Here is a 57,671-nt window from a genome sequence, read left to right on the forward strand (position 1 = left end):
TTGATTGGTCCGATTACATTTGTGTGGCTGTCATATACCAAGTATCTATGTTGAATCCTCATATTTTGTTATTTAGCCTTGCACATAACTACTGTATATAAGGAGCTGTTCCGGTTATTGACACCTTGAACAGAGCCAAACTTCCGTTTATCTGACCAACGGTGGTCAAATAAACGGAACTGCTCCCCCGAATGTAATATATATCCCTCTCATTGTATTTTCTATTTAGCGGCTATTTTCTCAAAAGCAGCCACTAAACAGACAGCCTTACCTTATTGCCTCATACAACACCTCTATTAGGCGCTTCGCATCTCTGCCGGTGCAGCCGGGGATTTGTTTGCGGTAGCTGGTGTCAAGGCGGCAAGAAAGACGTTGGCGTGTTGATGGCAGATGGTAGAAGTCTTAATGGAATTGTGGCTTTTAAAAACCGAAAACTCGTATTAACCATATAAGCAAAGTAGTGCTTCAGGGTTTAGTACTGGGGGGTAGTCAGTATTAGTTACTAAACTGGGCCTAAACTTCCTGATTCTACTCAATTGTGGAATAAAAATAGGTAAATACGCCTTGGATTTCCTGTTTCGTATATAGTAAGTTAAAGAGCCGGCGCTCTTTCATTCTTATTAGGCCTTTCTGAAAGTAACTGCTTGTTTTATGGCTATTATAAATGGTACTTCCGTTATACTGTATCCTTCAGCCGGATACTTAATTCACAGTTATTCTGTAGAATATATTATTTCTTAGGTCTTTTTAGTCTTTTCAGGCTTCTTGGGTGAACAGATGGCTAGTCAACTCAATAACGCTTTCTGCTTCTGGCTTAACTGCTGGTGCTCTTTTATAGCTTAGGCTTCTTTTATTTACTTCTATGCATTCCACCCCAGATTTTTCTTTGAACCTGCCCCAGGTTTTTGAAGCCCTGCCTGACTGCTACCTGGTATTATCCGCAGACTTTGTTATCCAAGGCGTGACGGAAAGCTATCTTACATCTACTTTCACGAGCAGAGAACAGTTAGTGGGTAACTCTTTTTTTGAGGTATTTACGGGCCAGGAGGGTCAGCAGGAAGCGGCAATTCTCCGGCACCTGAAGCAATCTTTTGATAGGGTACTGAAAACGAAAAAGCCAGATAGCATGCCGGTGCAGCACTTTAACTTAAAAGATCCTGAAAGGCCCAACCTCAAGTTGGAACGGTACTGGAAATCTTTAAACACCCCGGTACTGGATGACAAAGGCGAGGTGCTTTACATTTTACATAGGGTAGAAGATGTTACAAAAATTGTTCGGCAAAGCCATAAACTGGAAAACCTGACCAGGCAGGAAGAAGACACCAAAGCAATTGCTAACGAAAGTCAATTGTTGTGGTACATTGAGCAAGAGAAAGTTAAACGGGCTTACGAAAAACTGGAAGAGGAACACCGTAGGTTTAAGGAAGCCCAGGCTCTGGGGCACATCGGCAGCTTTGAGCGAAATTATAGTGAACAAACCCTTAATTGTTCTGATGAATTTTACCGTATCTACGGTTTAGAACCTCAGAGTGAGGAAATAACAACTGATAAAATAATAGCCTTTTCGCATCCAGAAGAACGGGAGATTTTGCGGGAACGCATTTGGCAGGCACAAATCTTTTTGGAACCTTTAGAGTTAACCCACCGGATAATCTGGCGCAATGGCACCATTCGTTACGTTCACCGGCGGGCCGTTTTAACCCCAGATGCGCAAGGAAAGCCGCTGAAAGTCTACGGAACCATTCAGGACATTACGAGCCAGGTGATGGCTCAGGAAAAAGTCCAGGCCAGTGAAGCCTTGTTACGGAAAGCCGAAGCAATAGGGCAAACGGGTAGTTATGAAGGAGACTTGACTACCAGGAAATTCCGGTTTTCAGATAACATGTACCAGTTACTTGGCCTGCAACCGCAAAGCCTTGTCCCGGACCTGGATTTTATTGATTCTATATCCCATCCGGAAGATGTTGCTCAGGTACGGGAAATAATTGGTAAGGCTGTTCAGTCAAAAAAACCTTACCAATATACGCGCAGAATTTACCGGCCTGATGGTGAAATGCGCTACCTTTTAAGTAATGGAAAGGTGGTTTGTGATGAAGCCGGCAATGCCATCAAAATAGTAGGAACGGCCCAGGACATCACTGAAAAGAAACGGGCAGAAGAAGAAATAAAAGAAACCAAAGATTTACTGGAAGCCACCTTCAATGCTTCGGTAAACGGCATAGAAGTTTTCCAGGCGGTGCGAAATGACGCCGGGGAAATAATAGACTTTGAATGGTTACTAGTGAATCATACCACGGAGCGTTACGCCGGCCGAACGGACTTAAAGGGGCACAAATGGCTTGCCACTTACCCAAAGCTCAGACAAACAGGCATGTTTCACCAGTGCAGGAAAGTAGTAGAAACCGGGCAAGTTCTGGATTATGAGCACTTTGACCAGTATAAAGATTTTGCTGCCTGGTTTCAGACCATGGGGGTGCCGTATAGAGATGGGCTAATTCTTACCTGGACGGACATAACCAACCGGAAAAAAGCGGAAGCAGAACTAACCCAAAAGGCTGAATTACTGCAAACCATTGTAGATACGGCTTTTGGCGGCATGGAGCTATTGGCGGCTATACGGGACCATGAGGGAAAGATTATTGATTTTCGCTACCTTATGGTTAACACGGTACAGGCCAGGTATGCGAATATATCCAGGGAGAAAATGGTAGGTAATACGGTGCTTGCCTTTTTTCCCTCTATCAAAAGTACTGGGGCTTGGGAGTGTTTACTCCGGGTAATGGAAACCGGTGAAACTATTCAGCAACTGGAAGAATACCATGCCGATGGCGTAGAGGGCTGGTTTGACCAGCATTACGAGAAAATAAACGATGGTATTCTGGTTTGGAACGTGGATGTAACTCCCATCAAAAAAGCTGAAATTGAACGGCGGGAGAGCGAAGAACGGACCTGGAAATTTATTGATTCCCTGCCTCAGATGGCCTGGACCGCGGCTGTAAACGGGGGCAGTACCTACTATAACCAAAAAACCTACGATTATACCGGCCTTACCTTTGAGCAGATGAAAGAGTATGGTTGGGAGCAAATCTACCAGGAGGCTGAACGAGCCCAGGTAGAACAGGAATGGAAAACAGCCATTGCCTCGGGGAAAGAATACCGGAAACAGTCTCTCATGCGCCGTTGGGATGGCGCCTATCGCTGGCAGTTAGTCATTGCCCAGCCCGTAAAAGACCACGCCGGCAACATTACTTCCTGGGCAGGTACGGTAACCGACATTCACGAAAGGGTTATTGCCGAACAAGAGTTACAAGAGAACAGGCAACTGCTCAAAGCGGTTATAGATGCTTCCATAAACGGCATCCAGGCTTTCAGGGCCATACGCGATGAAGAAAACCAGCTGATTGATTTCGAATGGATTCTTACAAACCAGGTAACGGATACCTTCTTACAGAAAAATGATTTGTTGGGGAAGCGATTAACAGATAAATATCCGGGTACGAAGCCAGTTGGAATTTTTGATAAGATGAAGCAAGTGAACGAAACTGGAAAAACCGCTCACTTTGAAGTCTGGTATCCCTATGATGCTTTACACCATTGGTTTCAATTTATAGTGGTAAAAATGGGAGATGGTGTAGTCCTAACTTTCCAGGATATAACAGAACGCAAAAAACTGGAAGAGCAACGCCTGCAGTGGGAACTCCAGAAGCAACAGGAGTTGCTGCATGCCATCTTAGAAACCGAAGAAAGAGAGAAAAAACGGATTGCTGAAAATTTGCATAACGGGTTAGGGCAAGTTCTTTTTGCCGTTAAGATGCAATTAGACCTGCTCAACCCAGAGGAGTCTGTAAAAAGCGCAGCCCAAACAAAGGCCTTCTGGCAAAGAACAGACCAGCTATTGACCAATGCCATTGAACTTACCCAAACCATCTCCCATGAGCTTACCCCAACCGTGCTGGAAACCTTTGGATTATCTGCAGTGCTGGTGGATATATGCAAGCAATTAAGTACTAAAAACCTCAAAGTGCATTGCAAGATTGATTTTAAATCAGTTTTAGAAAAACACCTCCAAACCGCTATTTACCGGATTGTTCAGGAGCTGCTGAACAACATTGTGAAACATGCGCATGCTACAAACGCCTCTATAACCGTGCTGGAAGAAAAAAGTGGTATTCTCATCTTAGCCCAGGACAACGGAAAAGGGTTTAAGGCAAAGCCACTTCCAGGTAAGGGAATGGGTTTAATAGGTATTGGCGACCGGGTGAAACTACTGAACGGAACGCTACAGATCCAATCTACCGGTCCCGGAACAACCATCACCATTAAATTGCCCCTTAAAAACAACCATCCTGGCGTCCGTAAAACAGAAGTTGTTTTATAAAATACGTATAAAATAAGAAGAGGAGGATGTAGCAGCACCGTAAATCATTAAAGGCAGAAGGTGAGTAATGAAAGGTACCTTGATCTTACTTATTTCCATGACCAGGAAAATACCCCGTTTAAACGCCTTTTTCTGCGGGTTCTTTACTGCCCGGTTCTTATGCTTTGTTACTACTTGTGCTTTATTACCTGGCATTTAATCCAGGGTAACTTTCCAGAAAACTTGAAATGATAAAAGTAGCTATCGCCGATGATCACGCACTTGTAAGAGAAGGTTTAAAAACCATGCTGAATAATTCTCCGGACGCCGGTATAAACCTGGTAGACGAAGTAGAATCAGGAACTGATTTGGTGCAGCTTCTTAACCAAATAGAGGTAGATGTAGTGCTTATGGATATAAGCATGCCAGATATGGATGGTTTACAGGCCACCCGTCAAATCAAGCAGCAGCACCCCTTGGTAAAAGTACTCATCCTCTCCATGCTGGAAGATGAACGGTTTGTAGTGGAAGCCATGCAAGCGGGAGCAACCGGGTACCTGACCAAAACAGTAAGCCGCAAAGAACTGGTTCGGGCAATTCAAATAACGGCTGGGGGCGAGGTGTATATTGGTACGCACATCTCCTTAAAGCTACTCGGTAAAATTCCCTTAGAGGATAGTAAAACACCAACGCCCGAGGAAAAATCAGATAGTAATCTTACCAAGCGGGAGTTGGAAGTACTAAGCCTGATTGCTCAGGGTTTTACCACTACCCAAATGGCGGATAAACTTTTCACCAGCAAACGGACCATAGAAAGTCATCGGCAGCATTTGCTTGAAAAAACAAATTCTAAAAATACCGCTTCTCTTATTGCTTACGCAGCCACCCATCATTTACTCAATTAACCAGGTGGGTAACCCATCCCCGTATTTCTAATAGGTTATAATGGTTAAGGTTTGGCTTTACGTATAACCCGTAATCATCCTGTAAATGCTTATCAATGGAAGCTTATTATAAGTTTACCTGATAGGCCTCTGAGTAAAATTCATACTAAAAAGTACCATTTCTGGTGCAAATATCCGTGAATTCCTCACGGTTTTAAGTGCTTTCTGCCATTCCTCCGTGTTTTCATAGAGCATAAATCAGTATAACGCTCCCAAATTTCAAGCGTTTTCTTCCTTATCATCTCCACCTTACTGAATGCATTCTTAAATCAACTATCACCTTAACCCATCTACCTATGAAAGCTTTAGTATTTCACAAACCCAAAGATGTTAGTGTAGATAATGTTGATGACCCAACAATTGAGGAACCAACCGATGCCATTGTGCGCATCACTTCTACGGCCATTTGTGGTTCTGATCTCCACATTTACAACGGCTTTATGCCCCAGCCGCATGATTTAGTTCTTGGCCACGAGTTTATGGGTATTGTGGAAGAAGTAGGCAGCAGTGTGTCAAAATTAAAAAGAGGAGACCGGGTAATTGTTCCATTTCCAATTGGATGCGGGCACTGCATGTTTTGCCAGCATGACTTAGCCACCCACTGTGAAAATTCCAATGATAAAACCTACAGCCAGGATGGTAACCTGGCAAAAGCGCACGGCGGCGGCCAGTTATATGGTTTCACGGCCACTTACGGCGATAAAAACGGCGGCCAGGCGGAATATGCCCGCGTACGTTACGCCGATTACAACCCAAGGATAGTACCGGATGGTATTCCAGACGAAAAAATACTATTCCTCACCGATATTTTTTCTACGGGCTGGGCAGCCTGCGAGTGGGCAAACGTGTCGCCCGGCGAAACAGTAGTAGTATTTGGTTGTGGCCCAGTGGGTATAATGGCCCAGAAAGCCGCCTGGCTTCATGGCGCAGGACGGGTAATTGGGGTGGACATTTATGATTACCGGCTGGCGAAAGCCCGCGAAACCGCCGGCTCAGAAACCATTAATGCGCATCAGGTAGACGCGGTAAAAGCCATTGTAGATATGACCGGTGGCTACGGCGCCGACGTTTGTATTGATGCCGTAGGCATGGAAGCAGATAGAACCACGCTGGAAAAGGTAGGCAATGTACTGCACGCCGAAAAAGGCAGCGACAAGGTGCTGGAAAATTGTATTGACGCCGTACGGCGAGGCGGTAAGGTATCAGTTGTAGGGGCCTATGGCTACCCATATGACAAATTCCCCGTGCAGAAATGGTGGGAAAAGAACTTTACGCTTCGGGGCGGCCAGGCCTGGGTACAAAAATATATTGACCACCTGATTACCCTGGTAGCCGAAGGCAAAGTAACCCTGGATGACATTATTACCCACAAGGTGCCGCTGAGTGAAGCTGCCCGCATGTACCAGATCTTCAACGATAAAGAAGACAACTGCGTGAAGGTAGTACTTAAACCCTAGGGTCTCCTCCATGGTTGGTGTACTGTAAGTTTAAAGTAAACGAAAAAGCTATTTAAACTTGGGCAGACTTAGTTTGAGCAGACTTTTAAAAAATTAGCCCGGAAACAGAAGCTTGCCCGAACGTTAGGGAGAGGCTTTTGAAATCCAGAAGGTTCAATTTGCCACCTAGGCACAGTAGTGCTTCATTGTTTAGTACTGTAAGGTAGCCAGTATTTGTACAAAACTGTTCTGTGAAATTGTTTTTACCATTTTGGCCAAACCAGGTCCAAAACGCCTCATCATAAAACACAACACCATTACGCTAGGTAAAAACCGGTTCTAAAGAATTTGTACTTATCAGTGGCAAAATAGGTGTCTTCTTTATGGCCTTTCCTCTTATTCAAGAAATGTCCCCCTGTATCCCTTCTATCACGCCTGGGTTTGAAATTCACTTCTGCTTAATTCTTTATGCCTAAAAAAACCGCTTATGCTAGCAATGAACTTTCGCGGCCCTTTTCAAATTAGGGCAGACCGCAACCGACCGGAACCGGAGATCAAACATCCCATGGATGCTATTGTCCGGGTCACCCGATCCCTGGTTTGTGGCTCGGACTTGCACCTGTACCACGGGTTAGTGCCCGACACACGGGTGGGGATGACCTTTGGTCATGAATTTACCGGTGTGGTAGAAGCAGTTGGATCAGAGGTAAAAAAACTGAAAGTGGGCGACCATGTATTGGTACCATTTAATATTGCCTGCGGCTCCTGCCCGCATTGCAAACAGGAATTGTTTGGTAACTGCCATGAGGCTAATTCAGAAGCAACCGCCGTAGGGGGCTTTTTTGGCTATGCCCACACCGGGGGAGGGTATGATGGAGGACAAGCCGAATACGTTAGGGTACCCTATGCCGATGTGAGCCCCACCATCATTCCCGAAGGTATGGACCTGGAGAATGCCGTACTCCTCACGGACGTGGTACCCACAGGTTACCAGGCGGCAGAGCAGGCTGGCATCCAGAAAGGCGATACCGTGGTGGTGTTTGGAGCCGGACCGGTAGGTCTTTTGGCAGCCCGCTTTGCCTGGTTCTTTGGTGCCGGACGAGTTATTGTGATTGATGAATTAGACTACCGCCTGGAGTTTGCCCGCAAATTTGCGTTCGCCGAGGCGTACAACTTCAGAGAAATGAAAGACCCGGTGGTATTCCTGAAAAAAACCACCGATTACTTTGGTGCTGACGTGTGTATTGATGCCGTGGGTTGCGATGCCACCGGCAGTACCCTGCAAAACATTACCGGTAAAGAATTACTGCTGCAGGCTGGTAATGCAACTGCCTTTCATTGGGCTGTTAATGCTGTTAAAAAAGGTGGTATCGTGTCCATCATTGGGGTATATGGTCCGCCCTGGAACCTCGTTCCCCTCGGCAGTATAATGAATAAAGGCATTACCATAAGGGGCAACCAGGCCTCAGTGAAACGGCTGCTTCCCAAGCTGATTGATCATATCATGAGCGGCAGAATTAATCCGAAGGAAATCATTACGCACAGGCTGCCTCTGGAGGAAGTGTCAGATGCCTATCGCATGTTTTCCAAAAAGCTGGACTACATGATCAAACCTGTGTTAATTCCTCCAAGAGCCAACGTTTAAAACCGTTTTACTATGAAGAATGCATTAGAAAACAGAATAGATGAGTTCCAGGACAGGGTTATCGCCAACCGCAATATGGCTGATCTGGCCTTAAATATACCTGGCTGGGGAATGGATGCAGATCCCGAAAATGATCCCACTTACCCCATGAAGCATTATAACGGTGCTGACCACCAACGCCTCAATTATGAAAAGGCGCCCCAACAGCCCCTGGATATGGAGGTCTTTCATTCCATTGAGCGCCCAGGTGTTACGCGTGTCTTCGGTACTTCTACACCCCCGGCAGGCCTGAGTGGTGCAATACGTAGATATGCCTACAAGTACAGCGAAGCCACCGCCACGCACTGGATGACGCTCATTCTGGCAGACCGGGTAGATGTGATACAGGGAAAAATCAATGACCTGAAACACGGCGTTATTCCCAACCCCTGGAAAGAACGGGGCTGGAGTGCTGAATGGAAATACAACCGTTCGGCTTTTCTTGGCAGGGCAGCTACTACGGCTTTGCTTATAACTGCAGGTGTTTTATGGTTTAAAAGAAGATCCTTGAATAAGCAACTTCTGGGAAGGAGGTAGTCTATACAGTATCAACCCAAAAGTTGTCACTGGCTGAACAACTTTTGGGTTGATACCTATAGGTAAGAGGTACGCTTGTGTCCTGCAAGACCACTTAAACTGGTGAGCAGAATGGGAGCGACTTTCCCTCCATGCTCAAAGCCGACGTTGATAATCCTATAGGTTCCAATATTCTATACACCTGCCTGCCTTAGCCATTTGCTTATGAAGCGTCCGTGCCAGAACGAAACAGCTTGCCTTCAAGGAGGATAAACTTTCCACGTTTAATTATTCACTATTTACTGGCCCTTCTTATTAAATCATCTCCTAACAGATTTTTACTCATAATAAATTTTAAACCCTATGGCTAATGCATTTAAAACATTTGGTCCGCCTAATTCAAACCAATCTGCCAGGCAGGGGCAAACGAAAAGCTTCACCAATGTAGGTACATCTGGCAGAGTATTATCGGTGTTGGGTGGTGCGGCTTTGGCCTATTACGGTTGGGGCAGAAAGCAATCTCCTCTCGGGAAGAGCTTAACCACAGCAGGCGGTTACCTGGTACTACGGGGAACAACGGGTTTCTGCCCGTTTAATGAGCTCCTGCACGTAGATACGGCTCATCCTGAAACCCAGGGATTTGAAGTCACTTCCAGCGTTACCATACTTAAACCACGTGAGGAGGTGTACCAATTCTGGCGCCAGCTAGAAAACCTGCCCAGGTTTATGCAATACCTGGAAGATGTGCGGCGAACAGGTCCCAGGCGCTCGCACTGGGTAGCCAAGGTGCCCAAAAATATTATCTACAAAGAGAAGCTCACTACAATAGAATGGGAAGCCGAAATCACACACGAAGAGGAAAATAGCCTGATCGCCTGGCGCTCACTGCCTGGTTCTGAAGTTGAAAATTCCGGTGAGGTCCGTTTTACGGATGCTCCCGCCAACCGGGGCACCGTGGTGCAAGCTACCATTTCTTACAGACCGCCGGCAGGAGCTGCCGGGCAGCTAGCCGCCAGATTGCTGAATCCGGCCTTTAAGGAACTGGTAAAACAGGACGTTCGCCGGTTTAAGCGTCTGCTGGAAGCAGGAGAAATTCCCACCATAATTGGCCAACCCTCCGGCCGCAAAGATGAGAACTACTAAAAACACTTTTTCTAAAATTTAATAAGGAACCTATGAAAGCCATCTGCTGGGAAGGAATCAATAAAGTGAGTACGGAACGCGTACCAGATCCTACTATTTTGAATCCACGTGACGCGATTGTGCGCGTTTTTTTATCATCGGTATGCGGCTCAGATTTGCACTTGCTGGGTGGCTATATACCCGCCATGCGTTCCGGCGATATTATTGGCCATGAGTTTATGGGCGAAATTGTAGAAGTTGGCCCCGAAGTAAAAAACCTAAAGAAAGGCGACCGGGTGGTAGTGTGCTCTGTTTTAGCTTGTGGCGGGTGTGAGTACTGTCACCGGGAGGAGTACTCGTTGTGCGATAATTCCAATGCCGAACCTGAATGGACCGAGAAGGCTTACGGCTACCCCGTGGCAGGCATTTTTGGTTATTCTCACGCTTTGGGAGGTTACGCCGGCAGCCATGCCGAGTATACCCGGGTTCCCTTCGCCGATAATGTATGTTTTAAAGTACCGGATGGGGTAAGTAATGAATCCGCCTTATTTACCTCAGATGCTTTCCCAACCGGGTATATGGCCGCCGATTTCGCCGGCATTGAACCGGGCGACACCGTGGTGGTATGGGGTTGCGGCGGTGTAGGCCTGATGGCCATGCACAGCGCCTGGTTGCTGGGAGCCGGCCGGGTAATCGCGATTGACCAGTACCCGTACCGGCTGGAGCAAGCCCGTCTCAGGGCAAATGCCGAAGTACTGAACTTTAAAGAAGTGGATGTACTGGAAGCTTTGAAACAAATGACCGGGGGCCGTGGTCCCGACCGCTGTATAGATTGCGTGGGTATGGAAGCCAACAGCACCGGAATTGAAAAGGTATATGATTACGCCAAGCAGTATGCCCGACTACAGAGTGATAGGCCTTCCGTGCTCCGGCAGGCAATTATGGCGTGCCGCAAAGGCGGAACGGTATCAATTATAGGGGTGTACGGAGGGCTTATAGATAAATTCCCAATGGGACCGGCCATGAACAAAGGCCTGACTTTCCGGATGGGCCAGCAGTTTGGCCAACGGTACATTCCTAAACTGCTTGATATTGTAGCCCGCGGAGAAGTAGACCCAGCCTATTTGCTCACCCATAAATTACCCCTGGATAAAGGACAGGAAGGGTATATGATGTTCAAAGAAAAAGCAAACAATAACATGCGTTCAGTGTTTGCCCCGGCGGGATAAAGCAAGTCAGTGTCTTATTCAGGCAAAAAGTAAAAAATGCTTTTATCCCTCATTAGGGGTACTGGTGCCCTTTAGCATTACCACAGAGTTCCTGCCCGCTTTGAGAGCAGGAACTCTATACTACCTGCCATTAGCCAAATTCGGAAAGGAGAAGAAACTAGTGAAGGGCTAATCGGCTGAGTGAAAAAAGGTAAACAGCGAAATCAAGCATAGGAATAGAAAAGCAAAGCAGCCTGTTTATTCCTAGCGCCCTAATAGACCAAATAAAGGAGCACATTAATACACTGAACCATGACAATGATTACAAAAGGATTACTCGTTCGGTTAGAGGCGAAACATGGCAAAGATGACGAGGTGGAAGATTTTCTTTCTTCGGCCCTGCCATTGGTACGGCAGGAGGCCGGAACAAAAGCCTGGTTTGCCGTTCGTTTTGGCCGTTCTGAATATGGCATCGTTGATTTTTTCCCTGATGAAGCATCCCGTGATGCACATCTTAACGGGGCAGTTGCCAGCGCCTTACTGCAAAAGGCAGATGAGTTATTAGAAACCTCCCCGGGTATCCAGAAAATAGAGGTACTTGCCAGCAAACTGCCCACCCAACCGCCAACTGAACCCAATACAAAAGGGATACTGCTCACCTTTAAAGCCAAAGAGGGCCACGAGCAGGAGGTGGTACAATTTTTAAAAGATGCCCAGCCTTTGGCCATGGCAGAAGAAGAGACTATTGCGTGGTTTGCTATCCGCCTGCCAAATGGTGAGTATGGCATTTTCGATGTTTTCCCTGACAATGGTGCCCGTTTAAAACACCTCACGGGCCGTATCCCCCAGGAATTAACCAAACATGCGCTTTCGTTGCTGGGCAGTTTCCCGGATATGCATTTGCTTACCGTTACGGCAGAGAATTTTAATCCCTGATTCAATTAAAAGCAATCGGACAGCTTCGGCCGATAACGACTAAATCATTCAAATTCCTGAGGCGTAGGACTTCATTATTTCTTGTTCGGAGGATCGTTTTCACAAATATGATATAGTAGAAGTATAGGTAGTTCCATTCCTTTGAACCGTTGTTTTGCCATCTAAAAGCCGGGTAAATACTATAAATTCAAAAGAGGGTGGGTATAAAAAATCAACGCTTTCTTAATTCGATACCATTGGGTGGTATGTTAACTTAATTGAGTTACTATGGAAGGAAATGAAACGCTCCGCTGGCTGCAACAGGGGTTGGGAGCCATAATTCTAATGCTGGTTTTGCTGGACGTTTTCCTGACCGTTTTATATGCGCGGATCGGGAGCAGTGTTTTCAGCAACCGGATTGCCAAGTTGGTATGGGGTTTGTTTCGTTTAATTTCAAAACTGTTCGGCCAGCGGGGGAGCCAAGGGGTGCTGACTTTTTGCGGCCCGGCAATCCTTATCACCCTTTTGGGTTTCTGGTCCTTAAGCCTGACGTTAGGCGTAGCGCTAATTATTCATCCGGCGCTGGGTTCTGCTATTAATAACAGCAACGGCGATACGCCCACCGATTTTATTACGGCCCTGTATGCCGCCGGTAATAGCATTTCTATTGTAGGCGCCGACGACCATACCCCGCAAACAAATCCATACCGCCTGTTTTATATTTTCACTTCGCTGGTGGGTATGTCGGTTACTTCCTTAACCCTTACTTATTTAATGCAGGTGTATAATGCCCTGCAGCGGCGCAATGCAAATGGGCTGAAAAGCTACCTGCTCGGCGATGAAACCGGCGATGCTGCCGAATTGATCTGCGGGCTGGGTCCGGAAGGTAAATTTGATAACGGCTTAGATAGTCTGGCCGAAATAGCTACAGGATTAAGCCAGACCAAGGAAGCACATCATTTTTACCCGGTGCTATTTTTCTTCCGGTTCCGCGAGCCGTATTACTCCGTTTCCAAATCGTTGTTAACCGCCTTCGATACAGCGAGCCTGATCAAGAGCGCTTTAGATGACAAAGAATACAGTACCGTAAAAGAATCGGCGGTGGTGGCCCAGCTTTGGCGGGCAGCCATCCTGCAGGTAACTTCCCTGGAAAATACTTTTCTGCCGGGTGGCGCCCCTGAAGGCAAAAAGGAGCCCGACGCCCAAACGTATGATCGCTGGCGCCGCCGTTATAAGGCTGCTTTAAAACGGTTTAAAGAGGCGGGTATTAAAACGATTGCCGATGAGCAGGAAGGGGCGGAAAGATACGTCGCCTTACGTTCCCGGTGGGAGCATCACATTACCGCTCTTGCACCCGTAATGGCCTACCGTATGGAAGAAATAGATCCCGCGGGTTTCAACCCGGAAAGCGCTGAAGATCGGCAGGAATTCCGGAAACGGGTGTATGCTTTTGATTGAAAGGTAATTTTTGAATTTAGATTTTCTTAGTTCAATCTTTCTGAGGTTGGTGTAATTAAACTGTTCAGCAGCCATTCATTATTACTTTTATTTTCTTCCTGAACAGCTTTCTAAATAAAAATGCCCCTCCATTCATTGTTGAACGGCTTTTTTGTTGCAAGTCCAGACTTCATTGCCTCCCGTTCCGAGGATAGTTTTCTTTTCGTCCAGGATAGCGGTTTCACCTCCTCATTCAAGTTCAAAATGATAAGTCTCGCTGGTCAATTTTATAATGAAAAGAGTGGCCCAGATGATAAAGGACACTTTACCTTCCATTATCAAAAGAGAGCATAAGAACGTATTAACCTGTAAAATTTCTACCATAACATTTCAATTAAAACTACCTACTCATGAGTACACACAGTGAACAATTGGAACATGTATTTTCAGACAATACCTACCAGCTAACCGGGGTAGCGGTATCAAAAGAGGGGCGTGTGTTTACCTGCTATCCTCTATGGCCCGGTCCGCACAAATGGGACGTGGTGGAAATCACCGGGCCTGATACCTGCAGGCCTTACCCAAATGAATATTGGAACAGCTGGAAAGAAGGGGAGGACGGAAAGAATAAATGGGTTTGTGTGCAGGCGGTGTATGTGGATGAGGAGGATTATCTGTGGGTGGTGGACCCGGCCTGTCCCAAAATGGAGCAAGTGTATGACAATAGTTTTAAGCTGGTAAAGTTCAACCTGGCTACCAATAGCATAGAAGAGATCTACCGGTTTGATGGCGTACTAAGCGACAAAAGCTATATCAATGATGTGCGGGTAGACACCCAAAGGAAGGTCGCTTATTTAACGAACTCCAACGAAGGAGGAATTGTGGTGGTGAACCTTGAAACGGGAACCATCAGGGAGTTACTGCGCGACCATTATTCAGTGAAACATGACCCTTCCTTTAAGCTGATTGTGGATGGAAAAGAATTCAAAAAGGAGGGGGAGCCGGTTCACCTCCAATCTGATGGAATTGCCTTAACACCAGATGGCGAATGGCTGTACTACAAACCCCTCACCGATAATAAACTATACCGTATCAGAACCGAATATTTGCGGAATGAAGATTTGCCGGAAGATCAACGGGAGGCTGCGGTAGAAGATCTGGGAACGTTTGCGGTAACAGACGGGATGATCTTTGACAAAAGCGGCAACCTTTACCAGGGAGATTACCAGAACTACAAAATGGTCAAAATAAATCCGGCCCAAAACCAGGAAGATGTAGTGGCAGACGAAAGACTCATTTGGCCAGACAGCTATTCCATTTCACAGGATGGTTATTTATACATCAGTTGCTCCCAGATCAACAAGCAACCCGATTATAATGAAGGCGAAAATAAAAGAACAACCCCTTATGCCATTTACCGGATGAAGCTGCCTGCCACCTAAATAGCAGCAAGCCAGATTTTGTTAACCCATTTAGCTCAGTAAGTAGTTGCGCCTGCCTGAAGGATTCCTATGCGGTTTTTCTTTTAGAACTTCAGGACCACTTTACCAATGGCTTTTCCGCTTTCTAGCAAATGGTGGGCTTCTTTCAGGTTTTCGGCGGTCAAGCCTTGCATGGTCATATGAAGGGTTGGTTGTAAGATGCCCTCATCCAGCAGTTGAGCAATTTTGTTCAGGATGTGGTGTTGCTCTACCATGTCTTCTGTTTGATACATAGAGCGGGTAAACATCAGCTCCCAATAAAAGCTGACGCTCTTTCTTTTTAGCTGGTTCAATTTAACAGGCTCTGTTGGGTCGCTGATGGAGCCTACCTTTCCAAAAGGTATAATGAGTTCTGCTATGGCCTCCCAATACTGGTTCAGGTCTACAAAGTCTACAATAAAATCTACCTGTTCAAAGCCGAGGTTTTTTACCTCACTCACCAGGTTGGTGTGGTTGACAACATGATCTGCCCCCATTTTTTTACACCAATCAATAGTAATGTCTCTTGAGGCGGTGGCAATAACGGTTAACCCCAGCAGCTTTTTAGCCAGTTGAATGGCAACGGAACCAACACCTCCTGCACCGCCAATGATAAGCAATGTTTTGCCGGCATCTTTCTCTTTGCTCAATTGAAAATGGTCAAAGAACAGCTCGTAGGCAGTAAGGGAAGTAAGCGGCATGGCGGCAGCTTGTTCCATGCTGATGTTTTTCGGGGCGAATCCTACAATGCGTTCATCCACTACCTGATACTCCTGGTTAGAGCCTTCTCTGGTAAGGTCTCCTGCATAAAATACCCGGTCACCTTTCTGGAAGAGGGTAACTTCCTCGCCGGTAGCTTCTACGGTACCAATCGCATCCCAACCAATGACCTTAGGCGTATCCTGTTGCTTGTCTTTCAGGCTGTTTCTTCTTATTTTATAATCTACAGGGTTGACCGATATGGCTTCCACCTTTACCAGAATGTCTCTTCCTTGCGCAGTTGGTATTTCTTTTTCAAACTGGATAAAGCTATCTGCCTCCTCAATGGGTAATGATGTTTTAAATCCAATTGCTTTCATAAGATCTGTTTCTTTGGTTTTAACTAGTAGTTCTAGAACCTGTTACCGATAAATTCCTGTGGGGTTGTCAGGAATTCTTCTTTCTCCTATTGCTTTCAGTTTTAACTTTTGGGAATGTGACGGCTAACAGGCTTGGCCATAAGGCGCCGTAGCTGGTTTATGTGTGTGGTTAGGCAATGGTTTATTTTATTTTTACTTCTCTATATATTGCAATAGGACTAACTGCAATTTTCGGATAACTTGGAACAAAGAAAAATTTTTCAAAATTTTCAAATGTAGAAAAAACGTTTCTAAATGCCTTTTCAAAAACAGCTTCTTCTTTTAACTCACTTTCTTCATAACCAATATATTCGTCGTTTAAGTCAACGCGAACTTCATCCTTTTGTGGACATGAAGTTATAACACCCACTATTGATAACTTAATATTTGGTCTACTGCCATAGGTGTAAATAATATTTTCAAAATCGCCATTGACTAAATACTTACTTTTTAAGTTAGCTAGAATTTGAAAGTCATTAAATATATCAAATGGGGCTAATCTGAAATTCAGTCTATTTGGGGTAAAAGTATTAAGGAAAGTTTCTACCCTTTCAATAAATACTTCATCTAGAAAAATGGCACCAGTTTCACTAACCATTGTCTTATCAAAGTTCTTTTCAATGGCTTTTAACTTTAATAATTCTTTAGTGTTATTATTTTTTGTCTTCAGTTCTTTCCGTAAATCGTTTATTTGTTCTTTAAACTTTTTTGCTTCGGGATTATTTTGTAAAACAGAAGCAAAAATTAACCTTTGGATTTCATTGAAATTTGCCATGATTCTTTTAAATCTTTCAAAATCTTCAAAAGAACACCACCCAGTTGCCTTTACATAGGTAAATGACGGCACATCAATAAGAAAATCATTGAATGATTTTCCCCCATCTTCAAATGATGCATTTAGGTCATTTAAAATTTTCTTTTCTGTTAAGGATTTTTCAACCTCATTTAATAGTTCATGATAAAGCTCTATCCTTTCAGTTCTTATTGAACGTTCTTTATCTGATTCACCTAATTTCCCCTTTAAAATTTTTATATCAAATCCTATTTCGGATGAAAGCCCTCCTTCTTCTTCAATTGCTCTAGTTAGTTCACTTATAGCTCCTCCATTTAATTGGCTGTTTATCGATTTAGCTTTATCAAAGTCAAAATATATCAAGTCTTTTATCGATTGCATTTATGCTTTTGTTAAATGTTGCCTAACGGCCTCGTGCATGACGCGTGCAAGGCCGTCGGCCGTAGCATGGCTTATGCACAATGTTGGGTGGTGTTTATTCTATAATATTAACTGCTCTATTATTAATAAATTTATGAGCAATTTCAAAATATTCCTTCGTCGGATGTAAAGCATTCGGTATTCTGTTCGCCCAGTCATCTATGTCACGATACAATAGCCATGCAACAGCTCTAAACGTTGATTGAAAAATATACCTTACATGTTCAGGTTCTGGTTTACCGTCAGTTAAAGGTGCAATAAAAGTTGAAGTCAAGGCTATGTTCCAAGGTGCTGTAAAGGCGAATGGATTGTCAGTCATACCCCAAATATGAGTTAGAGTATAATTAGTAACATTTGATGATTTACCAAATGAAGAAAGAATTCCAGTGAGTTCCTTAAATAACTTTCTTACTTCAGAATTTCCATCCTTGTCAGCAATTACGGAAAGCTCTAACTTACCATCTTCTAATATTATTTTAGTGAATTCTTTAGCAGCTTGTTTCCTATCAGTGCTAAATACAGTTGCTGTATGTCGAATTACTCCTGTATTAGTTGAATAAATTTTTTCTTTAAGCTCATGCCATTTATTTTCAACTTTTTGAGGATTAAGATAATAGACATTTCTCATCGCGAATTCCAGAAATTTCTCCTTGTCCCCTTGAAACTGTTCTAATAAAGGCATTAACCCGTCTTTATTTATTTCTTTTCCGTCAATAGTTCTCATGTTTTTAATTTAAATAACACCCAACTAGTTGCTAAACGGAATAACTCCAGTTATTCCCCTAGATATTGAGCCAAACTTCCGTTTATCCCACTCCCGTTTGTTGGATAAACGGAACTAGACTAACGAATATACTATATAGAAGTAATAATATATGACTTTTATTTTAAGGTTGATTTCACCAAACACCCCTGCCAAAACAACCCTTTATAATATAGCTATCTACCTCAACGCCTCATACAACACCTCAATAGGGTGTTGGGCGTCTCGGCCGGTGCCGTCGTGGATTTGGTGGCGGCAGCTGGTGCCGGGGGCGGCGATGATCACGTCATTAGCCGCAGCCCGCACGGTAGGGAAGAGCACCAGTTCGCCAACTTTCATGGAGACCTCGTAATGCTCGGCTTCATACCCGAAGGAGCCAGCCATACCGCAGCAACCCGAGGGAATCACTTCCACCTTGTAGTTGGCCGGTAAGCTAAGCATCTGCTGGGTGTAGAGCACGCTGGAAAGCGCCTTCTGGTGGCAGTGGCCGTGCAGTTTAATCAGGCGGGCCTCGGTTTTGAAGAGGTTCCGGTCAATGTTCTTGTTCAGGATCTCGCGGGCAATGAACTCATCAAACTGCAGGCAGTGGATGGACATGTGTTTGGCGTCTTCCAACTGGTCTTCGTCTACCAGGTCCAGGTACTCGTCGCGGAAGGAGAGGATACAGCTGGGCTCAATGCCAATGAGCGGGGTTTCCGCCGAGACCAGTTTGTGCAGCATGGCCACGTTCTTCTGGGCCAATTTCTTGGCCTCGCGTACCAATCCCTTAGACAGGTAGGTACGGCCGCTTTCCTCGTGCTCCGGCAGCACCACTTCGTAGCCCAGTTTCTCCAGCAGCAGCACCGCTTTGATGCCAATGGGCGTGTCATTGTAATTGGTGAACTCGTCGCAGAACAGGTACACCTTCTTTTTGGGCGCGGCGCATTCTTTTACTTTCTCGGCCTGGTGCTTTTTAAACCAACTGCGCAGCGTGGTTTTGTGCAGGAGCGGGAGGGAGCGTTTCGGTGCAAAGCCCACCGCCTTTTTGAAGGCGTTTGCGGTAAAAGAGTTCTTGAACAGCAGGTTGTAGGCCCCCGGCAGCAACGAGGCCAGCTTGTTCGCGTTGTTGAAGTTACTGATCAGGCGCGTACGGAACGGAATGCCGTTGGCGTCATAGTAGTGCTGCAGGAACTCGGCTTTGAGCTTGGCCACGTCTACGTTAGACGGGCACTCAGACTTACAGCCTTTACAAGAGAGGCACAGGTCCATGGCCTCTTTGATTTCCTCGTGGTCAAAGCGGTTGGCTTTAGTAGAGCGGGTCAGGAACTCGCGCACGGTGTTGGCCCGGCCGCGGGTGGTGTCGCGCTCGTGGCGGGTCACCATGTAGCTGGGGCACATGGTACCGCCGGTGAGGTGCGTTTTACGGCAATCGCCTGAGCCGTTGCAAAGCTCGGCCGCCCGCAGCACGCCACCCGCATCTTTGAACTTGAACACGGTGTCAAACTCGGGTGTTTTCTGGCCCGGCTCGTAGCGCAGGAAGGTGTTCATGGAAGGCGTGTTCACAATCTTGCCCGGGTTGAAGATGTTGCCCGGGTCCCACACGCGTTTCACTTCCTCCAGCAGTTTGTAGTTCTCCTCGCCAATCATGAACGGAATGAACTCGCCGCGCAAACGGCCATCGCCGTGCTCGCCGCTCAGGGAGCCGCGGTATTTTTTCACCAGCGTGGCAATCTCCGTAGCGATGGAACGGAACAACTGGTTGCCTTCCTCGGTCTTCAGGTTGATGATGGGGCGCAGGTGCAGCTCCCCGGTACCGGCGTGGGCGTAGTGCACGCAATACAGGTCATACTGCTCCAGAATAAGGTTGAACTCCCGGATGAACTCGGGCAGGTCGTTCACATCTACGGCCGTGTCTTCAATCACCGCCACCGGTTTGGCATCGCCGGGAATGTTGGACAGCAGCCCGAGGCCAGCTTTGCGCAGGTTCCAGACTTTTTTGGTATCAGCGCCGGTTACCAGTGGGTAGTGGTAGCCCAGGTTGTTTTGCCGAAGGTCCTGCACAAGCGCCTTCGCCCGGGCTTCAATGTTGGCTACAGAATGATCGGTGAGTTCCACCACCAGGATGGCCCCAGGATCACCCTGCACAAAGAAGCGGTTCTGGCTCTGCTCAATATTGGTTTTGGTGCACTCCAGCACGTAATGGTCCATCAACTCGCTGGCGCTGGGGTTGTGCAGCAAGGCCACCAGGTTCGCCCTCAGTGATTCATCCACGCTCTGGCAGTGCACGCACAGCAAGCCAATCTCCTTGGGCGGCAGCTGATTTACGTGCAGCTTGATCTCGGTCAGAAACGCCAGCGTACCCTCAGAACCGGCAATGAGTTTGCAGAAGTTGAAGCGCTCGTCGGTCTCGGTGAACGGTTCGGTTTCCAGAAGCAGGTCGATGGCGTAGCCGGTATTGCGGCGCTGGATGCTGGGCTTGGGAAACTCCGCCCTAATGTTCTCCTGCGTCTGCGGGTGGCTCAGCATGGCTTTGGTGGCCTGGTAAATGCGCGTCTCCAGATCACCCGAGGTATTCTCGCCCCGGCATTTCGCCTCAAATTCCTCCTTCGTCAAAACCCCGAATTCAGCCTCGGTGCCATCGCTCAGAATGGCTTTCACGCTGATCAGGTGCTCGCGGGCACTGCCGTACACGATGGAATTGGAACCGCAGGAGTTGTTGCCCACCATGCCACCAATCATAGCGCGGTTCGCCGTAGACGTCTCAGGGCCGTAGAACAAGCCGTGCTGCTTCAAAAACATGTTCAGCTCATCCCTAATCACCCCGGGCTGCACGCGCACCCAGTTCTCCTGGGGGTTTACCTCCAGAATCTGGGTAAACGTGCGCGAAACGTCCACCACAATGCCGCTGCCCACCACTTGGCCTGCCAGCGAAGTACCAGCCGTGCGCGGAATCAAAGACGTGCCTTCCAGTTTAGCGAACAAGATGAGGGTTTTGATATCCTGGATGGAGGCCGGAAACGCCACCGCCAAAGGTTTCTCGCGGTACGCCGAGGCATCGGTGGCATACAGCGTCCGGATGGTGTTGTCGTAATGGAGTTCGCCTTCTAATTTATGGGCAAGGTGAAGTAATTTCTCTGGGCTCATGTACATGGGGCGGTTCCCAGACCTCCGCCGGGGCGGGACCGGGGAACCGGATAAATATGCTTTTTTTGCTCTTTTTCTCCTGAAAACGGCCTACGTTTATCTCAAAACCTGAGAAGGCAGATAGATATTGCGCTGTCAGAAAGGAGAAGCTCTAATGTAAGGCAGGATGGGGGAAAGTCAAAAAGAGAATTAGGGTCAACTACTATTTCAAAGGGGAAAATGGCAGCCCGTTTTTAGGCCGATTTCTTCTAAACAAGCCCTAAACAGCCTTGTTGCTTTTCACCGGTCACCTCTATTTGATAACCTTTTCCCGCTGCAGGAGCGCTTTCCATTGGTTTGATTCGGCTACTTCCTTGATCACCTGGTTGCGTTTCAGGAGTAGGCGCTTCATGTAGTTTTCCAGAAACAGGGCATCGGCTAATTTCCCCAGAAAACCCAGGGGTGAGGTGTAGTCGAAGGTGTCTATCATGTGGGTTTCTTCCGCTGAAACGGCTTCAAAGCGGTGCTCGTGCCAGATTCGTTTAAAGGCGCCTTTTACCATTTCGTCTACAAACCGGTGCGGCCTTTCTAGTACCGTGATGCTGCTCGTGAGTTTCTGCCGGACGCCAAAGTGGGTGGCTTCCCAGGTGACAGTCTCGTGCAGGTCAATCACCCCAGCCACTACGCCGGCCACTGCTTTTTCATCCGTCTGCTGGGTAGAAAGGGTGTGCAGGTCAATGCTGCGGGAGAGGTCAAAGCAGCGATCAATGGGTGCCTGGATGAGGGTCTGCAACCTAATGATGGGCATGGCAATGGGGTTAAGGGTAGGGCGCTAAGATAAGGCCTGATAACAAAAAAGCCGTTTCGGGCTGTTCTTCTAAAAACAGGCCCAGAAACGGCTTTCTGCAAATTGGGGGGATATACTACAAAATTAAAATCCTCTTCCGCCACCTGGGTACCCACCACCCGGACGGTTCATGTCATTGTTAGGGCGAGCACCGCTACCACCAAACATGCGCAGGTTGTAGTTAAAGCTCAGCATGAAGTAGCGCTGCAATACGGTGGTCTGCACGTCTTCAAAATACCCGTTGTAAAAATTCCGCTGGATGCTGGTGTTCTCACCCAGAATATCAAAAGCTGACAACCGGATTTCGGCCTGGCGGTCTTTTAGGAATTTATACCCGATGCTGCCGTTCCAAAGCATGAACGTGGGGTCAATCCCCTCAGCTAAACCGCCGTTGTACTGGTGATTCAGCTCAGTAGTGAGGTTTAGGCCTTTCCAAACAATCCAATTTAGCCTGAATTGGCTGCTCTGGTTGTAGTAGTTGTTGTCCTGGTTTTTACGATCCGGATGAGAGTACTTCGCATAATTATAGGTGGCATTGGTGGCAACTAGGAAGTCAAAGTTCTCACTGATGTTGGAACTTACTACCACACCACCGCCCATGTTGGAAGTAGTAGTGTTGTTTTCTACCCCATCTATAAGCCCTGGCGTTTCGTTATAGGTGGCATTCAGGTTCAGGTTGAGGTTAGACTTAATGAAGGCCAATGGCAAACCATAGGTCAGGAAGGAACGCAGGGAGTATTGTCCATTCAGGTTCACGGGTCTGTTCAATTGCTGGTTTCCTCTCAAGGTATCACCTGGAGACACAATCAACTCCCTATTAGGAGCATTTCTGGGTGTGATCGTGTTTCTACCAATGTAGTTCTGGGACGTCGAGCCGCCCAGCACAAAGAAGAAAGAAGAGGACCTCCCAGGGTTGGCAGACGAGTACCGCATGTTGAAGTTATGGTTGAAGCTTTGGCCTAAACCTGGATTGCCCTGGTTCCAAACAAGTGAATTGGATTTATCAATGGCACTCTGCAACTGGTCTACGCCTGGCGTTTGGGAGCGGCCGTTGTAGAAGATTCTGATGTTACGGTCCTGGTTGAAGTTGTAACGCACCATGGCAAACGGCAACACATTGTGATAATTGTACTCAGGGTTGATAGGAGTAGGGTACAACTGATCGGTTTGCATGTTCAGGAACTGGTAGCGGGCGTTCAGCATCACCTGGAAATCACGGGTGTTGTAGCGCCAGCCGGTGCCAAACTCCTGTGTCATGGTTCTGTTCTCTACGGTGCTGGATTGGTTAGCCAGCAGGTTGTCATACACCTCACTGTTTTCAGCGCGATTATAGGTACGCTTGTCGCCGTCTGAGTTGCTGTAGTTGGTGGTGTAGGTAAGTTGCAGTTGGGTGTTTTTGGTCAGGGGCTCGGTGTAGTTCAGGTTAGCACCCAGGTTCAGCCCTTTGTTGTCCAGGGTGGAAACCTGGTCAAGAATTTCAGTCTTCTCCTCGGAGATAGTTTCTGAATATTGTTGGCTGTTGCCTTTGTTCTGGTTGTACCCTGTTGTCACGTCTAAACTGATGGTACGGCCTCTTTTAGGGAAGCTGTGACGATAGAGGATGTTGTTGTTGAAGTTCATCCCGTCCAGGTCAGACCCGAAGTTGTTCAGCAGGCTGGTGAAAGGAGATCCGGCCAGGGTAGCGCCCCGGTCAAAGCTGGTGCCGGTGTTGCTCTGGAAGCTCAATCTCGGGCGGATGATGATGGAGTTGGCCGAGTCAATGTTGTAGGTCAACCGCAGGTTGGCGCGGTGGTTCACGTTCTTAGTGTCTGAGTTGCCGTTCTGGCCGTAGGTGCTTTCCTCTGAGCCGTCAATGCCGTACTGGCGGAAAAGGGAGTAGTTGGCTCCGGTATTGGAGTGGTTGAAGAAGTAGCTGCCCTGCACGTCTACTTTCTTGCCCCATTTATCAAGGTAGTTCAACCCGATGGCGTTGGTACGGGCAATCCCGTTATTGGAGTTCACCAGGAAATCGCCGGTATTGTTACCGCCGCCCCAGCCTCCGCCGCCTGGTCCGCCACCACCGCCACGGGGACCACCGCCGCCGCCACGGTTTCCACCGCCCCGGCTAGAGGCACTGGCTACGCCCACCAGATCTTCTGAGGAGAAGTTCTGCTCGTTCACGTTGTTGCTCAGACCTACAATGGAGATGCGGCGGTCGCCCTCAAACTGGTTGATGTTTCCGCTGATTCTGTAACGTCCGTCCGTTCCGGCTCCCGCGCTGATGCGCCCGAAACGGCCGGTTCTGAACTCAGGCTTGGTCACGATGTTGATCGTTTTCTGCTCGTTTCCGTCATTGAAGCCCGTAAACTGCGCCTGGTCGCTCTGGCGGTCAAACACCTGGATTTTGGAGATTACCTCGGCGGGCAGGTTTTTCAGCACCGCGCTGGGGTCTTCCCCGAAGAATTCTTTTCCGTCTACCAACACGCGCTGCACGCGCTCACCCTGGGCCTGCACCTGTCCGTTCTGGATGGTAATACCCGGCATTTTCTGGATGAGGTTCTCGGCGTTGGCATCGCGGTTTACCTTAAAAGCCGCGGAGTTCATCTCAGCGGTATCTTGTTTCTGGATCACGGTAGCGGCCCGACCTACCACTTCCACCTCGCGCAGGGTAGTGGCGCCGGAGGTGAGGGTAAGCGTACCCAGTTGGATAGGAGCACCCGTAGCGGTAACGGAACGGTACAACGTACCGAAGCCCAGGTAAGAGATCTTCAGCACAAAACGCCCGTTCTGGACACCGGCAATTTCAAAGCGACCTTCCACATCGGTAGCGGCGCCCTTGTAGACGGAGGAGTCCTGCGCGTTCAGAAGCGCCACTGTAGCCCCGATAAGGGGTGAGCCGCCGCCCACGGCCTGTCCTCTCACGGAGGTAGTCTGGCTGTACCCTAGATAAGAGATTAAAAGAAATAAAAAGAGTAAAGGTATTTTTCTCATTGCCTCATAGTTTCGATTTAGACCATTACCAGAGGACTTGGTTTAATACAGGCAAAAAAAAACTGTTTAAAGGCTGTTTTCTCAAAATCAGCCTTTAAACAGTTTTCATGTTTTTAAATCAGCAGCGTGCGCCTAACTACTTTTTACCCTTTCAAAAAGGCCAGCAGCGGCTGGAGGAAACGGTTGTAGGCTTCAATGTGCGGCAGGTGCCCCACGTTGTCCAGTTCCACCAGTTTGGCATTAGGGATCTTTTTGGCGGTTTCTTTGCCCAAGGCCGGGTAGTTGCCCAGTTTCTCGCGGGCGGCGGCCGGCGCGTTGGCTTTGCCTAGGGCGGTACGGTCGCGTTGCCCGATGATGAGCAGGGTGGGCATCTTGAGCTGGTCAAACTCATAGACCACCGGCTGCGTGAAGATCATGTCATAGGTGAGGGCGGCGTTCCAGGCTACTTTGGGGTAATCGGGTCCGGTGGTCCAGCCGGCCAGCAGGTTCACCCATTTGTCGTACTCAGGTTTCCATTGGCCGCCATAATAGTTGTCCAGCTGGTATTTCCTGATGCTTTCCTGCGTCTGCTTCAACTCGCCGGCATACCATTTCTCTACGGTCTGATACGGTACCCAGCGCTTCCAGTCCTCCAACCCGATGGGGTTTTCCAGCACCAGTTTTTCGGCTGTTTCAGGGAACATGAGCGCAAAACGGGTGGCCAGCATGCCGCCCATGGAGTGGCCCAGCACGGTAACCTTCTGCACCCCTAAAGTATCCAGCAAACCCTTGGTGTTCTGCGCCAGCATCTGGAAGGAGTACTGGATGTTCTGCGGCTTAGACGATTTCCCAAACCCTATCTGGTCCGGGATGATCACGCGGTACCCGTTCCTGGACAGGTCGCGGGCGGTTTGCTCCCAATAGGCGCCGTTGAAGTTCTTGCCGTGCAGCAACAGCACCGTCTTTCCGTTGGCTTTCTGGGGTTTCACATCCATGTACGCCATCTTAAAAGCCTGCTGCTGCACCTTCACCGGGTGGAAAGCCACCGGAAACGGGTACGGGTAATTAGTGAGTTCAGCATCCAGGGGTTGCACCTGGGCGTGTGCGGCAAAGGCACTGGAGAGGAAGAAGGCAATGAATAGTATTCTGAGGGATTTCATGTTCAATCTGATGGCTAGATGCAGGGAAAACGCAAAACAGTTTAGAACATTGTTTTACGAAATGAGGCCCTAAACGCCCACGGCTCCCTGGAAGAAAAATAGAATATCAACCATTGCTGGTTATTTGGTCGCCACCCGCCAGAGGGTATTGCTGGAGTCATCAGCGACCAGCAGGGAGCCATCCGGAAGTACGGCTAGGCCCACTGGGCGGCCATATACCTCGCTTTTCGCGGAATCAGCAATGAAACCGGTCAGGAAATCTTCGGGCGGGCCGCTGGGTTTTCCGTTCTGGAAAGGGACAAAAACCACTTTATACCCCACCAGGTCAGAGCGGTTCCAGGAACCGTGCTGGGCCACAAACGCGCCGCCCCGGTATTTACCCGGAAAAGCAGATTTCTTGTAAAAGGCCAGACCCAAAGAGGCGGTGTGCGCGCCCAGTTGTACCTCGGGCACCAGGGTTTTCTTCACCAAGTCGGGGCGCTGGCCTTTCATGCGGGGATCTTCGTTCTGCCCGAAATAAGCGTAAGGCCAGCCGTAAAAACCGCCTTCTTTCACGCTGGTAAGGTAATCGGGGACCAGTTCATCGCCTAGCTCATCGCGCTCGTTCACGGCAGCCCACAGGGTGTTGGAGCCCGGCGCCCAGTCAATGCCCACCGGGTTGCGCAGGCCGCTGGCGAATACCCGCTCCCCAGATCCGTCGGGGTTTATCTCCAGGATGCTGGCGCGCCTTACCTCGTTTTCCATGCCGTTCTCACCGTTATTGGAGCCAGACCCTACCGCGATGTAGATTTTGGAGCCATTGGGGTGCGCTAAAAGGTTGCGGGTCCAGTGGTTGTTATAGCCACCGGCGGGCAGTTCCAGGATCTTCTCGCCTTTGCCGGTGATCTTAGTTTGGCCGGGTTGATAAGGGAAACGCCAAAGGGCATCGGTGTTGGCCACATAAAAGTAATTGTTGAGCACCAGCATCCCGAAGGGCTGGTTCTGCCTTTGCAGGAAAGTGTACCGCTCCTCGGGCACCCCGTCCTGGTTCGTATCCCGGAAAAGAGTGATCCGGTTTGCACTTTTACCCATGTTCTGGGACATGGCCTGCCCGGTTACCTTGGCGGCAATTTTCTCGGCGCCTTTTTTGTCCGTCTCTGCTTCAGACACAAAGATGTCGCCGTTGGGGCCCACGTAGATCCAGCGCGGATTGCGCAGGCCATCGGCGAATTTGGTTACCGTAAAGGCCGCGGGCGCCACCGGCGTTTTATCAGCGGGCCAGCCAATCACCTTGCTGTAGTTCTTCACCGATTCGGTGGCATAGGGTTGGGGCAGGGGCTCTCCCGCAGTGGTTGGGGCTGTTTGCGCCTGGGCGGCGTCACTGGCTTTTTCTTCTTTGGATGGGGAATTGCAGGCGAATAAGAGGCTTCCTAAGAGGAGGCAAGCTGCCGGAATCCGTATTATTTTCATGTTAAGAAGGGGATTGGTACGTATTTATTACAAGTATATACGCAGACGAGGAGAGAAGTTGAACGCTGGTTTTTCTGGTGAGTATCAAGCTTTGTTTTGGGTGCGTTTTTGGGAAAGTAGCTTCAAATCACCTGGTGCCATGTTATGCGCAAATGACAGATAAGGATGGCGGGGCATCTTTAACAATACTTTAACTTTTCATTAGGCAGGCCTTAACACCTTGGCATATAGCACTCTACTATCTTTACCAAAAAACAACCTACCTATGAAAACCCTGAAATTCACCCTCAGTCTGCTGGCTTTACTGTGCACTTTTTCCCTGGCCTTTGGGCAGGAAGGGGTGATTGTGTACGAAGTGAAAATGAACATGCACCGTATGCTCAGCAAAGAGCGGGAAGCCATGAAAAGCATGATTCCCGAATACAACGTGAACAAGCAGGCCCTGTACTTCAACCCCGAGGCTTCTTTGTACAAGCGCCTGGTAGATGAAGAAGAGGAGGCCACCGCTGGCTCAGGCGGGGTGATGTTCAGGGAACGGAATGCCTTCTGGGAGCTGTACCTCAAACCAACTCAGTCTAAAAGGGTTTCGCTTCGCGATTTCAATGGCAAAAAGTACCTGGTACAGGACAGCCTGACCATGCTGCCCTGGAAATTTGGCGAAGGAACCAAAACCGTAGCCGGCTACCCCTGTAAACAAGCCTCATACTTTGATGAGAAACGGAAACAGACCGTAGTGGCCTGGTACACCGACAAACTGCGGCCTTTCCTGGGGCCAGATTCCTATGCCTCACTGCCGGGTGCCGTGCTGGAGGTAGACATCAACGAAGGAGAGCGGGTGATCAAAGCCCTGCAGGTAGATCTGCGGCCGCTCAAAAAAGGCGAACTGGTGGAGCCCACCAAAGGAGAAAGGATCTCTGAGAAACAATTCCAGGCGCTGATGAATGAACAGATAGAGCGCATGCGCCAGAACGGCGGCAATATGATCATCCGGAACTAAGCACCCGCTAACCCAACCCAGTCTTATTCTGTATGAAAGAACTTTTACTTTTTGCCTTCCTTTTGGTAGGCCAGGTAGCCTTTGCCCAAAAGATTTCTATCAAAGGGAAAGTCCTGGACGAAAAAGACAGCCCATTGCCTTCTACCACGGTCCTGCTTTTGCAGCCCAAGGATTCCACCCTCGTTTCCTTTACCTCCACCGATGCCCAGGGCGCTTTTGAGTTTAAAAACGTGAACAAAGGCACTTACCTGCTTAAAATCTCCTTCGTGAGTTACAAGCCTTTCTACCAGACCATTGAGACCCCGGAAGCCGCAGGACTATTGGAGGTGGGTACCATTAAACTGAAGCCAGCGACCAATGAACTGGGCGAGGTGCTGGTAAAAGGCGAGCAGGACCCGGTGACCATCAAGAAAGATACCCTGGAGTTCAACGCCGGCTCTTTCAAGACGCAACCAAACGCGGCCGTGGAGGACCTCCTGAAGAAACTGCCCGGGGTGCAGGTGGAGACCGATGGTTCTGTCTCGGTGCAGGGCGAGAAAGTGAAACGTGTGACGGTAGACGGGAAAGAGTTCTTCGGGAACGACCCTAAGATCGCCACCAAGAACCTGCCCGCCGATGCGGTGAACAAGGTGCAGGTCTACGACAAGAAATCTGACCAATCTGAGTTCTCCGGCATTGACGACGGGCAGCGCACCAAAACCATCAATTTAGAACTGAAGGAAGACCGCAAGAACAGCATGTTTGGGAATGCCATGGCGGGCGTAGGCACCAGGAGCCGTTTCCAGAGCAAGTATAACCTGAACCGGTTCCAGAAAGGAAAGCAGTTCTCGGTGCTGGGTATGGGCAACAACGTGAACACTCAAGGTTTCGGGATTGACGAGTACCTGGCTTTCTCGGGCGGCATGCAGCAAATGGTTTCTGGCGGGCGGTTCAGGATTGAGATTGGCGGCAACTCCGGGATTCCGCTGAACAACGGCGGCCGCACGAACGGCCTGATGCGCACCTACGGCGGCGGACTCAACTTTGCACAACCCTTGGGCAAGAACACCGAGGTGAACGGCAATTACTTCTTCAACCACCTGAACCATGACGTACGCAGTACCATTGACCGGGACGAGGTGCGCACCACTGGTCCGCTGGAGTTCACCCAGACCGGAAGCCAGGAAAATACCCACACAAACCATCGTCTGAACCTGGCTATTGACCATAAAATAGATTCAGCCAACTCAGTGAAGTTCACCACCTCCCTGGGCATGAACCAGACAAAGGCATTTGGCAACTCTCTGAGTGAGACCAGAACCGGGGAAGGGCAGTTCCAGAACCGCAGCGACAGCAGAAGCAACGCCAGCGGCGAGGGGCAGAACCTGGACGCCAGCCTGCTGCTGCGGCATAAATTCCCCAAAAAAGGCCGCACGCTTTCGCTCACCACCCAAGCCAGGCTGAACAACGCTGACAATGAGAATCGTCTCACCGGCGTGAACGAGTACGCCAGCCAGCCCCGGCAGGAAATAAACCAGTTCCGGGTGAATGAAACCAATACCTATAGCTACAGCGGTAATTTGAACGCCACCGAGCCGCTGGGTAACCGCCGCTACCTGGAAGCTTCTTACCTTTTCAACCAGAGCCACAACGAGTCTGACCAGCAGGTGTATGACCTGCAGGAAGGGGAGCGGGTTTTAAACCAAAGCCAGAGTAACCTCTACAACAGCGATTTCCGGTACCACCGGGCGGCAGTCAATTTCCGCATTAACCGCAATGCCTTCAGCCTTGCCATCGGGCCTGGGTTCCAGCGCTCAGAGTTGTTTGGCTACGTGCGCCAGAAAGAGAACATGCCGGTGCGCAAGACTTTCACCAACGTGCTGCCCACCGCGCGCTTCAACTATGAGTTCAGCAACAACCGCCGGGTGGAAGTAGATTACGAAACGTCTATCCAGGAGCCCAGCGTGCGCCAGCTGCAACCGTTGCCAGACAGCAGCAACCTGCTGAACGTGTACGTGGGGAACCCTGGGCTTCGTCCGGCTTACCAGCACCAGCTGCGGGTTAATTTCAGTATGTTCAACCCCGCTTCCATGATCAGCTTCTTCGCCTTCGGGCTCCTGGACTACACCACCGATGCCATCACCAATTCAGTGCGGTATGACCAGAACCTGGTGCGCACCACGCAGCCGGTGAACGTGAAATACAGCCGCATGTCTAACCTGAACCTGAGCCTGGGGTACCCGCTGCGCAAGCTTAAAAGCCGCCTCAACGCGGGGGTGAGTGTACAGGAGCAGCAGGGCCTTAACCTCATCGACGAAATACCCACTACCGTGGACAACCGCACCTTCTCGGGCAACCTGCGCTACGAGTACCGCCTGGACCAGAAGTTTGACCTGAGCCTGCGCGCCGACCTGAGCCTGCAAACTACTGATTACAGTTCTGAGGGCAGCCAGGACCAGCGCTTTGTGAACCAGACCTACACCGGCGAGACCAACGTGTACCTACCTAAGCAGTTCCACCTGAATTCCACCCTGGAGTACCTGGTGTACCACAACCCGCAACTGGGTTTCCGGCAGAATATTCCACTGCTCAACGCTTCTGTAGCCAAGCAGTTTCTCAAGAACAACAGCGGCGAACTGCGCCTCACAGCCGTGAATATGTTGGACCAGAACCTGGGCATCTCACAGACCACCGGCCCCAACTACGTGCAGACCGAGACTTTGAATTCCCTGGGCCGCTACTTCATGCTACAGTTCACCTACAGCCTCAACAAGCACATGAACCCAATGGCCGGCCGCGGCGGCATCCGGATTATACGATAGTTATGCATTCTTCAAATCGTTAAAAGCAAATCGCCCGGCAGGATATCTACCGGACGATTTTTTGGGGCCTTGCTAAAGGGAAGGCAGCGCCCTTTCATCCTTACGGATGACGTCGTTACGGTGTAACGACGCTACATTCTCCTGTAGCGACGTTACAATGTAACGACGTATTTATCCTTTCAGACAGCAATTCTGTTTCTACTTACTAAACAGGTCCAGAATTTAACTTGATGGTTAAACCTGATTCAGCCCGCTTGCACCACTTTATCATAAATCCTTTTCACCTGCGAATCTCCGAAGCCGTAAATGCCCTCTTTTTCTGAAAACGCCCGGAAAACGGAGGGGAAGTCTGAGTCTGAACTTTGGATGATTTCCTTGATTGTCCGCTCCGGCCTGGGCTCTTCTCCGCTTTTTGGAAAACGGTCTAAATGGGCCTGGCATACTTCCCGCAGATAGGGGAAAGCTGGGGAGGACTTAGCGGAAAGTTTTCCAAGCTTTTCTAAATCATTCTGTTTGAAAGCAGTCCACAGTTCCTTGCTTAAGGTGAGGACTTCCTCTTCCAATTTTATCCGGTGCTCAAAGCAAAAAAGCAAGTCCTGGACGGTGGCCCCTCCGAAATCCTGCCATACTTCCTGTTCATCCAGATGGGCCGGGTAGACGACATTTACCTCTTTCCTTCCGGGCAAATCATAAAGCAAAGACAAAATGAACCATAGGTTGGCCCGGCAGAAAAGGTCATAGCCAAACCACAGGTTGAATTCTGAGTTGTCTTGGGAGGAGAGCAAGCGGTTCATTTCGGCTACTACGGCGGTGGCGTATTCCTCCTCAGGAGCCTGGTAAGCAGCGCTGAGATAGCGCGCCCGGGTTTTGAAAAACTCCGGCAAGGTGTCACCGGATAGGTCACCTTCCACCAGGCATTCCCGGGTTACTACCATCTGCCCGCTTAAACCCATGGCCTTAAAGCGGTCGGTTAGCGCATCGCCATTTAAGATGTGGTAAACCATGTTTTAACTTAACATTTTTAGCCCGGAAGCAAAAAGGTCATTGCCCTTTGGTGAAAGAACAATGACCTTTTTGAACTAGTTATTTCATGTTTATGATGCGCTTAGGCTTCGCCCATCATGAGCCCTTCAATGGTGTGGGCCTGCACAATGGGTTCTAAGGTATCTACCAACCGGTAGGTGAGGTGCTGGCGCACGCTTTCCGGGAGTTTTTCAAAAAAGGCCCTGGAAACCTGCAGGTCGTGGCGCTCGGCGTTGATGCCACCGGGCGCGTCTACCCCCAGCACCAGCGCCGGACGGGCCTTGTCTGATCCGTTGCCGGTGCCCCGGTGAATGGTGAGCGCTGAGCGGGCCGAGATGTCGCCCATCTGCGGCATTTTACGCTGGGCCCGGGCCTCGTAGCGCGGATACAGAGATTTGGGAGGGAACATGCCGTGCTCAAAGCCATCGGGTAAGTCCCACTGGGTACCGGGCGCAATCTCAAACGGACCCATGTCTTCAAACACATCCACGGTAGTGAGGTTAAATGCCAGGGAATTGAGGCGGCGACCTATGATGGTGTCTTCGGGGGCGGGGAAGTCGCGGTGCCAGGGTTGGTTTACCGCCCCGGGGTTAGGCACGTCAAACCCTATCTCCACAATCTTGTAATCTGGCCCCAGCACGGCCTCGCACACGGTGGTTACCCAAGGGTGCGTGACCAGGTCAATGAAGCCGCTGATGTTTTCGGGGTGGATCTCCACGTAGTGCCGCTTGGGACCTCGGCCCACCGCCCCGCCAGGTCTTTGGAGGGCATCTTCGTAGAGCGCCAGAACGTCCTGGTGCAGTTGCTGCACCCATTCCCGGCTGAAAGCGCCTTTAAGACCGATGATTCCCTCGCCGTAAAGGCCGCCCATGATCTGGGCTATATCGTAGGCAGGTGTCTTGCTTTCCTGCGTGCTCAGGGTAGCAGTGGTACCCTGGTGATGTTCTTGCCAACTGTTTTCCATATCTCTCCGCTTTTTCCTGCAACTGTTGAAGGCTTATGATGAAATATTTAGAACGAGCGGGTAGGGGTTTTGTTTCGGGCAAAAAGGTAGGGCCAGTCATCAAAATCCGTCGTGTTCAACCACCAGGAGAAGGGCAAAGCCAAGGCAGGGTACATTCATTTTTAGGCCAATTTTTGGAAAACAGACATAGAAAGGGCATAAAAAAAGAAGACTCCCACAGGGAGCCTCCTTTTTACCTAATCCTATTTTTTTCCTATGATTCTATTTATTTCCAGTATTTAATTTTTGATGAATCGCTTATAAGTGACCTTGCCGTTATGCTCCAGGGTAAGCATGTAGAGTCCGGCCGGTAAAGCCTGTACGTTGACTTTGTTTCCTTTTACCCTGGTTTTCATCACCTCGCGCCCGGCCAGGTCCATGATCACAAGGGTGTTGCCGTCCAGGTTTTTAGAAGCTGAGAAACGGAGCTCACTGGAGGTAGGATTCGGGTATAGGCGCACGCTGGCTTTCAGTTCGGCGTCTTCTTTCACGCCCAAGGGGCCGGGGTTGTAATAGATGTTGTCAAAGAATAACTCGGCGCCGGCGGGTGGAGGCGTCACGGAGGCCACCATGAACGATTGGTTCACGTTGTTGAGGTTAAAGCCGCTTACCGTCATGAACCTGGACAATGGAATGGAAACCTGGTGCCAGTTGCCGTCGCGCACCAACCCGAATTGATCACCGGTCTCTGGGATGTTCACCCAACTCTCCACCTCGCCGCTCTTTATGCCCACCTTGAGCGTGCCGGGGGCAGTGGTTTTCATATGGAATCTTAGTGAGCCGTTGGCGGCAAACGCCGATAGGTTTTTGGGCTTGTTCGCAATCCCGAAGCCGTACCAACCTTTGCCTCCTGTCTCCTTCACGGCGATGACCTCAGTGCCCTCAAAGGAAACGGGTGCCGGTACAGTGATTTGGGAGAGCGTTCCTTCCCATAGGTAGAGGTTGGCGTCGTTCGTGTAGCTGAGTTTGGATAAGGTTTGCGTGGTCTCGGTGTAGATACCGTAATTGCCGGCGGCGGAGATGGGTTCCTGACCGGTGGAGATGTCATCCCCGGCGTTCTGGTATAGTTTGATATAGTCCACGTACATCTTGGCCGGCAAAGGAGCCGTGATGCCTGATGGATTGGTAATGCCGGGGTAATTGCCGCCCACGGCCAGGTTCAATACCAGGAAATGTGGGTTGTGGAATTCCTCCAAATCACTGCCAGCGGCCCCGGCGGTATTGAAGGCGAAGAACTCATGGTTGTCCACGTAAATCCGGATGAACTGGCTTGTCCAGACCATTTTGTAGGTGTGGTAATCGTTGTTCAAGTTAGCCGGGGTGTCATAGTGGGTGCCGTAATCTGCCTGGCTGTTGTTGTGCTCCCAGTGCACAGCGGCCCCTACGCGCCTGTTGGTGAGCCCAGCCTGAATCGCTTCCCTGATACCCATCTCCAGAATATCTATCTCCCCGATGGCTGGCCACACGCCCCCCACAGTGCCTAAAGTCCAGAGAGCGGGCCAAAGGCCGTTCTGCAGATCGGGGACTTTGATGCGGGCTTCCACCGTGCCGTATTTGAACTGCACCTTGCCTTCGGTTTTGAGGCGGGCCGAGGTGAACTGGCGGGTCTGGAATGCTTCGCGGCGAGCTTCTATGACCAGGTTCCCGTTTTCTATGCGCGCGTTTTCCGGACGGTCTGTGTAATACTGCAACTCGGCGTTGCCCCAGCCGCAGAGATTCCGGTTGCAGCCGTCTCCCACCTCAAAAGTCCAGTTATTGGTATTAATGGTAGGTCCGTCAAAGTTCTCTTCCCAGACCACAGTTTGGGCCTGCCCTGAAGGAGACAGGGCCAGTAGCAACCCCAAAGAACCAATCGTTTTCTTTAAGGATTTGCTTTTGAAAAGAAAGGCATAGTAATGGTGGATCATGCAGTAGAAATTTGGAGTGAATGGGGGATAAGGGCACCTTTTATTGCCGTCTTCACTTCCAAAAGTACTCTTCTCCTGATTTTCAGGCTCAAATTGCCCTACTACAATACTACATCAGGGTAAAGAGACTACTACAACATTTCTACATCAGGGTCTTTCTTGTTTACAGACCATGCCTTTAGGGTTACCTGTAAGCCATAGCGGACATATCAGATGGAAGCCCTGTTTCCCAGTAGATGGTTGGACTATTTTCAATAAAGTCTGCTCCCCATCTCCGTTTTTAGCCCATAAACAGAAAACCCCGGTCTGAAAAGGCCAGGGTTTTCTGTTTATGGTTTTAAGGCCTTTTTCTGAAAAACGGCTTTAAATCACTTCTTATAAAACAACTTTGGTGGGCTCAGAGGCGGCCTGCACGTGCAGGGAGTGCTGGTGGATTTCCTGGAAGATGGCTTTCACAAATACTTCTTCTAAGCCTTCGCGGGCAGCGGCCTTGAGGCGGTGCTCCATCACCTGTTCCCAACGGCCGGTTTGCAGCAGGTTCATCTTGTTTTCTTTCTTGAGCAAACCAATCTGCTTGGCTACCGCCGAGCGGCGGGCAAGTACGTTGATCAGCTCGTTGTCCAGGTAGTCAATAAGGTTACGGAGTTCGCTCAGTTCTTCCTCGTTCTGGGTGGCAGAAGAAACCACGCGCTCTACTACCAGGGAAGCCAACAGGTCTTTCAAACCTTCAGGGGTTACCTGCTGGGCGGCATCGCTCAGGGCCACGTCTGGGTTGCAGTGGGTTTCAATCATGAGGCCGTCTACCTGCAGGTTAAGGGCCTCCTGGCTGATTTGCTGGAGCAAGGAACGCTTACCGGCAATGTGGCTTGGGTCGCAGATCAAAGGAATCTCAGGCAGTAGTTTCTTGAACTCGTAGGCCATGTTCCACTTGGGGTGGTTGCGGTACGGACGGCTATCAAAGGCCGAGAAGCCCCGGTGAATAGCCGCCAGATCTGTGATGCCGGCCCGGTTCAGGCGCTCCAGGGCACCCAACCACAACTGTAGGTCTGGGTTTACCGGGTTTTTCACCAGTACCGGCACGTCCACGCCTTCCAGCGCATCGGCAATCTCCTGTACTGAGAAAGGGTTCACCGTGGTACGGGCACCTACCCACAGCACATCCACGCCTTGTTTCAGGGCATCGTTCACGTGCTCAGCGGTGGCTACCTCGCAGGCAGTCAGAAGGCCGGTTTCTTCCTTCACGGTCTTCAGCCATTTCAAACCTACTTTGCCAATTCCCTCAAAAGCTCCCGGACGGGTACGCGGTTTCCAGATGCCGGCGCGGAAAATGGTTACTTCCGGCACGACCTGCAAACCGCGGGCGGTGGCCAACATCTGCTCTTCGCTTTCGGCGCTGCAAGGACCGGCAATAATCAAGGGTTGTCCATCGGCCCGTTTGAAGATGGTTTTAGGCGACAGGTTTAGGTGCTTCGTACTCATAAGGAGATTTCGGTTTTGGCCGAGGTTAAGTGTTTTGAAATTCTGTTTGTTGCTTCTTCAATCTTGGTTTCGGGGAGGCAGAGGGAAATCCTGAGATAACGCTCACCCTGCGTCCCGAATATTTTTCCCGGGGTAAGAAAGACCCCGGCTTCGTAGAGTATTTCGTCTAAAAAGGCTTCCACGTTGATCACTTGGTCGGGTACCCGGGCCCAGACAAACATGCCTACCGCATTTTTCTCGTAGGAACACCCCAGGAGTTCCAACAGTTCATAAACTTTCTGCCGGCGCTGGGCATACACCGCGTTGCGGGCTTCGTGCCAGGCATCTGGGTTAGACAATGCCTGGATGGCAGCGTGCTGGACCGGCAGAAACATGCCGGAGTCAAGGTTGCTTTTCACGCGCAGCACGCACTGGAGATAGTCCTGGCGGCCCAGCACCATGCCTACGCGCCAACCAGCCATGTTATGCGATTTGCTCAGGGAGTTGAACTCCAGGCAGCATTCTTTGGCGTTGGGCAAAGACAACAAGCTTAATGGCTTTTCATTGGGCAGCACCAGGCTGTAGGGGTTGTCGTTGGCCAGCAGGAATCTGTGTTTGAGGGCCAGTTGCACCAGGTTCTCCAGAACCTCGGCGGTAGCCTCGGCGCCGGTGGGCATGTGCGGATAATTCACCCACATGAGGTTGATGTCTCCTCCGGCCAGCAACTGCTCCAGTTCCTCTTCCTGGGGGAGCCAGCCGTTCTCTTCCTTTAAAGAATAGAAGACTGGTTCAGCACCTACCAGTTTGGCGGCCGCGGCATAGGCCGGATAACCAGGATTAGGCACCAGCACTTTGTCGCCGGGGTTCAGGAACGCCATGGACACGTGGAAAATCCCTTCTTTGGAGCCCATAAGCGGCAACACTTCCGTCTCAGGGTCCAGGTCCACGTTGTAAGTGCGCCCGTACCAGCCCGCAATGGCCTGCCGAAGCGGTGCGATGGAGTTGTAAGGCTGGTAGCCATGCACGCCGGGCTTGTGGCTGGTTTCTACCAGCGCCTGAATGGTGTCCTCAGAAGGAGCCATGTCTGGGTCGCCGATGCCCAGGTTGATGATGTTGCGGCCCTGGGCGTTAAGAGCCCGTACTTCGGCCAGTTTGCGCGAGAAGTAGTACTCCTGCACATGCTGTAGTCGGTTGGCGCTGGAGATAATCATACTAATTCGATTTGGGCCTTTACAATAGGAGAAAGACAGCCTGCTAAACGGTCCTGCGGAAGCGGCGCCTCAGCCTTCGGATATTGGCCAATCACGTTCAGGTTGGGAGCTACCACAGTAAGCGCTTCCAGGGCCTGAGAGATTTCTTGGGACAGTTGGCCCTCCAGTTCCAGAACCCAATGCTCCCGTTGACCAGGGTTCTCTAAAGGAAGCGGCTGCAGCATGGTTAGTTCCAGGCCGTTTTCCACTTTTTCCAGGATAGTGTCCATGGATGCTTTTACCTCGGCCGCCGACAGGATCACGGTGGCTTTGTTTCCTTCAGCCGTAGATTTCTCGCGGGAGAGCACCACAAAGCGGGTGTAGTTCTCCACGTCATTGGCTACGTTTTGGTGTAGTACCTCCAGGCCGTACAACTCGGCGGCTTTGCGGCTGGCAATGGCAGCCACCCCGGTGATTTTGCCTTCCTGCAAAATGCGGGCTGTGTCGGCGGTGTCAGAGGTTTCTTTTGTTTTGATGCCAGCCAGGCTGTTGATGTAGTCGCAGCACTGCAGCAGGGCGATGGGGTGGGACCAGATCTCCTGGATATCTTCCAGTTTCTGGCCCGGCAACGCCATCAGGGTTTGATCTAACAGAAGCCAACGTTCTGCCAGCACAGAAAGGCCATACTGGTCCATCATGCCGTAGTTGGGCAACAGCGGACCCGCCAGGGAGTTCTGCACGGCCATCACGGCAAAATCCACCAAACCAGATTCCAGGGTTTCGCATAACTCCGGGAAGGAGGCGCAGGAAACCATGTGGAGGTGGGCCGCCGGGAAAAGCTGCTTGGCGGCGGTTTCGTGGAAAGAGGAGGGGCCTCCTTGGATGGCGATTTTTATGGCTCTGTTCATAATGAAAAAAGCCCCGCTTTAGGCGGGGCTCTGAGGTTTTTCTTATTGTATCTTAACGCAAAGTCTTACCTGTTGAGCCCCGGCTGAGGTCCAAAAAAGTAAAAACCGTAAAAGTAAGAATTGCGCTGAATCATTGTCTTGCTGTAAGGATGCTCAAACATACAGCCTCCTCTAATCACTTCCAAATATTTTGGTGAAAAAGATTAAAAACTTTCACAAAAACGCTTGTTAGTTTGAGAAATTAACGGTATAAGCAAACAGTCGTTAGTAGTTTCTTAGCCCAAAACTCCTTTTAAGCTTCATTTCTCAAAAACAGGCTTGAAATAACTTCCTTTCCAAAAGGTTAATTTTTCTGCGCCAGCGCTCTTTGGGCCAAAGTCTTCCTGAGCCTCTGGAAAGTTTTAAGCGGGCCAATGGCTACGGTGGTATTCACAAGCCAGGCCGGCACAGAGCCGCCGGGATTTACCTTAAAGGTATAGTTCACCTTAATATGACCATTGCTGCCCGGAGTAATCTCCCACACCGCCAGGGAAGAAGGAATCCGGATGAATTCTTTCTTTTTAGGCAGGAAGTCATTGACGCTTTTCACCTCCACGTGGGCCTGGTTGTTTTTGACCGGGGAGAAGGCCGCTTCCACCACCATGTCACGGTCGGTAAGCGGCCAGGGCATGTCGGCCTCAGTGTAGTAGACCAGTCGGTTCTCGCTTTTGCGTTTCAACAGGGCGGTCTTCCGGTTCAGGTATACCCAATCTGAATGGTGCTCCACATCTTTGAGCAAACTTACCAGTTGGGCCGCCGTTCCGGGCACTTCGCATACTACCCTTATTTCTTTAAAGTTGTTATCCGGTACCTGACGGGTGTACACTTCAATGCCATCCTCGTTTTTCTGCAGTTCCCAGTTGGCTTGGGCAAAGAGGGGAGTACCGCCCAATAACCCCAGTGCCAGGCCCAGGAGAATAATTCTTTTCTTCATCTATAATGCGCTTCTCTCTTCCAGGTCACCTGCAAAAGAAATGCCGAGGTGTGCCTGGGTTTCTATGGTCAACGTTCAGAAGGCAAAATTATGACAGACAGAGGGTTTTATGGCTGTTTTTATGATTTATGCCCCAAAGAAGAAAATCTGGTCAAAATTTACTCATGGTTCCGGTCTGCTGGCTCTTCTTTTTATTTCTCCTTTGTTTGAGTAAGAAATGTAGCCATTTGTCAAAATAATAAGGGCTACAAAAGGTAAAATCCGTGCGGTTGTATTGGGGCCGGAATGTCCTTTTCGCCCAGTAATTGCCGTATATTGATTTCGATGGTTCTGGCTATGGCCGTTACGGAAGTATCACTGGGCCTATTGCGGAACGGGTCCTGTAAATGGTAAGCAGTTTTCTCCAGTAATAGGAAAATAGAAGAAAGGATTACCAGCAGGGGCAACTCGTAAATAAGCGCAATTTCCCTTAATGAAATAGAAAGCGTAATCACGAAAAGGTAGATGGCTAAATGCAGAAATAACCGGTAAGTTTTAGGGAATACCGTGCTGTTGATTCTTTCGGCTTTCCCCATGGAATCTACCAGCCTTACCAAGGTGGAATCAAGCTGTACTTGTCTGAAAGTATCTATTTCATTGGTAGCCTGCAGTTGTTTAATGTCTAGCGCGTTCAACTGAACAAGTGCCAGGGGTTTATTTTTGTGCGGAGTTATTTGGTTAAGGTCATTTTCCGTTAAAAGATGCTGTGTGCCTTCCAGCGGGTCAAGGCCTCTTAGCGACTGTCCCAAAGAATAACACCAGGCAATCTGGCGGTAAGCCAGGGTGGTAATAATGGGGGAAAAAGCGTTTGGAATATAGGTTTGCAACTGAATCACAAAGCTTCTTGAATCATTCACAATGGCGCCCCACACTTTTCTGGCTTCCCACCACCGGTCATAGGACTGGCTTATTTTAAAGGATAATAAGACTGTAATAGCGGTTCCCAGGAATGCCGGAATATTGCTGGGCATCTCAGGAATATTATCTACAAAAGCAGAGGAGAGAAAGTGCGCGCAAACCCCAATCAAGATGATGATCAATAAGTCAGTTTTGATCTTATTGTAGATGTATGATAAGGGGATTCTCTTTTCTAAAAGCATACACAGAAGCAAAATTGAGTTAAACAGCAATCTGGAGGGCCGTTGCAACACTGCTACCAGCCCTGGAAAAGAAGACTGCCCGTTTATACGCGTAGGTTCTGTCTTGTTGTTGCCTTACCTGGGGTACGAAATTTCGCGTGCAGAAGTATGCCTGAAACTTGAAGAAAGGAGGAAAGAGAAAAATAAAAAAAATCAGTGAGCCTGTAAGCCGGGTTTTGTCCTCTGCCCTGGGGCAAATGGCTTATCATTTATCTAGGCCCGTCCTCACGAAGGGGCTCCATCAACCTACCCGCTGACATCGGACGAGCAGCCCTTAGCCTTGCCCTAAGACAAGGCGCTGTCAGCCTATTTGGTCTTTCAACTCCTGAGGTTTACCCAGCCGGACTAGTCACCTAGCCGCTGGTGCGCTCTTACCGCACCTTTTCACCCTTACCACCTTTTAATTAAGAATTAAGAATTTAATATTAAGAATGACTCCTAATTCTTAACTCCCCCATTCCTGATTAATCGGTGGCGGTACTTTTCTGTGGCACTGGCTGTCACCTGGCCGTCTCCCGCCAAGTGCCTTCCCGTTAGGAAGCAGGATGCTCTGCGTTGCCCGGACTTTCCTCTCCGCCCGAAGGCGCAGCGATAAGCCGGCTCACCGATTTTTTACAAAGGTAGGTCTTTTGGACCGGATTTGCCCGTAAACCCAGCCTCTGTTTACCGGCTGTTTTCGTGAAATCGTGTCTAAAGGGCCATTACTGATATTCCATCCTGCAATACTTGCTTAGCGGTATAGGACAGAGTTCCTGTTTTAAGACTGGTTTTAGGAAAAAGGATCAAAACTATCCGCTTAGAAGATTTAGGCAAAAAATTTAGCCCTGGCATTGCTTGCCCACCGGTGCTAAACGTAAAGAGAGGAGGATAAAGGGTTGCTGCCATGAACACTATTTCTGAAAAATCAATCAAAGGCTTGCTGAAAAAGGTGGAGGAACTGCTGCAGGAGGCTACTGCGCTGGAAGAGGAATTCGGACCGGTGGTGAACAAGGTGCACCCGTCGTACAAAGAAAGTAGCAGGAACCTCCTGCACTACCTGGCCTTACGCAAACATGACATCCGGGAGCTGCAGGGGCAGTTGTCCCGCCTGGGCCTTTCTTCCCTGGGCCGCGCCGAAAGCCACGTGCAAGCCACCCTTATTGCCGTCAGGAACCAATTACGCTTATTTTTGTCCCACCTTACCAATACATCGCCTGATGTGGTGCCTTTCGCCTCCATTCCTTCAGAACTGCCCTCGCACATCACCGATTTGCTGGGGGAGCCCTCACCCAACCGGGAAAGCCGTATCATGATCACCTTCGCCGCCGATATGGCAGATGATTACCCGTTGGTGCGGGACCTGCTCAAGGCCGGCATGAATTGCGCCCGCATCAATTGTGCCCATGATGATACCACAGTCTGGGAGAAAATGGTGGAGCAAATAAGGAAAGCCGAGCAGGAGGTGGGCCGCCGTTGCATTATTCTCTTCGACCTAATGGGACCCAAACTGCGTACCGGCTCTCTTAAACCCGGACCTAAGGTAGTGGGCATACACCCCAAAATTGATGAACTGGGGCAGATTTCCGCGCCGGCAACGGTGTGGCTGGCGCCCCCGGGAGTACCGGCACCGGGAAGGATAGACAAAACCCTGCGGGTATCGGTAGAATGGCTCGCGCACCTGAAAGTTGGAGGTAAGATCACCTTCAAAGACACCCGCCGCCGGAAACGAACCTTTACCGTCGCAGAAATGAAAGGCGGTGGGGCATTGGTGCATCTGCGTCAGTCGGCGTACCTAAGCCAAGGCACGGACCTAAGGCTGGCGCTGGAAAAAGGGAAGGAGCTCAAGGAAAAGCTGGAGGCCCTGCCGCCGGTCATTTTCCCGCTCACCCTGAAAACAGGGCAGGAGTTGATTTTGCACCGTGAGAACATTCCCGGCGAGCCCGCCCGCTATGACAAGGAAGGAAATCAAATTGCGGCGGCGCACATCTCCTGCACCTTGCCCGAGGTGTTCAGCCGGGTTAAGAAAGGTGAGCCCATCATGTTTGATGACGGAGAAATAGAGGGCATCATCAAAAAAGTAACCCCCGATGAGCTGTTGGTGGAGATCACTGCCGCCGATGAGGAAGGTAGCAAATTGCGACCCGACAAAGGCATCAACCTTCCTGAAAGTGACCTGCAACTACACAAACTCACCGAGAAAGACCGCGAGGACCTGGCCTTTGTGGTCAAGCACGCCGATGTGGTGAACCTTTCCTTTGTGAGCAACCCCGGCATGGTGGAGGAACTGCAGCAGGAACTCCAAAACCTTAACGCCGGTCACATCGGGATCATGCTTAAGATAGAGACCAAGGCGGCCTTTAAAAAGCTGCCCCTGCTGCTGCTTACCTTGATGCAGAAACATCCGGCCGGCATCATGATTGCCAGGGGAGATCTGGCAGTTGAACTGGGCTGGAAACGCCTGGCCGAGGTACAGGAGGAGATCCTCTGGATTACCGAAGCGGCCCACCTGCCCGTAGTTTGGGCCACGCAGGTCCTGGAGAAACTCACCAAGAAAGGCCGTCCGTCCCGCGCCGAGATCACCGATGCCGCCATGGCCCAGCGTGCCGACTGCATCATGCTCAACAAAGGTCCGTTTATCTTAAAATCTGTAGCCGTGCTGGACGACATCCTCAAGCGGATGCAGGAACACCAATACAAGAAATTCTCCCTCCTCCGCAACCTGCACGTCTCAGAACTGGACCACCCGGCTAAACCTTGATACGACTGGGAAGCTGATTAAAAAGGAATAGGTGTTTAAAGCCCCTTTTTCCAAAAAAAGGCTTTAAACACCAAAGGGTTGATTATATAGATTTTGCTGTGCACGCATTCCGTCCACCTTTGAAGGGGGTAGGGGGATGATAACTCGTGCTGGTTTCTCGCATTTCCATTTAGGGGCATTCCCTTGTGGTTGCCCTTCACAAGAGAGGCGGGCAAACGGGTCGCTAAAGATAAACGGGTCATCAAACCGCCTTATCATCCCCCAACCCCCTTCAAAGGGGGACGATATGCGTGCAATACCAAAATTAGTCAAATAGACGAGCCTGGTAGGATAGAACCTTACTTCAACTGCACCCGTGTGGCACCGTACCCGAATTTCTCCTTGCGGGCGTCTTCGTAGAACTTGATGTGTGGGTTGCGGCTCAGGACCTTCTGGATTTCTTTTTTGAGCACGCCGTTGCCGGTGCCATGGATGAAGATGATCTCGTGCATGTTAGCCGCAATAGCCCGGTCCAGGTTGTCCTGGAAGACGGTAACCTGGTGGCGCAGGATCTCTGAGTTACTCATCTGTTTGGGATCCTGGTTGGGCAGCAGTTTCTCAATGTGCAGATCCACTTCGTGGTTAGGAACGGCTACCTTGTTGTTCTCGGGCCCCGCCGCCGATTCTATCAGCTGCTCCTGAATCTGGTCTGGGTTGATGAGTGCCGGCTTGGAATCTAATTGAAACACATAGCCCTCCTTCTGTAGTACCGGGGCGGTTTTCTTGCTTTTGTAGAAAGACGAGGCTTTGAATTTGAGTTTACGGGTTACTGGCTCCAGCAAGGTATTGCCGCCGGTTTTATGCTGCAGGTACTGCACCACCAGATCGGGCCAGCGCTCAAAATCGTTGAGGTGCAGGTGTGCTACGGGTTTTGTTTTCTTGGGCGTAAGCTTGTCGTTGTTTTGGGCGCGGTAGCCCTTCTCGGTTTCCTCGCCGTAGGTGAAGAGCAGGTCAAACTCAGAGTTGTTCACGATGTGCACCGCCAGCAGCTCGGGCGTCTGGTGGACCAAAGCCACGTAAATGCCGGCCACCGCCGTGGAAGGCAACACGGGTGCTTCTTTTTTCTTCGCCGGCTCCGGCGACGGGGCGTTCCGGAACATCTGGTCCTCTTCGGGGGCAATCACCACCACCTCACGGCGCATCACAGGAATGGTGAAATCGTTATCGATGGCTACCTCTACCAGGTTGTTGTCCAGGAAACGGGTAATCACCCCTTGTTCCTTGCCGTGCATGAGGCGCACGCGGTCTCCTATATTCATGTCGTTTATGATCTGATTTTTGAAAAACAGGCCTAAAGCAAAGGCCTTTTGCAAAGATACGCAAAAGGAAGCGGGCACGGCCGGAAGAGTTCTACCATGGGCAGAGGCAGTTTTTAGCCTTCATTTTTTCCCAGATTGAATTTTGGCCAACAGGGCTTCCTTACATAGCCTCGGCAACTGTGGTAATGGGAAACCGTTGAAAAGGGTGGACCAGCAAACCAACCTATGCAGCCACCTTCAATCCTTGTTCCTGCTCCCTGGGAATTGACCGGCAACGGCGTGGTCTGGCTGTACTCCATCCCAAAAGACTTCAACCTGCAACATGGTTTCTTGGCCGATTACCAAAGTGAGGCCTACCACAGCCGCCTGGGTGCCGTGATGCTGATGGACTACGAGACCTCAGGGGTAGGGCCTTACCAGGAGCTGCTGTATCTGCCGGCCATCTTCAAGCTGGGAGGCAAGTTGACTTTCTCGGTTTCCAAGATATACGTCTCCACCGAGGCCAGTGCCTTTAGCGGCCTCGCGAACTGGGGCATTCCCAAGGAAGTGGCAGATTTTAGTTTCCTCAACTTCAAGGAAGGCACCAGAACCGTGGAGGTAAGCACCGGAAACCAGCCGTTCTTTACCGCGCAGGTGAAGCCCTGGGGGCCCAGGTTTCCATTCACCACCAAGCTTTTCCCCTGGAACCGGATTGTGCAGCAAAAGCAGAACCTACTATTACTTACCAAACCAGAAACCCACGGGAACGCCCGTTTTGCCTCCACGGTCAAGATCAACAGCGATGCCCGTTTTTTCCCGCCTGTACACCTGCTTAAGCCTTTGGCCACAGTAAGATTAAGTGATTTCCTGATGTCTTTTCCGGTGGCGGAGGTAATTACATGACCAACCTTTGTCCTACCGCAAGTTTAGCGAAGCGTAACTTGTGGTTGTCCTAAAACCAGTTTGCAACTGGCTCAAGTTGAAAACTTGCCTTTATATATACTACAAGTTACCACTATGTTCAAACTTGCGGTAGGTGGTTATAGAGAACGAATGTTTAAACGGCCTTTTTAATAATTAACCCTAAAAATAAAGGGCATGCGCTTTGAAGCCTTGTCTTCTGTTGTACTCCAGCGCCGGAGCCGGGAATTTGAATATGGACAGTACATAAAAGGCACTTCTCAGAAACCTGCTGCGGGTGGGAATGGCCTGCCAGTTAAGATCCACGCTCAGGTAATACTGCCGGTACGCTGCCAGGCCGATGGCGCGGTTGGCATCTGCATCATTAAAGACCATTTCCTCAGCGCCATAACCAATAGCGGGGCTCAGCCATTTAGGAAAGCGGCTTTCCTGAGGCAGGAACTTGGCGATGTCCACGGTAAGCCAGTACGTATGGCCGTTGTAGTCTTTCAGGAATTCCTCAGATAGGCCTTTGCCCAGCACGTTGGGGCGCAGGGCGGCATAGCGGGTGCGGTGAAAAGAGTATTTGGGTATAATCCGGTTCTCGCCCCAAGCCAGTTGCTGCCCGATGACCAGTAGGGACCCGGCAGCGTTGGCGGCAATATCAGAGATGGAGGCGCCGTACTCGGGTGAGCGGCCGTCAAAGTATTCAATAGGGGTTTGCAGCACAAAACCCAGGGCACCGCCGTACCAGATGGCTTTTTTCTCAGGCACACCTGCTTTTCGCAACAGATCAACACCCAGTCGACTTTCATGGAAGGCTCCCCAGAGATGGCCGGCTTTGTCCAGCTGTTTCCATTCGTGGGCATCATTGAACCAATGGAAGGAGGTTCGGTCATTCTCCTGATACCAGGCCTTATTCAAGAGCGCTAGCCCCCCAATGTAGGCCGTGGCACCTCCGGCCGCGAGCCAGGGCAGGCGGCGGCTGAACTGGTTGGCTGTGTCCTGCGGTTCCCCGGTTTCATAGATGTAGGTAGACTGCGCCCAGGCCTTTGAGGGAGAAAAACTCAGCCAGGCCAGAAGCAAAAAAAAGAAGGAAGGGAAGAAGGTTGATCTGGTTAACACGGGTTAAAAGTACGCAAACCGCGCTCATTTTGCCGCCCCAGGGAAAATTGCATCTTTTTTTACCTGTTTTCTTGCAAATGATTTCCTGGCTCCTACATTTGCATCATGAACAAGACGCAATTCTCTCACAAAGCCTGGTGGCACACACGTCAAGACTGATGGGTGAACCGCTTGCTGTGCAGAGATGCAATAAATGAAAGGCTCGGATTCACCCGGGCCTTTGGTGTTTTATAACCGTTCAGAAATACAAGAAAGAGCAGAAATGAAAAAAGTGATTTTTAGCGAAATGATTTGGTGGTGGCACAATCGAGAGATTCGTGAACAGCAGGTTATTGCCTAAACTAAACTAGCCCATACTATAAAAGGCTTGCTGTTCAACTTAAACGGCAAGCCTTTTTTTATACTTTTTATGAAAACGTACACCCTACAAACGCAATACCGCCAACTCCTCGCCGACACCGTGACCCCGGTGGGCATTTACCTGCAACTACGCGACAAGTACCGCAACTGCCTTTTGCTGGAAAGCTCTGACTACCACGGCCACGAGAATAGCTTCACCTACATCTGCTGCGAGCCCATCGCGGAGTTCAGACTCAAGGACAACGTGCTGCGCCGCTCTTACCCAGACGGCACGGTAGAGGAGGAGGTGCTGGCTAATAAGCGCGATGCGGTAGGACTTCTGCAGAACTACTGCGAGTCCTTCAAGACCGAGGCCGGGCCTTTCGGGTTTATCCAGAACGGGTTGTTTGGGTATATGTCGTTTGAGGCGGTGCAGTACTATGAGACCCTGGACCTGCGCCAGAAAGAGACTGCCCACCCTGAGTTGCCCGAGATCCTGTACCAGGCCTTCCGCTTCGTCATCGCCATTGACCATTTCAAAAACGAACTGTACATTTTTGAGCACTTTTTTGGAAATGAGCCCCAAAACGATGGGCTGGATGAGTTGGAGACCCACATCCGGAACAAGAACTTCCCTATGTTTCACTTTTCCCTCTCCGGAGAGGAAAGCACAAACCAAACTGATGAGGAATTCCTGCGCGTGATTGAGGAGGGCAAGCGCCACTGCCACCTGGGCAACGTGTTCCAGATTGTGCTCTCCAGAAGGTTCTCTCAATCTTTCCAGGGCGATGAGTTCAACGTGTACCGCGCCCTGCGCTCCATCAACCCATCACCGTACCTTTTCTATTTTGATTACGGCAACTTCAAGATCTTCGGGTCCTCACCCGAGGCGCAGCTCACCATCAAGAACGACGTGGCCACCATTTACCCCATCGCAGGCACGTTCAAACGCACCGGCAACGATGCCGCCGATGCGGAGCTGGCCCAGAAACTCTACGACGACCCCAAGGAGAACTCAGAGCACGTGATGCTGGTAGACCTGGCCCGTAACGACCTCAGCCGCCACGGCGACAACGTGAAAGTGGAGGTTTTCAAAGAGGTGCAGTACTACTCCCACGTGATCCACCTGGTGTCCAAAGTGACGGCCAGCCTGCCGCAGGCGCACGGCTCGGTGCAGATGGTGGCAGATACTTTCCCGGCCGGGACCTTATCCGGAGCCCCCAAACACCGCGCTTTGACCCTGATTGATGAACTTGAGCCCACCGGCCGGGGTTATTACGGCGGATGCATCGGGTACCTGGGTTTTGGGGGCGATTTCAACCATGCCATCATGATCCGGTCTTTCCTGAGCGTGCAGAACAAGTTGCATTTCCAGGCAGGGGCCGGGGTAGTGGCCAAATCTGACACCCGCAGCGAATTGAACGAGGTGCACCACAAACTGGCCGCCCTGCGCAAAGCCCTGGAGAAAGCCGCCAGCATTTAAAAGATAGAAATCCGTTTTAAGGCCGTTTTTCCAAAAACAGGCTTAGAACGAAGAGAAGATCCATATCAGACAGACGACAAATACCCTTTAGTACCATGAAAATCCTTGTCTTAGATAACTACGATTCCTTCACCTACAATCTGGTGCAACTGCTGCGCGAGCTGGGCTACGGAAACCAATTGGAAGTACACCGCAATGACCAGATCAGTCTGGAAGAGGTGGAGAAATACGATGTGATTCTGCTCTCACCGGGGCCGGGTGTTCCCCACGAGGCGGGCATCATGCCGGCGCTTCTGAAGAAATACGCGCCCACCAAGCGCATCATGGGCGTTTGCCTGGGCCACCAAGCCATCGCGGAGGCTTTCGGGGCGGAGTTGTCTAATCTGAAGGAAGTGTTCCATGGCGTTTCTTCCACCTTACGTGTGGTGAACAACCAAGAGCCCATGTTTAAGGAGTTACCATCCACCTTCAACGTGGCCCGCTACCATTCCTGGACCGTGGTGCCTGAGTCTGTACCCACAGAGTTGAAAATCACAGCCGTTGACGAGACCGGCGAGGTGCTGGCCCTGCGCCACAGCAAGTACGATGTGTGCGGCGTGCAGTTCCACCCAGAGTCCATCCTGACGGATTTTGGCCGGGAGATGCTGCAGAACTGGTTGCAGAACCCTACCAAGCACGTAAATCAATGGACTTCCTTTGCTGCTTCCCTTGCCCTATGAAACAGGTACTGCAGCAACTGATTGACCACAAAGCGCTCTCCAAGGAAACCGCGAAACAGGTTCTGCTCAACATCGGGCGGGGCCAGTACAACAGCAGCCAGATGGCCGCGTTCATGACCGTGTACCTCATGCGCAACATCACGGTGCACGAGCTGGAGGGTTTCCGGGAGGCTATGCTGGAACTCTGCCTGCTCCCCGAACTGGGTACCGATCAGGTCATTGACCTCTGCGGCACCGGCGGAGACGGAAAAGACACCTTCAACATCTCCACGCTGGCTTCTTTTGTGGTGGCCGGTGCTGGGTACAAAGTAGCCAAACACGGCAACACCGGCGTGTCGTCTATCTGCGGCTCCTCCAATGTGATGGCGCACCTGGGCTACAACTTCACCAATGACAGCACGGCCTTGCGCACCAAACTGGAGGCCGCTAACATCTGCTTTCTGCACGCGCCGCTCTTTCACCCGGCCATGAAGGAAGTTGCCCCCATCAGAAAAGAACTGGGCGTAAAGACCTTCTTCAACATGCTGGGGCCTATGATCAACCCGGCCAAGCCGCATTTCCAGATGGTGGGAGTGTTCAGCCTGGAATTGTTGCGCCTCTACACGTACCTTTACCAACAAACTGGCAAACGCTTTGTGCTGCTGCACGCCCTGGATGGTTATGATGAGGTATCGCTCACGGGGCCTTTCAAGATGGTGACGCCGCAGGGCGAGCAGATCCTGCAGCCTTCAGACCTTGGGCTTCCTACTTACCAGGAAAGCGACCTGGCCGGCGGCAATTCCATTGAAGAATCGGCGGCGATTTTCATGAACGTGCTGGAAGGCCGCGGCACCCAGGCCCAGCAAGACGCCGTGGTAGCCAACGCCGGACTGGGCATTTTCTGCGCCGATGAGCGCTTGACGCTGCCCGAATCCATCCAAAAGGCCCGTCAGTCGCTCAACAATGGGCAGGCCCTTAAAACATTACAGACGCTTTTAGCTTAACACCTTATATGTCCTTGACCATCCTTGACAAAATCATCGCCCATAAGCGGCAGGAAGTGGCAGATCGCAAAAGCCTGGTACCTACGGCGCTGCTGGAACGCAGCATTTATTTCCCCTCGCAGCCGGTATCGCTCCGCAAGTACGTACAACGCCCGGACCTGAGCGGGATCATTGCCGAGTTCAAGCGCAAATCGCCTTCCAAAGGAACCATCAACGCCTACGCGCCGGTAGAACGCACCTCCATCGGGTACATGCAGGCGGGCGCCTCGGCCTTGTCCATCCTCACTGATAGCAACTTCTTTGGGGGCAAGAACGAAGACCTCACCACGGCCCGCAAATTTAATTTTTGCCCCATCCTGCGCAAAGATTTCGTGGTAGAGGAGTACCAGATCCTGGAGGCCAAATCCATCGGGGCCGATGCTATTCTGCTCATCGCGGCGGTGTTGACCAAAGAGGAGGTAAACCAACTGGCGGAGTTCGCCCATTCATTGGGTTTGGAGGTGCTGCTGGAAGTGCATAATCGCGAGGAACTGGAGCGCACCATCACTCCGCATGTGGATCTGGTGGGCGTGAACAACCGCAACCTGCATGATTTCTCCGTGAGCCTGCAGACGTCCTTTGACCTGGCCCAGCACATCCCCAACGAGTTTGTGAAGGTGTCTGAAAGCGGCCTGAGCGAGGCCAGTAGCGTGATGGAATTGCGGCAGTACGGCTACGAGGGTTTCCTGATGGGAGAGACCTTCATGCGCCAGAGCCGCCCCGAGAAAGCCTGCGCTGCCTTTGTGGAAGAGTTAAAGAAACTGCACGTGGTAAGCCAGCTAACGTTTAACGGGTAAGCAGCTTATAAAAGTGTCCAGCTTGTCCTGATGCTCCGTTTTAGGCCCGTTTTTAGGAAAAGAAGCCTGAAACGGTTCGGTATAGAAGGGAAAGGTAATCACAGAGGCACAGTATCAAAGACAAACAAAACAACAAAAGTCAGCATGCCAGATCACAACCTGAAGATAAAAGTCTGCGGCATGAAGTACAGTGAGAACATCCAGGAACTCATGGTGCTCCGGCCAGATTACGTGGGGTTTATCTTCTATGAAAAGTCGCCGCGCTACATTAATACCCAGTGGGCCGTATTCGCCTCGGTTTTTCCAAAGGAGACCAAAAAGGTGGGCGTGTTTGTGGATGAGGAACCTGGGGGCATTTTGCAAAAAATGACGGAGCTGGGGCTGGACATGGTGCAGTTGCACGGCCACGAATCGCCGCAGGTCTGCCATGAACTCCGGGACGCCGGCCTTTTCGTGATGAAAGCCTTTCGGGTGGGTGCTGATTTTGATTTCGGGCAACTGGAGCCCTACGCCGGCACCTGCGACTATTTTCTCTTTGATGCCAGCGGTGCCAGCCCCGGCGGCAACGGTGTGCGGTTCAACTGGGACCTGCTGCAAAACTACCACCTGGACGTGCCTTTCTTCCTGAGTGGCGGCATTGACCTGGAGCACATTGAAGAGATCAAAGCGCTGGATTTGCCGAAACTGCACGGCCTGGATCTGAACAGCAAATTCGAGATCCAGCCGGGCTTGAAGGACATTAACCGGTTAAAAGAGTTTATTGCAGGAGTGAAAGCATAGTCATTATTTTATAAGATGTTACGGGAGCGAAAGTCATGTGCTAAGCTTCCTGATTAATACAAAAGAGGAATGGAATACGGAGTAAATGAACGCGGCTATTATGGCCAATTTGGTGGGGCTTTCATCCCGGAAATGCTGTACCCCAACGTAGAGGAACTGCGCGAGAAGTACCTGTCCATCATCGCGGAGCCGAAGTTTCAGCAGGAGTTGCAGGAGCTCCTCCGCGACTATGTAGGTCGGCCCACGCCGCTGTACCACGCCAAGCGGCTTTCTGAGCGGTACAACACCAAGATCTACCTCAAGCGTGAGGACCTGAACCATACCGGTGCCCACAAGATCAACAACACCGTGGGGCAGATTTTGCTGGCCAAACGCCTAGGCAAGAAACGCATCATTGCGGAAACCGGGGCGGGGCAGCACGGCGTTGCCACAGCAACCGTTTGCGCGTTGGCCGGCCTGGAGTGCATCGTGTACATGGGCAAGATAGATACCGAGAGGCAGCAGCCCAACGTGGAGAAAATGCGCCTGCTGGGTGCTACCGTAGTGCCGGTGACTTCCGGTTCCCAGACCCTGAAAGATGCCACCAATGAGGCCATCCGCGACTGGATCAACCACCCCGAGGACACGCACTACATCATTGGTTCGGTGGTAGGTCCGCACCCGTACCCGGATATGGTGGCCCGTTTCCAGTCCGTTATTTCAGAAGAGATCAGAAAACAGCTCCTGGAGAAGGAGGGACGGGAACTACCCGATTACGTGGTGGCCTGCGTGGGCGGCGGCTCCAATGCGGCCGGCGCTTTCTACCACTTTCTGGATGAGCCTGAAGTGAAACTGGTTGCCGTAGAAGCGGCTGGCTTGGGGGTGGATTCCGGACACTCGGCGGCTACTTCGGTGCTGGGCAAAACCGGCATCATCCACGGCAGTAAAACCCTGCTCATGCAGACCGAGGATGGCCAGATCACCGAGCCTTACTCCATCTCTGCGGGGCTTGATTACCCAGGCGTAGGTCCGCAGCACGCGCATCTGGCCCAGACCGGCCGCGCCCGATTCATCGCCATCACTGATGCCGATGCCATGGAAGCCCTTCGTGAGTTAAGCCGCCTGGAAGGTATTATTCCAGCCATTGAAAGCTCGCACGCGTTGGCAGCCCTCAAAGAAATCAACGCCGGTCCCGATGACGTGGTGGTGCTGAACCTCTCCGGCCGCGGCGACAAAGACCTTAACACCATTCTTACTTATTTTGAACAACAAGATGGCCCTAAATAGACTCACGCGCCTGTTCCAGGAGAAAAGCGGAAATCTACTCAATATTTACTTCACTGCCGGTTACCCTAAACTGGAAGACACGGTCACCATTCTGGAGGAACTGGAAGCCGCCGGGGCAGACCTGGTGGAAATAGGAATGCCTTTCTCTGACCCGCTCGCCGATGGCCCTACCATTCAGGCCAGTAACATGGTGGCCCTTGAGAACGGCATGTCCATCAAAACTCTGCTGCAGCAACTAGAGGGAGTAAGAGAGAATGTCACGTTACCCATTATTCTCATGGGCTACCTGAACCCGGTGATGCAATACGGCTTCGAACGCTTCTGCGAAGACGCCGCGAGAGTAGGCGTGGACGGCCTGATCCTGCCAGACTTGCCTTTCGCTGAGTACGAGGAGGAGTACAAGCCCGTTCTGGAGAAACACGGCCTCAGCCTGATCTTCCTAATCACACCGCAGACGTCCGAGGCCCGCATCCGGCAGATTGACAAGCTCACGAACTCCTTCATCTATATGGTTTCCAGCGCCAGCACCACGGGTAGCCAGGTCCAGGCCTCAGATTCCCAGCAGGCGTATTTCTCCAAAGTGAAGAACCTCGGCCTGAAGAACCCGCTGCTCATCGGGTTCGGGATCAGCGACAAGCCTTCGTTTGAAATGGCCTGTTTATCGGCGCACGGCGCCATCATCGGCAGCGCCTTCATCAAAGCCCTGCAACAGCCTGAGGAAGTGCGCCAAAACGTAAGATCGTTCCTGAAAGCGCTTAGATAGATTTGAAGATTTGGAGATGTGAAGATTTGAAAATGGAGAATAGCATCTCTTTATCTCCAAATTCTCACATCTCCAAATCTTCAAATCCTCACATCTCCAAATCTGAAAAATCATGCTTATTCAGCTACAACAAGATATTCGTCCTGAGGACAAGGCGGCCATTGTGAACAAGGCCAAAGAGTTGAAATACAAGACCACCGAGGTGGTGACCCAGGCAGGGCATTACCTGGTGGGCACTGGCAAAGCCGAGTTTGACGTGCGCGCCATCGGGAACCTGCCGGGCATTAAAGACATCCATATTGTGTCTGATGATTATCGGCTGGTTTCCAGAAAATGGAAGGTAAACCCCACGGTCATTGATTTCGGCGACGGCCTGAAAGTGCAGGAGGGAGACCTGACCATCATGGCTGGGCCTTGCTCTATTGAGAACGAGGATCAGATTGAGAAAACCATCCAGCACTTGGTGGCCAATAATGTGCGCTTCATGCGGGGCGGCGTGTTCAAGCCCCGATCCTCGCCGTATTCTTTCCGCGGTCTGGGTCTGGAAGGCTTAAAACTGTTCTATGACATGTGCCGCGCGCACGGTATAAAGATTGTGACCGAGGTAATGCAGGTGTCGCAGATCGCGCCCATGGAGCCGTACACCGATGTTTTCCAGGTGGGCGCCCGCAACACCCAGAACTTCAACCTGCTGGATGAACTGGGCAAAGTAGACAAACCCGTATTGCTCAAGCGCGGCATCTCCGGCACCATTGACGAGCTGCTCTACTCCGCGGAATACATCTTCTCGGGCGGAAACGAAAAGCTGATGCTCTGTGAGCGCGGTATCCGGACCTACGAAACCGCCAGCCGCAATACCTTGGACCTGAACGCCATTCCCATCCTGAAAGAAAAAACGCACCTACCGATCATTGTGGACCCGTCGCACGGCATCGGCATCCGGGAGTACGTGGAGCCGATGGCCCTGGCCGCGATCATGGCCGGTGCTGATGGCATCATCTATGAAACCCACGAAAAGCCCGAGGAAGCCGCCTCAGACGGAGCCCAGACCCTTAGCTTCACTGAGTCTGAGCGCCTGATAAGGAAAATGCGGAAGACCTTTGAGCTGCGAAAAGAGCTGGTGTAAGGCAAGCGGTTTCACAGTTTAGTTCCTGCAGAGGTGATTTCATGATGCGGAATAAGAATCAGGAGAAATAAATAAAAAAAGTGTTTTAAGGCCGTTTTCTAAAAGACGGCCTTAAAACATTAAGAGGCAAAACGTTGGTGTTTTTAAGCCCGGCAAAAAGGCCGCCGGGTTTAAAGTGAAATCCCTGAAAAACGGCTTTAAACGCCCTGGAGCGAATCTTTTAGAGTAATGGCCCGTATAAATGGTCGTGAAGAAGGAAAGGATTACTGCCCCTAGCAGATTTGATTTAAAAGTTAAAATATATAAAGTTCTTGCTTTTCTAAGACAGGCCTTTTATATTAGTTTCAGTTATGAAAACATTTGCCCAGTCACTCATTATTGTCAACTGCAAACCGTTCGCGATGCGAACCGGAGCCAGGACAGTATGGGCATTAGTTAACTAACCAATTTAGAAAGTTAAAAACCCAATATAAAGCCTGGCTCCGGTAACGGAACCAGGCTTTTTTTATTTATTCAGAACAAAGCCATGTATCAGCAACAGTATCATCAGTACAGCATCAGGCAACAACAAACCTGGAACATCTTGTACACGAAGCGGGCAGAAGCACTTTCTGCCGTGGTTTCCCTGCCTTTCTGGCAAGGAATCAACGCCCTGGAACTGAAGGCTTATTTTATTCCCGAATTCCAGAAGGTGAACTATCACTTAAGAAGCCTCACCAACTGGGAATTGGTGGCGGTGGAAGAGCCGCTGCGCCCTCGGCAGGTATTGGCTAAATGGGCTAAACGGAAGTTTCCGGCGGTTACGTCCCTGCGCCTGCACCCAGACAGCGATCTGCGTTTGCAGGGCGACAAAGACCTGTTCCAGGATGTGTTCAGCCAGTTACCGTGGTTGCTCCAGCCAGAGGTAGCCGATTTCATGGAACGGGTAGGGAAACTGTCGCTCCAGCATAAAGACCCGGCTGCCACAGATCTGCTGTGGCGGCTGGTGCAGCACGTACTGGGCAACGGGCTCCTGCGCGATGCCCAGGGAAACATCACCCTTTTCGGGGCTAACCTCATCTCCAACGCCCCCGAGGCTGACTTGGCCCTGAAGCGCGAGAATGCCTGGCACCCCATTGTGTTGGAGGAAATCCTGGCTCAGCCTTATAAACCCGGTGAGGCCCCCGAAGCCTACTTCGTACTGGAAAGTCTCTCAGATTTAACCCGTCTGGCGGACCAACTGGAGAAAGAAGGCGTACCAGTGGTAGAGATCCCGGCCCAGTGGCAATTGCTGGTGGGGTAATTAATTTTTTATGTTTAACGGAGACTGCCTGCTAAGTAACATAATCGTTAGTTAGCAGGCAGTCTCCGTTAAACAAACATTGTGTTTTTAACCGATCATTTTTCAATTAGGTCTGAAGAGAATTCTATAAATGTTGGTGTGTAAACATTTACGGGTCTACTATTTTTGATGATAGTATGGTAACCACTGCTAGGCCCAGTATAACTTCCATCTATTTCAAAAGATGGTGAGGCAGTAAGGCTAGCTAGAATACCAGAGTTATTTTTTTCAAATAGGGAAGATTTCTCTTTCATATTTGTGTAATCTTCCATTAAAAGGTATGCTGCACATAAATTATTAATTAAGGCATTTGCAACCTTTTTATTTATTTGACTTTTCTTATTTCCCCAATCCGCTTTAGATAAATGCTTTTCCCAAACTTGTATGTATGGAGCAGGAGTGCCTTTACTAATTTTTTTTCCTGATATAGCATTTTTGAATTCCTCAGTCGCTTTATTTATATCTTTATAGGCATCAGATTCCCCTTCTATTTTAGAAGCTGCTAACCTAACTTCATAGTTGTGCTCTGATAAATCATAGTCTACCTTTTTTTGAGTGTAGCTTAAGAGGGCTTTTGTTAAATCTCCTATTAGTGCATTTTGCATGTAGGTTTCTAAATCAGATCTACTTTCAAAATCTCTTGTGTCATATGGCCCTCCAGCTCTCTCAAAGCTATAAATTGTTTTTCCAGTTTTATTTTCCACAAGATCATAACCATATTCAGCTTTGTAGGAGAGGCTATAATAATACCTCATGCCGTTCCTTGCTTTTGTCTCATTCAATTTCTTATTTTCTACATATATTCCTTTTACATAAATTTTAAGTAATAAATCAGCATCGTTTTTCTTGAATTCTAATCCTTGTACTTTGGGTGGATCTCCAACCTTAACAGCCATAT

At 50.2% G+C, this 57,671-nt stretch carries 42 protein-coding genes and 1 other RNA gene (1 of these 43 running past the window's edge); 23 read left to right on the forward strand and 20 right to left on the reverse strand.

What is annotated here, in order from left to right; all coding sequences use genetic code 11:
* Positions 1-862 precede the first annotated feature (862 nt).
* From J3P34_RS10595 to J3P34_RS10640, 10 genes are all read left to right on the forward strand, one after another.
* Positions 863-4,378 carry a PAS domain-containing protein gene (locus J3P34_RS10595; protein ID WP_210488557.1) on the forward strand — a complete coding sequence of 1,172 codons (3,516 nt, stop codon included), beginning with the start codon at positions 863-865 and terminating at the stop codon, positions 4,376-4,378.
* A 227-nt stretch (positions 4,379-4,605) separates the two neighbouring features.
* Complete coding sequence (locus tag J3P34_RS10600; protein ID WP_210488558.1) at positions 4,606-5,262, forward strand: response regulator transcription factor; 657 nt, start codon at positions 4,606-4,608, stop codon at positions 5,260-5,262.
* 335 nt (positions 5,263-5,597) lie between these two features.
* On the forward strand, positions 5,598-6,758 hold the full coding sequence (locus J3P34_RS10605; protein ID WP_210488559.1) for a zinc-dependent alcohol dehydrogenase: 1,161 nt from the start codon (positions 5,598-5,600) through the stop codon (positions 6,756-6,758).
* Between the two features lie 466 nt (positions 6,759-7,224).
* On the forward strand, positions 7,225-8,382 hold the full coding sequence (locus J3P34_RS10610) for a zinc-dependent alcohol dehydrogenase (protein WP_210464651.1): 1,158 nt from the start codon (positions 7,225-7,227) through the stop codon (positions 8,380-8,382).
* A gap of 12 nt (positions 8,383-8,394) precedes the next feature.
* Complete coding sequence (locus tag J3P34_RS10615; protein WP_210488561.1) at positions 8,395-8,958, forward strand: hypothetical protein; 564 nt, start codon at positions 8,395-8,397, stop codon at positions 8,956-8,958.
* A gap of 342 nt (positions 8,959-9,300) precedes the next feature.
* Positions 9,301-10,080: an SRPBCC family protein gene (locus tag J3P34_RS10620; RefSeq protein WP_210488563.1), complete on the forward strand. Its 780-nt coding sequence runs from the start codon at positions 9,301-9,303 to the stop codon at positions 10,078-10,080.
* A 32-nt stretch (positions 10,081-10,112) separates the two neighbouring features.
* Positions 10,113-11,288 (forward strand): zinc-dependent alcohol dehydrogenase, encoded by a 1,176-nt coding sequence (locus J3P34_RS10625; protein ID WP_210488564.1) that lies wholly within the window; start codon positions 10,113-10,115, stop codon positions 11,286-11,288.
* Positions 11,289-11,579: 291 nt separating this feature from the next.
* Positions 11,580-12,203, forward strand: a complete 624-nt coding sequence (locus tag J3P34_RS22455; RefSeq protein WP_246853678.1) for a putative quinol monooxygenase — start codon at positions 11,580-11,582, stop codon at positions 12,201-12,203.
* 267 nt (positions 12,204-12,470) lie between these two features.
* Positions 12,471-13,640: a potassium channel family protein gene (locus J3P34_RS10635; RefSeq protein WP_210488565.1), complete on the forward strand. Its 1,170-nt coding sequence runs from the start codon at positions 12,471-12,473 to the stop codon at positions 13,638-13,640.
* Between the two features lie 389 nt (positions 13,641-14,029).
* Entirely contained in the window at positions 14,030-15,061 is a 1,032-nt protein-coding gene (locus tag J3P34_RS10640; protein ID WP_210488566.1) for an L-dopachrome tautomerase-related protein, read from the forward strand.
* Between the two features lie 83 nt (positions 15,062-15,144).
* Here J3P34_RS10640 and J3P34_RS10645 read toward each other — a convergent pair whose 3' ends face one another.
* From J3P34_RS10645 to J3P34_RS10680, 8 genes are all read right to left on the reverse strand, one after another.
* Positions 15,145-16,158 carry a zinc-binding alcohol dehydrogenase family protein gene (locus tag J3P34_RS10645; RefSeq protein ID WP_210488567.1) on the reverse strand — a complete coding sequence of 338 codons (1,014 nt, stop codon included), beginning with the start codon at positions 16,156-16,158 and terminating at the stop codon, positions 15,145-15,147.
* A gap of 181 nt (positions 16,159-16,339) precedes the next feature.
* Entirely contained in the window at positions 16,340-17,371 is a 1,032-nt protein-coding gene (locus J3P34_RS10650; RefSeq protein WP_210488568.1) for a DUF6414 family protein, read from the reverse strand.
* Positions 17,372-17,465: 94 nt separating this feature from the next.
* Positions 17,466-18,134, reverse strand: coding sequence for a hypothetical protein (locus J3P34_RS10655; protein ID WP_210488570.1), 669 nt, complete (start codon positions 18,132-18,134; stop codon positions 17,466-17,468).
* 219 nt (positions 18,135-18,353) lie between these two features.
* Positions 18,354-21,296 (reverse strand): FAD-binding and (Fe-S)-binding domain-containing protein, encoded by a 2,943-nt coding sequence (locus tag J3P34_RS10660; protein WP_210488572.1) that lies wholly within the window; start codon positions 21,294-21,296, stop codon positions 18,354-18,356.
* A gap of 292 nt (positions 21,297-21,588) precedes the next feature.
* A complete protein-coding gene (locus tag J3P34_RS10665) occupies positions 21,589-22,083 on the reverse strand; it encodes an SRPBCC family protein (protein WP_210488574.1) in 495 nt (164 codons plus the stop codon).
* A gap of 123 nt (positions 22,084-22,206) precedes the next feature.
* On the reverse strand, positions 22,207-25,092 hold the full coding sequence (locus tag J3P34_RS10670) for an outer membrane beta-barrel protein (RefSeq protein ID WP_210488576.1): 2,886 nt from the start codon (positions 25,090-25,092) through the stop codon (positions 22,207-22,209).
* Positions 25,093-25,235: 143 nt separating this feature from the next.
* Positions 25,236-26,231 carry an alpha/beta fold hydrolase gene (locus J3P34_RS10675; protein WP_210488578.1) on the reverse strand — a complete coding sequence of 332 codons (996 nt, stop codon included), beginning with the start codon at positions 26,229-26,231 and terminating at the stop codon, positions 25,236-25,238.
* A 120-nt stretch (positions 26,232-26,351) separates the two neighbouring features.
* Positions 26,352-27,680, reverse strand: coding sequence for a PQQ-dependent sugar dehydrogenase (locus tag J3P34_RS10680; protein WP_210488580.1), 1,329 nt, complete (start codon positions 27,678-27,680; stop codon positions 26,352-26,354).
* 265 nt (positions 27,681-27,945) lie between these two features.
* Between J3P34_RS10680 and J3P34_RS10685 the strand changes: the two genes are divergently transcribed.
* Together J3P34_RS10685 and J3P34_RS10690 are read left to right on the forward strand one after the other, a co-directional pair.
* The gene (locus J3P34_RS10685; protein ID WP_210488582.1) at positions 27,946-28,677 is read left to right on the forward strand and encodes a GLPGLI family protein; all 732 of its coding nucleotides are present in this window, start codon (positions 27,946-27,948) and stop codon (positions 28,675-28,677) included.
* A gap of 32 nt (positions 28,678-28,709) precedes the next feature.
* Complete coding sequence (locus tag J3P34_RS10690; protein ID WP_210488584.1) at positions 28,710-31,478, forward strand: TonB-dependent receptor; 2,769 nt, start codon at positions 28,710-28,712, stop codon at positions 31,476-31,478.
* Between the two features lie 245 nt (positions 31,479-31,723).
* Here J3P34_RS10690 and J3P34_RS10695 read toward each other — a convergent pair whose 3' ends face one another.
* From J3P34_RS10695 to rnpB, 9 genes are all read right to left on the reverse strand, one after another.
* Positions 31,724-32,482, reverse strand: a complete 759-nt coding sequence (locus J3P34_RS10695; RefSeq protein ID WP_210488586.1) for a DUF1835 domain-containing protein — start codon at positions 32,480-32,482, stop codon at positions 31,724-31,726.
* Positions 32,483-32,583: 101 nt separating this feature from the next.
* On the reverse strand, positions 32,584-33,465 hold the full coding sequence (locus J3P34_RS10700; protein ID WP_210488588.1) for a phytanoyl-CoA dioxygenase family protein: 882 nt from the start codon (positions 33,463-33,465) through the stop codon (positions 32,584-32,586).
* A gap of 278 nt (positions 33,466-33,743) precedes the next feature.
* On the reverse strand, positions 33,744-35,411 hold the full coding sequence (locus tag J3P34_RS10705) for a family 16 glycosylhydrolase (RefSeq protein ID WP_210488591.1): 1,668 nt from the start codon (positions 35,409-35,411) through the stop codon (positions 33,744-33,746).
* A 375-nt stretch (positions 35,412-35,786) separates the two neighbouring features.
* Positions 35,787-36,890, reverse strand: a complete 1,104-nt coding sequence (locus tag J3P34_RS10710) for a chorismate mutase (protein WP_210488593.1) — start codon at positions 36,888-36,890, stop codon at positions 35,787-35,789.
* On the reverse strand, positions 36,887-38,080 hold the full coding sequence (locus J3P34_RS10715) for a pyridoxal phosphate-dependent aminotransferase (protein WP_210488595.1): 1,194 nt from the start codon (positions 38,078-38,080) through the stop codon (positions 36,887-36,889). Before J3P34_RS10715 ends, J3P34_RS10710 begins: the two co-directional genes overlap by 4 nt.
* Positions 38,077-38,967, reverse strand: coding sequence for a prephenate dehydratase (locus tag J3P34_RS10720; protein ID WP_210488597.1), 891 nt, complete (start codon positions 38,965-38,967; stop codon positions 38,077-38,079). Before J3P34_RS10720 ends, J3P34_RS10715 begins: the two co-directional genes overlap by 4 nt.
* Before the next feature lie 343 nt (positions 38,968-39,310).
* Positions 39,311-39,940, reverse strand: coding sequence for an START domain-containing protein (locus J3P34_RS10725; protein WP_210488599.1), 630 nt, complete (start codon positions 39,938-39,940; stop codon positions 39,311-39,313).
* A gap of 245 nt (positions 39,941-40,185) precedes the next feature.
* Entirely contained in the window at positions 40,186-41,079 is an 894-nt protein-coding gene (locus J3P34_RS10730) for a bestrophin family protein (protein ID WP_210488601.1), read from the reverse strand.
* Between the two features lie 188 nt (positions 41,080-41,267).
* Positions 41,268-41,726, reverse strand: an RNA gene (gene rnpB, locus J3P34_RS10735) — RNase P RNA component class A.
* 275 nt (positions 41,727-42,001) lie between these two features.
* Here rnpB and J3P34_RS10740 point away from each other — a divergent pair.
* Positions 42,002-43,855 (forward strand): pyruvate kinase, encoded by a 1,854-nt coding sequence (locus tag J3P34_RS10740; RefSeq protein ID WP_210488603.1) that lies wholly within the window; start codon positions 42,002-42,004, stop codon positions 43,853-43,855.
* 338 nt (positions 43,856-44,193) lie between these two features.
* Here J3P34_RS10740 and J3P34_RS10745 read toward each other — a convergent pair whose 3' ends face one another.
* Positions 44,194-45,153 carry a Smr/MutS family protein gene (locus J3P34_RS10745; RefSeq protein ID WP_210488605.1) on the reverse strand — a complete coding sequence of 320 codons (960 nt, stop codon included), beginning with the start codon at positions 45,151-45,153 and terminating at the stop codon, positions 44,194-44,196.
* Between the two features lie 225 nt (positions 45,154-45,378).
* Here J3P34_RS10745 and J3P34_RS10750 point away from each other — a divergent pair, with 225 nt between their 5' ends.
* Positions 45,379-46,035, forward strand: coding sequence for an acetoacetate decarboxylase family protein (locus tag J3P34_RS10750; RefSeq protein ID WP_210488607.1), 657 nt, complete (start codon positions 45,379-45,381; stop codon positions 46,033-46,035).
* A gap of 180 nt (positions 46,036-46,215) precedes the next feature.
* On the opposite strand, the gene J3P34_RS10755 is transcribed toward J3P34_RS10750, so the two are convergent.
* Complete coding sequence (locus J3P34_RS10755; RefSeq protein WP_345890350.1) at positions 46,216-47,157, reverse strand: DUF2279 domain-containing protein; 942 nt, start codon at positions 47,155-47,157, stop codon at positions 46,216-46,218.
* A 409-nt stretch (positions 47,158-47,566) separates the two neighbouring features.
* Between J3P34_RS10755 and J3P34_RS10760 the strand changes: the two genes are divergently transcribed.
* The 9 genes from J3P34_RS10760 (at position 47,567) to J3P34_RS10800 (ending at position 56,734) form a co-directional block, all read left to right on the forward strand.
* On the forward strand, positions 47,567-48,979 hold the full coding sequence (locus tag J3P34_RS10760; RefSeq protein WP_210488609.1) for an anthranilate synthase component I family protein: 1,413 nt from the start codon (positions 47,567-47,569) through the stop codon (positions 48,977-48,979).
* A 95-nt stretch (positions 48,980-49,074) separates the two neighbouring features.
* The gene (locus J3P34_RS10765) at positions 49,075-49,698 is read left to right on the forward strand and encodes an anthranilate synthase component II (protein WP_210488611.1); all 624 of its coding nucleotides are present in this window, start codon (positions 49,075-49,077) and stop codon (positions 49,696-49,698) included.
* A complete protein-coding gene (gene trpD / locus J3P34_RS10770; protein WP_210488613.1) occupies positions 49,695-50,681 on the forward strand; it encodes an anthranilate phosphoribosyltransferase in 987 nt (328 codons plus the stop codon). Before J3P34_RS10765 ends, trpD begins: the two co-directional genes overlap by 4 nt.
* Positions 50,682-50,695: 14 nt before the next feature.
* The gene (gene trpC / locus J3P34_RS10775; RefSeq protein WP_210489424.1) at positions 50,696-51,517 is read left to right on the forward strand and encodes an indole-3-glycerol phosphate synthase TrpC; all 822 of its coding nucleotides are present in this window, start codon (positions 50,696-50,698) and stop codon (positions 51,515-51,517) included.
* Between the two features lie 144 nt (positions 51,518-51,661).
* The gene (locus J3P34_RS10780; protein ID WP_210488615.1) at positions 51,662-52,297 is read left to right on the forward strand and encodes a phosphoribosylanthranilate isomerase; all 636 of its coding nucleotides are present in this window, start codon (positions 51,662-51,664) and stop codon (positions 52,295-52,297) included.
* A 69-nt stretch (positions 52,298-52,366) separates the two neighbouring features.
* The gene (trpB, locus tag J3P34_RS10785; protein WP_210488617.1) at positions 52,367-53,563 is read left to right on the forward strand and encodes a tryptophan synthase subunit beta; all 1,197 of its coding nucleotides are present in this window, start codon (positions 52,367-52,369) and stop codon (positions 53,561-53,563) included.
* Positions 53,550-54,326: a tryptophan synthase subunit alpha gene (gene trpA / locus J3P34_RS10790; RefSeq protein ID WP_210488619.1), complete on the forward strand. Its 777-nt coding sequence runs from the start codon at positions 53,550-53,552 to the stop codon at positions 54,324-54,326. Before trpB ends, trpA begins: the two co-directional genes overlap by 14 nt.
* 112 nt (positions 54,327-54,438) lie before the next feature.
* On the forward strand, positions 54,439-55,452 hold the full coding sequence (gene aroF, locus J3P34_RS10795; protein WP_210488621.1) for a 3-deoxy-7-phosphoheptulonate synthase: 1,014 nt from the start codon (positions 54,439-54,441) through the stop codon (positions 55,450-55,452).
* 526 nt (positions 55,453-55,978) lie between these two features.
* The gene (locus J3P34_RS10800; protein ID WP_210488623.1) at positions 55,979-56,734 is read left to right on the forward strand and encodes a hypothetical protein; all 756 of its coding nucleotides are present in this window, start codon (positions 55,979-55,981) and stop codon (positions 56,732-56,734) included.
* A gap of 95 nt (positions 56,735-56,829) precedes the next feature.
* Here the strand turns inward: J3P34_RS10800 and J3P34_RS10805 are convergent, their stop codons facing one another.
* Positions 56,830-57,671, reverse strand: partial view of a hypothetical protein gene (locus J3P34_RS10805; RefSeq protein WP_210488626.1) — the 3' portion only. 190 nt of this gene lie beyond the right edge of the window; 842 of the gene's 1,032 nt are visible here — the last part of the coding sequence; its start codon lies off the right edge, out of view; it ends in the stop codon at positions 56,830-56,832.

This window comes from Rufibacter aurantiacus, from assembly GCF_017916345.1.
Lineage (GTDB): Bacteria > Bacteroidota > Bacteroidia > Cytophagales > Hymenobacteraceae > Nibribacter > Nibribacter roseolus.

Bases quoted from the DNA above. Each gene is read 5' to 3' on its own strand.
- J3P34_RS10655 (WP_210488570.1), bottom strand. From the start codon at position 18,134: ATGAGAACTATTGACGGAAAAGAAATAAATAAAGACGGGTTAATGCCT.
- J3P34_RS10740 (WP_210488603.1), top strand. From the start codon at position 42,002: ATGAACACTATTTCTGAAAAATCAATCAAAGGCTTGCTGAAAAAGGTG.
- J3P34_RS10595 (WP_210488557.1), top strand. From the start codon at position 863: ATGCATTCCACCCCAGATTTTTCTTTGAACCTGCCCCAGGTTTTTGAA.
- J3P34_RS10615 (WP_210488561.1), top strand. From the start codon at position 8,395: ATGAAGAATGCATTAGAAAACAGAATAGATGAGTTCCAGGACAGGGTT.
- J3P34_RS10685 (WP_210488582.1), top strand. From the start codon at position 27,946: ATGAAAACCCTGAAATTCACCCTCAGTCTGCTGGCTTTACTGTGCACT.
- trpD (WP_210488613.1), top strand. From the start codon at position 49,695: ATGAAACAGGTACTGCAGCAACTGATTGACCACAAAGCGCTCTCCAAG.
- J3P34_RS10780 (WP_210488615.1), top strand. From the start codon at position 51,662: ATGCCAGATCACAACCTGAAGATAAAAGTCTGCGGCATGAAGTACAGT.
- J3P34_RS10760 (WP_210488609.1), top strand. From the start codon at position 47,567: ATGAAAACGTACACCCTACAAACGCAATACCGCCAACTCCTCGCCGAC.
- J3P34_RS10695 (WP_210488586.1), bottom strand. From the start codon at position 32,482: ATGGTTTACCACATCTTAAATGGCGATGCGCTAACCGACCGCTTTAAG.
- J3P34_RS10660 (WP_210488572.1), bottom strand. From the start codon at position 21,296: ATGAGCCCAGAGAAATTACTTCACCTTGCCCATAAATTAGAAGGCGAA.
- J3P34_RS10725 (WP_210488599.1), bottom strand. From the start codon at position 39,940: ATGAAGAAAAGAATTATTCTCCTGGGCCTGGCACTGGGGTTATTGGGC.
- J3P34_RS10605 (WP_210488559.1), top strand. From the start codon at position 5,598: ATGAAAGCTTTAGTATTTCACAAACCCAAAGATGTTAGTGTAGATAAT.
- J3P34_RS10650 (WP_210488568.1), bottom strand. From the start codon at position 17,371: ATGCAATCGATAAAAGACTTGATATATTTTGACTTTGATAAAGCTAAA.
- trpA (WP_210488619.1), top strand. From the start codon at position 53,550: ATGGCCCTAAATAGACTCACGCGCCTGTTCCAGGAGAAAAGCGGAAAT.
- J3P34_RS10710 (WP_210488593.1), bottom strand. From the start codon at position 36,890: ATGAGTACGAAGCACCTAAACCTGTCGCCTAAAACCATCTTCAAACGG.
- J3P34_RS22455 (WP_246853678.1), top strand. From the start codon at position 11,580: ATGACAATGATTACAAAAGGATTACTCGTTCGGTTAGAGGCGAAACAT.
- J3P34_RS10645 (WP_210488567.1), bottom strand. From the start codon at position 16,158: ATGAAAGCAATTGGATTTAAAACATCATTACCCATTGAGGAGGCAGAT.
- trpB (WP_210488617.1), top strand. From the start codon at position 52,367: ATGGAATACGGAGTAAATGAACGCGGCTATTATGGCCAATTTGGTGGG.
- J3P34_RS10620 (WP_210488563.1), top strand. From the start codon at position 9,301: ATGGCTAATGCATTTAAAACATTTGGTCCGCCTAATTCAAACCAATCT.
- J3P34_RS10750 (WP_210488607.1), top strand. From the start codon at position 45,379: ATGCAGCCACCTTCAATCCTTGTTCCTGCTCCCTGGGAATTGACCGGC.
- J3P34_RS10720 (WP_210488597.1), bottom strand. From the start codon at position 38,967: ATGAACAGAGCCATAAAAATCGCCATCCAAGGAGGCCCCTCCTCTTTC.
- J3P34_RS10670 (WP_210488576.1), bottom strand. From the start codon at position 25,092: ATGAGAAAAATACCTTTACTCTTTTTATTTCTTTTAATCTCTTATCTA.
- J3P34_RS10635 (WP_210488565.1), top strand. From the start codon at position 12,471: ATGGAAGGAAATGAAACGCTCCGCTGGCTGCAACAGGGGTTGGGAGCC.
- J3P34_RS10715 (WP_210488595.1), bottom strand. From the start codon at position 38,080: ATGATTATCTCCAGCGCCAACCGACTACAGCATGTGCAGGAGTACTAC.
- J3P34_RS10730 (WP_210488601.1), bottom strand. From the start codon at position 41,079: ATGCTTTTAGAAAAGAGAATCCCCTTATCATACATCTACAATAAGATC.
- J3P34_RS10600 (WP_210488558.1), top strand. From the start codon at position 4,606: ATGATAAAAGTAGCTATCGCCGATGATCACGCACTTGTAAGAGAAGGT.
- J3P34_RS10690 (WP_210488584.1), top strand. From the start codon at position 28,710: ATGAAAGAACTTTTACTTTTTGCCTTCCTTTTGGTAGGCCAGGTAGCC.
- J3P34_RS10745 (WP_210488605.1), bottom strand. From the start codon at position 45,153: ATGAATATAGGAGACCGCGTGCGCCTCATGCACGGCAAGGAACAAGGG.
- J3P34_RS10680 (WP_210488580.1), bottom strand. From the start codon at position 27,680: ATGAAAATAATACGGATTCCGGCAGCTTGCCTCCTCTTAGGAAGCCTC.
- J3P34_RS10665 (WP_210488574.1), bottom strand. From the start codon at position 22,083: ATGCCCATCATTAGGTTGCAGACCCTCATCCAGGCACCCATTGATCGC.
- J3P34_RS10705 (WP_210488591.1), bottom strand. From the start codon at position 35,411: ATGATCCACCATTACTATGCCTTTCTTTTCAAAAGCAAATCCTTAAAG.
- J3P34_RS10800 (WP_210488623.1), top strand. From the start codon at position 55,979: ATGTATCAGCAACAGTATCATCAGTACAGCATCAGGCAACAACAAACC.
- J3P34_RS10625 (WP_210488564.1), top strand. From the start codon at position 10,113: ATGAAAGCCATCTGCTGGGAAGGAATCAATAAAGTGAGTACGGAACGC.
- J3P34_RS10765 (WP_210488611.1), top strand. From the start codon at position 49,075: ATGAAAATCCTTGTCTTAGATAACTACGATTCCTTCACCTACAATCTG.
- aroF (WP_210488621.1), top strand. From the start codon at position 54,439: ATGCTTATTCAGCTACAACAAGATATTCGTCCTGAGGACAAGGCGGCC.
- J3P34_RS10700 (WP_210488588.1), bottom strand. From the start codon at position 33,465: ATGGAAAACAGTTGGCAAGAACATCACCAGGGTACCACTGCTACCCTG.
- J3P34_RS10610 (WP_210464651.1), top strand. From the start codon at position 7,225: ATGCTAGCAATGAACTTTCGCGGCCCTTTTCAAATTAGGGCAGACCGC.
- J3P34_RS10675 (WP_210488578.1), bottom strand. From the start codon at position 26,231: ATGAAATCCCTCAGAATACTATTCATTGCCTTCTTCCTCTCCAGTGCC.
- J3P34_RS10640 (WP_210488566.1), top strand. From the start codon at position 14,030: ATGAGTACACACAGTGAACAATTGGAACATGTATTTTCAGACAATACC.